The sequence below is a fragment of the Burkholderia sp. BCC1640 genome, from assembly GCF_902833125.1.
In the GTDB taxonomy this organism is placed as follows: Bacteria; Pseudomonadota; Gammaproteobacteria; order Burkholderiales; family Burkholderiaceae; genus Burkholderia; species Burkholderia diffusa.
In genome coordinates, this window is sequence record NZ_CADFEF010000039.1 from 1 (window position 1) to 50,274 (window position 50,274).

At 67.7% G+C, this 50,274-nt stretch carries 45 protein-coding genes and 1 pseudogene; 20 read left to right on the forward strand and 26 right to left on the reverse strand.

What is annotated here, in order from left to right; translation table 11 throughout:
- The first annotated feature begins 366 nt into the window (after window positions 1–366).
- From HWX25_RS29530 to HWX25_RS29570, 9 genes are all read left to right on the forward strand, one after another.
- Window positions 367–789, forward strand: a complete 423-nt coding sequence (locus HWX25_RS29530) for a hypothetical protein (protein ID WP_059525671.1) — start codon at window positions 367–369, stop codon at window positions 787–789.
- A 75-nt stretch (window positions 790–864) separates the two neighbouring features.
- Entirely contained in the window at window positions 865–1,623 is a 759-nt protein-coding gene (locus HWX25_RS29535; RefSeq protein ID WP_175912009.1) for a hypothetical protein, read from the forward strand.
- A gap of 103 nt (window positions 1,624–1,726) precedes the next feature.
- Window positions 1,727–4,522, forward strand: a complete 2,796-nt coding sequence (gene pgaA, locus HWX25_RS29540; protein WP_175912011.1) for a poly-beta-1,6 N-acetyl-D-glucosamine export porin PgaA — start codon at window positions 1,727–1,729, stop codon at window positions 4,520–4,522.
- A 15-nt stretch (window positions 4,523–4,537) separates the two neighbouring features.
- A complete protein-coding gene (pgaB, locus tag HWX25_RS29545) occupies window positions 4,538–6,631 on the forward strand; it encodes a poly-beta-1,6-N-acetyl-D-glucosamine N-deacetylase PgaB (protein ID WP_175912013.1) in 2,094 nt (697 codons plus the stop codon).
- On the forward strand, window positions 6,628–7,899 hold the full coding sequence (gene pgaC / locus HWX25_RS29550) for a poly-beta-1,6-N-acetyl-D-glucosamine synthase (RefSeq protein WP_059818890.1): 1,272 nt from the start codon (window positions 6,628–6,630) through the stop codon (window positions 7,897–7,899). Before pgaB ends, pgaC begins: the two co-directional genes overlap by 4 nt.
- Window positions 7,877–8,365, forward strand: a complete 489-nt coding sequence (locus tag HWX25_RS29555) for a Biofilm PGA synthesis auxiliary protein PgaD (RefSeq protein WP_175912015.1) — start codon at window positions 7,877–7,879, stop codon at window positions 8,363–8,365. The genes pgaC and HWX25_RS29555 overlap by 23 nt, the downstream gene beginning before the upstream one ends.
- A 118-nt stretch (window positions 8,366–8,483) precedes the next feature.
- The gene (gene glmS / locus HWX25_RS29560; protein ID WP_175912017.1) at window positions 8,484–10,307 is read left to right on the forward strand and encodes a glutamine--fructose-6-phosphate transaminase (isomerizing); all 1,824 of its coding nucleotides are present in this window, start codon (window positions 8,484–8,486) and stop codon (window positions 10,305–10,307) included.
- Entirely contained in the window at window positions 10,307–11,605 is a 1,299-nt protein-coding gene (locus HWX25_RS29565) for a hypothetical protein (RefSeq protein WP_175912058.1), read from the forward strand. Before glmS ends, HWX25_RS29565 begins: the two co-directional genes overlap by 1 nt.
- A gap of 233 nt (window positions 11,606–11,838) precedes the next feature.
- Complete coding sequence (locus HWX25_RS29570; protein ID WP_175912019.1) at window positions 11,839–12,675, forward strand: cytochrome c; 837 nt, start codon at window positions 11,839–11,841, stop codon at window positions 12,673–12,675.
- 21 nt (window positions 12,676–12,696) lie between these two features.
- Here HWX25_RS29570 and HWX25_RS29575 read toward each other — a convergent pair whose 3' ends face one another.
- From HWX25_RS29575 to HWX25_RS29585, 3 genes are read right to left on the reverse strand one after another with little or no spacing between them, the layout of a single operon-like run.
- Window positions 12,697–13,953 carry a Zn-dependent hydrolase gene (locus HWX25_RS29575; RefSeq protein ID WP_175912021.1) on the reverse strand — a complete coding sequence of 419 codons (1,257 nt, stop codon included), beginning with the start codon at window positions 13,951–13,953 and terminating at the stop codon, window positions 12,697–12,699.
- The gene (locus tag HWX25_RS29580; protein WP_175912023.1) at window positions 13,946–14,485 is read right to left on the reverse strand and encodes an L-2-amino-thiazoline-4-carboxylic acid hydrolase; all 540 of its coding nucleotides are present in this window, start codon (window positions 14,483–14,485) and stop codon (window positions 13,946–13,948) included. The genes HWX25_RS29575 and HWX25_RS29580 overlap by 8 nt, the downstream gene beginning before the upstream one ends.
- A 17-nt stretch (window positions 14,486–14,502) precedes the next feature.
- The gene (locus tag HWX25_RS29585) at window positions 14,503–15,669 is read right to left on the reverse strand and encodes a branched-chain amino acid ABC transporter substrate-binding protein (RefSeq protein ID WP_175912025.1); all 1,167 of its coding nucleotides are present in this window, start codon (window positions 15,667–15,669) and stop codon (window positions 14,503–14,505) included.
- 177 nt (window positions 15,670–15,846) lie between these two features.
- On the opposite strand from HWX25_RS29585, the gene HWX25_RS29590 reads away from it, so the two are divergent.
- The gene (locus tag HWX25_RS29590; protein WP_059818884.1) at window positions 15,847–16,740 is read left to right on the forward strand and encodes a LysR substrate-binding domain-containing protein; all 894 of its coding nucleotides are present in this window, start codon (window positions 15,847–15,849) and stop codon (window positions 16,738–16,740) included.
- A gap of 37 nt (window positions 16,741–16,777) precedes the next feature.
- Here the strand turns inward: HWX25_RS29590 and HWX25_RS29595 are convergent, their stop codons facing one another.
- From HWX25_RS29595 to HWX25_RS29605, 3 genes are read right to left on the reverse strand one after another with little or no spacing between them, the layout of a single operon-like run.
- A complete protein-coding gene (locus HWX25_RS29595) occupies window positions 16,778–17,479 on the reverse strand; it encodes an amino acid racemase (protein WP_175912027.1) in 702 nt (233 codons plus the stop codon).
- Between the two features lie 15 nt (window positions 17,480–17,494).
- Complete coding sequence (locus tag HWX25_RS29600; protein WP_059818882.1) at window positions 17,495–18,799, reverse strand: cation:dicarboxylase symporter family transporter; 1,305 nt, start codon at window positions 18,797–18,799, stop codon at window positions 17,495–17,497.
- Window positions 18,800–18,806: 7 nt separating this feature from the next.
- Complete coding sequence (locus HWX25_RS29605; protein ID WP_175912029.1) at window positions 18,807–19,763, reverse strand: ABC transporter substrate-binding protein; 957 nt, start codon at window positions 19,761–19,763, stop codon at window positions 18,807–18,809.
- A 320-nt stretch (window positions 19,764–20,083) separates the two neighbouring features.
- On the opposite strand from HWX25_RS29605, the gene ahpC reads away from it, so the two are divergent.
- The gene (gene ahpC, locus HWX25_RS29610) at window positions 20,084–20,647 is read left to right on the forward strand and encodes an alkyl hydroperoxide reductase subunit C (RefSeq protein WP_006488685.1); all 564 of its coding nucleotides are present in this window, start codon (window positions 20,084–20,086) and stop codon (window positions 20,645–20,647) included.
- 125 nt (window positions 20,648–20,772) lie between these two features.
- Complete coding sequence (gene ahpF, locus HWX25_RS29615; protein ID WP_175912031.1) at window positions 20,773–22,371, forward strand: alkyl hydroperoxide reductase subunit F; 1,599 nt, start codon at window positions 20,773–20,775, stop codon at window positions 22,369–22,371.
- Window positions 22,372–22,485: 114 nt separating this feature from the next.
- Here the strand turns inward: ahpF and HWX25_RS29620 are convergent, their stop codons facing one another.
- From HWX25_RS29620 to glnH, 7 genes are all read right to left on the reverse strand, one after another.
- Complete coding sequence (locus tag HWX25_RS29620) at window positions 22,486–23,298, reverse strand: extensin (protein WP_175912033.1); 813 nt, start codon at window positions 23,296–23,298, stop codon at window positions 22,486–22,488.
- A 329-nt stretch (window positions 23,299–23,627) separates the two neighbouring features.
- On the reverse strand, window positions 23,628–24,182 hold the full coding sequence (locus tag HWX25_RS29625) for a carboxymuconolactone decarboxylase family protein (protein WP_059679148.1): 555 nt from the start codon (window positions 24,180–24,182) through the stop codon (window positions 23,628–23,630).
- 25 nt (window positions 24,183–24,207) lie between these two features.
- Window positions 24,208–25,542: an aspartate aminotransferase family protein gene (locus tag HWX25_RS29630; RefSeq protein ID WP_175912035.1), complete on the reverse strand. Its 1,335-nt coding sequence runs from the start codon at window positions 25,540–25,542 to the stop codon at window positions 24,208–24,210.
- A 15-nt stretch (window positions 25,543–25,557) separates the two neighbouring features.
- The gene (locus HWX25_RS29635; RefSeq protein WP_175912037.1) at window positions 25,558–26,607 is read right to left on the reverse strand and encodes a C45 family peptidase; all 1,050 of its coding nucleotides are present in this window, start codon (window positions 26,605–26,607) and stop codon (window positions 25,558–25,560) included.
- A gap of 20 nt (window positions 26,608–26,627) precedes the next feature.
- Window positions 26,628–27,356, reverse strand: coding sequence for a glutamine ABC transporter ATP-binding protein GlnQ (glnQ, locus tag HWX25_RS29640; RefSeq protein ID WP_059818875.1), 729 nt, complete (start codon window positions 27,354–27,356; stop codon window positions 26,628–26,630).
- Window positions 27,353–28,060: a glutamine ABC transporter permease GlnP gene (gene glnP, locus HWX25_RS29645; RefSeq protein ID WP_175912039.1), complete on the reverse strand. Its 708-nt coding sequence runs from the start codon at window positions 28,058–28,060 to the stop codon at window positions 27,353–27,355. Before glnP ends, glnQ begins: the two co-directional genes overlap by 4 nt.
- Before the next feature lie 15 nt (window positions 28,061–28,075).
- The gene (glnH, locus tag HWX25_RS29650) at window positions 28,076–28,828 is read right to left on the reverse strand and encodes a glutamine ABC transporter substrate-binding protein GlnH (protein WP_059450633.1); all 753 of its coding nucleotides are present in this window, start codon (window positions 28,826–28,828) and stop codon (window positions 28,076–28,078) included.
- A 281-nt stretch (window positions 28,829–29,109) separates the two neighbouring features.
- On the opposite strand from glnH, the pseudogene HWX25_RS29655 reads away from it, so the two are divergent.
- Window positions 29,110–29,433 (forward strand): annotated as a pseudogene (locus HWX25_RS29655) (LysR family transcriptional regulator); the annotation flags it as partial.
- A gap of 48 nt (window positions 29,434–29,481) precedes the next feature.
- Here the strand turns inward: HWX25_RS29655 and HWX25_RS29660 are convergent.
- Window positions 29,482–29,853, reverse strand: a complete 372-nt coding sequence (locus HWX25_RS29660) for an MAPEG family protein (protein WP_175912041.1) — start codon at window positions 29,851–29,853, stop codon at window positions 29,482–29,484.
- Between the two features lie 303 nt (window positions 29,854–30,156).
- Here HWX25_RS29660 and alr point away from each other — a divergent pair, with 303 nt between their 5' ends.
- Window positions 30,157–31,278 carry an alanine racemase gene (alr, locus tag HWX25_RS29665; RefSeq protein WP_175912043.1) on the forward strand — a complete coding sequence of 374 codons (1,122 nt, stop codon included), beginning with the start codon at window positions 30,157–30,159 and terminating at the stop codon, window positions 31,276–31,278.
- 181 nt (window positions 31,279–31,459) lie between these two features.
- On the opposite strand, the gene HWX25_RS29670 is transcribed toward alr, so the two are convergent.
- The 6 genes from HWX25_RS29670 to HWX25_RS29695 form a co-directional block, all read right to left on the reverse strand.
- The gene (locus HWX25_RS29670) at window positions 31,460–32,254 is read right to left on the reverse strand and encodes an enoyl-CoA hydratase (RefSeq protein ID WP_175912046.1); all 795 of its coding nucleotides are present in this window, start codon (window positions 32,252–32,254) and stop codon (window positions 31,460–31,462) included.
- 232 nt (window positions 32,255–32,486) lie between these two features.
- Window positions 32,487–32,852 (reverse strand): response regulator, encoded by a 366-nt coding sequence (locus HWX25_RS29675; protein WP_006765703.1) that lies wholly within the window; start codon window positions 32,850–32,852, stop codon window positions 32,487–32,489.
- A gap of 36 nt (window positions 32,853–32,888) precedes the next feature.
- Window positions 32,889–33,848 (reverse strand): chemotaxis protein CheX, encoded by a 960-nt coding sequence (locus tag HWX25_RS29680; RefSeq protein ID WP_059818871.1) that lies wholly within the window; start codon window positions 33,846–33,848, stop codon window positions 32,889–32,891.
- 26 nt (window positions 33,849–33,874) lie between these two features.
- Window positions 33,875–34,459, reverse strand: coding sequence for a hypothetical protein (locus HWX25_RS29685; RefSeq protein ID WP_175912047.1), 585 nt, complete (start codon window positions 34,457–34,459; stop codon window positions 33,875–33,877).
- A complete protein-coding gene (locus HWX25_RS29690) occupies window positions 34,456–35,196 on the reverse strand; it encodes a methyl-accepting chemotaxis protein (RefSeq protein ID WP_244135172.1) in 741 nt (246 codons plus the stop codon). Before HWX25_RS29690 ends, HWX25_RS29685 begins: the two co-directional genes overlap by 4 nt.
- Before the next feature lie 2 nt (window positions 35,197–35,198).
- Window positions 35,199–37,589, reverse strand: a complete 2,391-nt coding sequence (locus HWX25_RS29695) for an MCP four helix bundle domain-containing protein (protein ID WP_175912048.1) — start codon at window positions 37,587–37,589, stop codon at window positions 35,199–35,201.
- A 96-nt stretch (window positions 37,590–37,685) separates the two neighbouring features.
- On the opposite strand from HWX25_RS29695, the gene HWX25_RS29700 reads away from it, so the two are divergent.
- Together HWX25_RS29700 and HWX25_RS29705 are read left to right on the forward strand one after the other, a co-directional pair.
- Window positions 37,686–38,081, forward strand: a complete 396-nt coding sequence (locus tag HWX25_RS29700; protein WP_175912050.1) for a hypothetical protein — start codon at window positions 37,686–37,688, stop codon at window positions 38,079–38,081.
- Window positions 38,078–38,767 (forward strand): phospholipase, encoded by a 690-nt coding sequence (locus HWX25_RS29705; protein WP_175912052.1) that lies wholly within the window; start codon window positions 38,078–38,080, stop codon window positions 38,765–38,767. The genes HWX25_RS29700 and HWX25_RS29705 overlap by 4 nt, the downstream gene beginning before the upstream one ends.
- Window positions 38,768–38,800: 33 nt before the next feature.
- Here the strand turns inward: HWX25_RS29705 and HWX25_RS29710 are convergent, their stop codons facing one another.
- Together HWX25_RS29710 and aspA are read right to left on the reverse strand one after the other, a co-directional pair.
- Window positions 38,801–40,300 (reverse strand): amino acid permease, encoded by a 1,500-nt coding sequence (locus HWX25_RS29710; protein WP_059524912.1) that lies wholly within the window; start codon window positions 40,298–40,300, stop codon window positions 38,801–38,803.
- Window positions 40,301–40,403: 103 nt separating this feature from the next.
- On the reverse strand, window positions 40,404–41,810 hold the full coding sequence (gene aspA, locus HWX25_RS29715) for an aspartate ammonia-lyase (RefSeq protein WP_059524910.1): 1,407 nt from the start codon (window positions 41,808–41,810) through the stop codon (window positions 40,404–40,406).
- 154 nt (window positions 41,811–41,964) lie between these two features.
- Between aspA and HWX25_RS29720 the strand changes: the two genes are divergently transcribed.
- The gene (locus HWX25_RS29720; protein WP_059689844.1) at window positions 41,965–42,939 is read left to right on the forward strand and encodes a LysR family transcriptional regulator; all 975 of its coding nucleotides are present in this window, start codon (window positions 41,965–41,967) and stop codon (window positions 42,937–42,939) included.
- Between the two features lie 81 nt (window positions 42,940–43,020).
- Here HWX25_RS29720 and HWX25_RS29725 read toward each other — a convergent pair whose 3' ends face one another.
- The 4 genes from HWX25_RS29725 to HWX25_RS29740 form a co-directional block, all read right to left on the reverse strand.
- Window positions 43,021–44,085: an asparaginase gene (locus HWX25_RS29725; protein ID WP_175912054.1), complete on the reverse strand. Its 1,065-nt coding sequence runs from the start codon at window positions 44,083–44,085 to the stop codon at window positions 43,021–43,023.
- Window positions 44,086–44,342: 257 nt separating this feature from the next.
- Window positions 44,343–45,365 carry a DUF2891 domain-containing protein gene (locus tag HWX25_RS29730; RefSeq protein ID WP_175912055.1) on the reverse strand — a complete coding sequence of 341 codons (1,023 nt, stop codon included), beginning with the start codon at window positions 45,363–45,365 and terminating at the stop codon, window positions 44,343–44,345.
- A gap of 10 nt (window positions 45,366–45,375) precedes the next feature.
- Window positions 45,376–46,326: a DUF979 domain-containing protein gene (locus HWX25_RS29735; protein ID WP_175912056.1), complete on the reverse strand. Its 951-nt coding sequence runs from the start codon at window positions 46,324–46,326 to the stop codon at window positions 45,376–45,378.
- Complete coding sequence (locus HWX25_RS29740) at window positions 46,323–47,012, reverse strand: DUF969 domain-containing protein (protein ID WP_059689837.1); 690 nt, start codon at window positions 47,010–47,012, stop codon at window positions 46,323–46,325. Before HWX25_RS29740 ends, HWX25_RS29735 begins: the two co-directional genes overlap by 4 nt.
- Window positions 47,013–47,357: 345 nt before the next feature.
- Here HWX25_RS29740 and HWX25_RS29745 point away from each other — a divergent pair, with 345 nt between their 5' ends.
- The 3 genes from HWX25_RS29745 to HWX25_RS29755 all read left to right on the forward strand — a co-directional run bounded on the left by HWX25_RS29745 (window position 47,358) and on the right by HWX25_RS29755 (window position 50,145).
- Window positions 47,358–47,582 (forward strand): hypothetical protein, encoded by a 225-nt coding sequence (locus HWX25_RS29745; RefSeq protein WP_039357299.1) that lies wholly within the window; start codon window positions 47,358–47,360, stop codon window positions 47,580–47,582.
- A gap of 393 nt (window positions 47,583–47,975) precedes the next feature.
- On the forward strand, window positions 47,976–48,980 hold the full coding sequence (locus HWX25_RS29750; protein ID WP_175912057.1) for a chemotaxis response regulator protein-glutamate methylesterase: 1,005 nt from the start codon (window positions 47,976–47,978) through the stop codon (window positions 48,978–48,980).
- Between the two features lie 55 nt (window positions 48,981–49,035).
- A complete protein-coding gene (locus HWX25_RS29755) occupies window positions 49,036–50,145 on the forward strand; it encodes a diguanylate cyclase (RefSeq protein ID WP_059818862.1) in 1,110 nt (369 codons plus the stop codon).
- The last annotated feature ends 129 nt before the right edge of the window (window positions 50,146–50,274 follow it).

Genomic DNA, 50,274 nt, shown 5'->3' on the forward strand with positions numbered 1-50,274 from the left:
CGTCCGCGGGCCACGCTGAACTGGCACACGCCTCTGGAAATCCTTGCTCAGATTCTGGCTAACCCCACGGATCGCGCTCCTGTTCAGTAACCCGCGAGGTGTTGCACTTCGCCCTTGAAACCGCCGGTCATCGCTACCGGCGAGCAAATTTCATGTTCGGCAATATCGACTTTGTTCAGTGCTGATCCATTTCGTCGAATGAGCACCAATCCTATTTAAATAAGACATTTAAAGCATGTCCCATTCTGGCCACACGCGATTGTTTGTTCAAAACCCATCGTGTATCAATAGCATGTCGCAAAAAGAACGTCGCTAATTTTCAAATCGGAATAAATGCGCTGTCAGCGATTTCGGATGGAGGTTGCAATGTCTTCCTCGTTTGAACAGCATGCTCGCCCGCTCCTCGGCATCGTCGTATCCGCACTCTGCATCAACGCCGCGGCACAGACCCAGCCCCCGGCGCCCTCGTCCGACGCTGAGGCCGGCCGATACATGATTTCGTACATCTGCGGTGATGCGCGAATCGACGGTACGGCACCGCTCCCCCCCGATGGCCGCCCTTACAACCTCGGCGTGTCGTTCGTATCAGGCGCGAACGGGCAACCGCTGTCCAACGTGCAGGTGCGGCTGCGACGGCATGGCCGCGTGCTCGTCGAATTCAAGGCAACGGGGCCGCGCTGTCTGTTCAGCGTGCCCGATGCAAGTTACCGGGTCGAGGGCACCTATCAGGGCTCGACCCAATTCGCGGTCGTCGAAACGGGCGCACTCACCACGCAGTTGCGGTGGTGAGCGTCGATTGAATCCGCATGGCGATGGCACGTGCTCATGTCGTGCACTGCGATCCGCCGAATCGAGGAGGACTGAATGACTCGTGCAGAACGACCGGACGGCTCGCCCGTCCGTCAGTCGAAGCCCGCCTGGGGCCCCGGAAAGAGTGCGGCACTCAGCATCATTGCGTTTGCCGCGATCTTCGGCGGTTTCGCGTACGTCCAGCGGGACGCGGGAGTCGGCCATGCAACCGTGACGCACGACATCGCCGGCATGATCGGCAGCGCCGTCGGAAAGTATCGCAACGCCATTGCGGCCGCGACGGCCGACGCCTCCCGCGCGGCATCGACCGTCGCGCAGGCCGAGCCGGTTACGCCTTCCGTACCGGGAACGCCGTTTGCGTCGGCAACATCTGCCGTGTCGGCCACGGCGGCGCCGGCCGCGCCGCCACGCACGACTGCCCGCGCCGCCGCGAAACACCCGCACCCCGCGCATGTGCCGCCCACGACGCTCGCGGCCAACGCGCACGCCGCATCGGCCGGCGGTCGCGCGGCGCGGCCCGGCGACACGCACCGTACGTCACGTTCGCAGGCGCTCGCAAGCACGAAAAAACACACCGACCCCGCGCCGCGTCGTCAACCGCAATCGTATCTCGCCGACTCGCCGCACATGGAGGCCACCAGCGTCACGCGCGACGAACTGGAAGGCGCGCGCGCACTGGCCCGGGCGCGCTGGTGCGCCCGGATCGACGAATGGAATTGCGTGGAGCAGAACGCGAGCCGCGCGCTCGCCATCGACCCAAAAAACAGCGAATCGCGCGCGCTGCTTGGACAAGCGATCCGCAACCGCCTGTGAAGCGGCCGGATGCCGCCGGGCCTCGCTGCCGGCGGCACGACGACCGGCGACGCGCGTCGTCGGGCGTGCAACCGATGTGATCGTTTCAGAGTGAGGAGACATCGTGGCTAACAATCGTAGGCAACAATGCACCACCGCCGCTCCGCCCAACCGGCGGATCCTCCTGCATGCGCCATTGCTGTTGCTGCTCATCGCGTCCGGCTCCTGTCTTGCCGCCGAAGGCGACGCGACCCCGGGCGGCGCAAGCGAAATCGCCGGGACGCGCGGCGCGGCGGATGCGCTGCCGCCCGACATGCAACCGACGGCAGCGTCGCTGGGAATCGCCCAGGGTCGGAACGCCCTGCCCCCGCAGGCGCCGACGCCGATCGCGCAGGCATCGGATGCGTCGATGCAGCTCGCGCAGGCGTCGGACCCGCCACCGCAGGCGATGCCGACCACGGTCGTGGTGGACCCCAACGTCGCCCAGCCGAGCGAACCGGCGCCGGGCGCGCCGATCCAGATCGCCCAGGCGACCGATACCGCGCCGCCGAGTACGCCGCCACCGATCGAGCCGACGTCGAGCGCCCCGATGCAGCCGGCCCAGGCATCCGACACCGCGCCGTCAAATATGCCGGCACCCGTCGCGCAGGCATCGGACGCGCCGATCGGCGTCGCCCAGGCCGCGAACCCGCAGCCGCCCGACACGCCGGCGCAAACTACCGCGACAACGTCCGACACACCTGCGTCCAGTCCGCCCGCGCCCGTCGCGCACACACCGGAGCCGCCGCCGCAACCCGCGCAGGCCGCAACCCCCGCGCCCTCGAATTCCGCGACGCAAACCGCGCAGGCCTCCGGCACCCCGATGCCTGGCTCGCCCGCGCCCGTCACCCAGACACCGGGCTCGCCACCCCCGTCCTCCGTGACGCCGAATTCACAGACGCCCGGCGCCCAGCTGCCCGGCGAGCAGACGCAACGATCGCAAGGCCCCGACGTCGAAGCGCCGAATGCCCAGATGCCGAATCTGCGTACCGCCGACATCGCGACGGTGCGCAACGACGTGTTCGGCCTCGCGGCGAGCGGCGGCGCGATCCAGGCGCTCGAGGAAGCGAAGGCACGGCCCGATGCGTTCTCCGCCGTCGACGTCGCGCAGCTGGAGGAACTGGCGATTCGCCAGCAGGTGCGCGGCGGACGTGACAAGTCGCGCTCGATGACGAGTTCCGACCGCTTCGACGGCCTCGACAGCGCGCTGCACGCCGCGGACGACCTCGACAAGCGGATGCCGGCCACGCCCGAATATTCGCCGGTCAGGACGGCGCTCGCGGGCGACCGCACCGTCGCCTACGCGGCGCGCGGCGACATGACGAAGGCCGTCGCGACGTTCGAGACGATTCCGTCCGACGCGGAGATCTCGATCGACGCGCTGGCGGCCGTCGGCGACGCCTACCTCTACCTGAGCGAACCGGCCAAGGCGAACGGCGTGTACCAGCGCGCGCTGAAGCAGGCGACCGCCGCGCCGACGGACCGCGCGACTCGCGGCTTCCAGTACGGTGCACGCACGCGTGCGATCGAACTGCGCGAAGGGCTGTTCTGGTCGTACGTCGACCAGGGACGCGCGGCGGACGCGAAGCAGGTGCTCGACGACATCGGCAACTCGCTGCCGCCGGCCAAGGAGGTGCGCAACTACGGTCCGGAAGAAAGCGACTTTCTGCGCTACTACCGGCTACGCGCGCAATACCTGATTTATACGGGCCGCGTCGACGAAGGGATCGCCGCGCTCGAGCAGCTCGAGCAACAGGTGCCGTTCAATGCGGAGGTCCGTGCCGCGCATGCCGACGCGGTGTCGGGCCAGGCGCATCCGCGCCAGGCGATCGCGATGTATCGCGCTTCGCTGACCGACCACCCGGACAGCGTCGAGATGCTCGCGGGCCTCGGCCGCGCGGCGCTCGTGGCGGACGATTACGCGACCGCGAAGTACGTCGACCAGACCGTGGACAACGTGTTTCCGGACAGCGGCGCCGTGCGCGGTTTCAAGCGCGACTACAAGGCATACCGCAGCCCCGTGTTCACGACCGACCTGAGTTTCGAGCACGGCAACAGCGCGCTGGCCGACAACAGCTTCACGTCGGACAGTTATGTGTATTCCCAACCATTCGGCGACAACTGGCGCGTCTTCTCGCACACGTTCTTCGGCCATGCGCAGACCGACTCCGGCAGCGTCAGCCGCACGCGCACCGGCGTCGGCGGCGACTACCGGCACGGGCCGCTCACCGTGCAGGGCGAAGTCACGCGCTCGTTCGGCGCAGACGGCCGAACCGGCGGCCGCGGATCGATCGCGTACGCGCTGAACGACTACTGGACGGTCAACGCCGGGCTCGATACCAACGACAACTCGCTGCCGTGGAAGGCGTATGCCGCGCACATCTGGGGCCGCTCGGCGAACGTCTCGGTCGTGTATCGGCAGAACGATCGTCGCGAGGTCAAGCTGAGCTACGGCGTGAGCCGGTACAGCGATTCGAACCTGCACCAGGAAATCACGGCAATCGCCACGCAGCGCGTGTACACGTCCGCCAATCAGCTCGTCAACGTATCGCTGGATCTCGGCACCGACAGCAACACGCGCCACGACGCGCCCTACTTCAGCCCGAGCCGCGACTACGCGGCCGCGGCGACCGTCATGCACCAGCTGACGCTGTGGAAGAAGGGCGACATGTCGCTGCAGCAGCGCGTATCGGTGTCGGGCGGCGTGTACAACGAGCGCGGCTTCGGCACCAGTCCGCTTTGGAGCGCACGCCTCGAGCACGCGTGGACGTTCAAGCACGACATCACGCTGAGCTATGGCGTCGAGGTCAGCAGCCACGCGTACGACGGCCAGCGCGAGCGCTCCGAAACCGGCTTCCTGTCGGTCAACCTGCCGTTCTAGCAAGGAGATCGCTCAATGCAAACCAGACGGACCTTCATGTGCGGATGCCTCGGCACGTTCACCGCCTGTTCGCTGTTCCCGGGCGTGACGAACGCCCGGATGATCGACCTGCTGCCGCCGTCCGATCCGGCCGACGGCAAGACGTTCCGCGTGATCTGCTTGCACGACGTGCGCGACAACCTGATGGCGTCGTTCTCCTCCGCGTCGGCGATGGTCGACCCGTTCGCGGTCGATACCGGCACGCTGACCGCGATCTTCTCGTGGCTGCAGACCAACAACTACCACACCATCACGGTCAAGCAGATCGAGGAATCGCGGCACGGCGGCAAGCCGCTGCCGCCGCGCGCGGTGCTCCTCACGTTCGACGACGGCTACCGCAGCCACTACACGAAGGTGCTGCCGCTGCTCGAGCGCTTCAAGTATCCGGCCGTGATGGGCATCGTCACCGCGTGGATCGATGCGCCGCCGAATGCGCCGATCCGCATCAGCGACAAGATCCAGGTGCCGCGCGACTACTTCATGTCGTGGGAGGAGGTGCAGAAGGTCGGTCAATCTCACCTCGTCGAGCTCGGCTGCCACACCCACAACCTCCATCACGGCGCGGTCGCGAATCCACAAGGCAACGAATTGCCGGCGACCACGTCGCACCTCTACCTGCAGAACGAGAAGCGCTATGAAACCGACGCCGAATTCGAAGCGCGCGTGCACGACGACCTTCAGACATGCGTGCGGCAGATCCGCGAACGCACCGGCATCGTCGCACGCTCGATGGTGTGGCCATACGGCGCGGAAAACCAGCCCGTGCGCAAGATATCGACGTCGCTCGGCATGGACATCCAGTTCAGCCTCGATGCCGGCCCGAATACGCCGGACGTGCCGCTGGACCGGCTGAGGCGGATCCTGATGATGTACGACGTCGACATCGGCGGGTTCGAGCGCTCGATGCGCGAGCCGGCATCCAACCGCGGCGACGTCGACGTGCCCGAGCGCATCGTGCAGGTCGATCTCGATCAGGTCTACGATCCCGATCCCGCGCGGCAGGAAGCGAATCTCGGCAAGCTGATCGAGCGCATCTACCGGATGCAGCCGAAATCGGTGTACCTGCAGGCCTATGCCGACCCGAAAGGCACGGGCGTGGCCGAAGCCGTATATTTCCCGAACCGGCACCTGCCGATGCGCGCCGACCTGTTCTCGCGCGCCGCGTGGCAGCTCAACACGCGCTCCAACGTGCAGGTGTACGCGTGGATGCCGGTGCTCGCGTTCCGGCCGCCGCCGGACAAGCATCAGGGGCTCGAGGCCGTCAGTGCATACGGCGGCGCGCCGGCCCGCGAGAACGGCACGCGCGTGTTCCGGCTGAGCCCGTTCGATCCGGAAGCGCGGCTGATGATCCAGCAGGTCTACGAGGATCTCAGCAAGCACGCGTCGTTCAGCGGCATCCTGTTCAGCGACGACGCCGTGCTCGACGACTACGAGGATGCGGGCCGACATGCGCTGCGTACCTATTCGCAGTGGGGGCTGCCGGCCGACGTCGGCAAGATCCGCGAGAACCCCGACCTGATGAAGCGCTGGACGCGCCAGAAGTCGCGCTACCTGATCGACCTGACCCGCCAGCTCGAGCAGATCGTGCTGGCGCACCAGAACGTGGGCGACGTGCTGACCGCGCGCAACATCTTCGCGATGCCGGTGCTCAAGCCCGAGTCGGAAGCGTGGTACGCGCAGAACTACGACGATTTCCTTGCCACCTACGACTACGTCGCGCTGATGGCGATGCCGTACATGGAACAGGCGAAGGACCCCGAGGGCTGGCTCGACCAGCTCGTGCGCACCGTCCGTACGAAGCAGCGCGGGCTGCAGCGCACCGTGTTCGAACTGCAGTCGTACGACTGGCACGCGCACAAGGACGTGCCGGCCCGCACGCTGCTCGCTCAGATGCGGCGACTGCGCAGCGAGGGCGCGGTGAATTTCGGCTACTACCCCGACAACTTCCTGAACGGCCAGCCGGAGCTCGACGCGATGCGCGACGTGATGTCGCTGAAGTCGCGGCTCGATCCGACCTCGATCAACGCGCTGATGCAGATGCAGCATGCGCAGGGAACCAAGACGCCATGACCACCCACAGCATCATCCAGCGCCTGCAGGATTTCGTCTTCTACTATCCGTTCTTCATGTCGTATCTGTGGATGATCGGTGGCGTCGTCCATTACTTCCTGCTCGAGGAAGGCCGCGAGCTGTCGACGCGCACGATCGCGGCGAGCGGAATCCCGAAGATCTCGATCGTCGTGCCGTGCTTCAACGAAGCGGCGAACGCGCGCGGCGTGATCCGCCACCTGAATGCGATGGACTACCCGAACTACGACATCATCGCGGTCAACGACGGCAGCAAGGACCGCACCGGCGAGATCCTCAACGAGCTGGCCGTCGAGATCCCGCGGCTGCTCGTGATCCATCACGCGCGCAACGAAGGCAAGGCGGTCGGGCTCACCACCGCGGCCGCGGTGTCGAACGCGGAATACCTGCTCTGCATCGACGGCGACGCGCTGCTCGCGCACGACGCGATCGGCTGGATGCTCGAGCATTTCCTGACCGATCCGGGCGTCGGCGCGGTCACGGGCAACCCGCGCATCCGCACGCGCACGTCGCTGCTGGGGCGCATGCAGGTCGGCGAATTCTCGTCGATCGTCGGGCTGATCAAGCGCACGCAGCAGGTGTACGGCCGCATCTTCACGGTATCGGGCGTGATCACGATGTTCCGCAAGACCGCGCTCGCCGATGTCGGCTACTGGAGCTCGGACATGCTGACCGAGGACATCGACATCAGCTGGAAGCTGCAGTGCCGCGACTGGCGCGTCGTGTACGAGCCGCACGCGCTCAGCTGGATCCTGATGCCCGAGACGCTGAAGGGGCTCTACCGGCAGCGGCTGCGCTGGGCGAAGGGCGGCATCCAGGTGCTGCTCAAGTACGCGGGCACGCTCGCGCGACCGACGCAGATGATGATGTGGCCGCTGTTCGTCGAGTACCTGATCGGCATCGCGTGGGCCTATTCGATGTCGTTCATCCTGCTGCTCGCGCTGATCGACGTCGTCTACCCGCTTCCGCAGACCTGGCATGTATCCGTGGTGCCGCACTGGCACGGGATGCTGCTGGTCGCGACCTGCATCCTGCAGCTGATCATCGGCAGCATGATCGATCGTCGTTACGACGAAAAACTCCTGATGTATTTCCTTGACACCGTCTGGTACCCCGTCGCGTTCTGGTTGATCAGCATGGTCACCACCGTCGTCGCCCTGCCCGCCGTCGTATTGCGGGGCCGCGGCAAGCGCGCCGTTTGGGTCAGTCCCGACCGAGGCATTCAACATGAAGAACGCGCCGATTATTGATCTTTCCCTGCGCGCCCCGCGCGAACTGATCGCCGAACGCGGCGGCATCGTCGGGCCCGTGCTCGTCGCATGGTTCCGCCTCGTGCGGCCCGCGCTCGTCGGAGGTGTGTGGGCATCGATCTGCATCTATACGTACCGCTACCTGCTGCCGTTCAACCAGGCCGAGATGCCGATCGAGCAGATCGTGTTCTACGTGACGAGCATCGCGCTGATCGCCGGCACGATCGTCATGTGGCTGATCGCGGGACGTGTCGTGCATCCGCTCGCGTACCGGCTGCGCGTGTCGAAGATGCTGCGGCGCTCGGCCAGCGTGAAGATGCGCTCGCTTCCGCCGACCGCGCTCGCGGGCGCCCGCCGGCGCGGCGCGCGGCGCACGTCGCGCATTCTCGTCGCGTCGCACGATGCGAACGGCTCGATCTCGGGCATCGAATGGATCGCGCACGCGGGACCGCAGCCCCGCGAATAGGTCACCGGAGACGTGCCGCGCCGGACGCGACGCATGCCGCGCGACGCGACACCGCTCCCGGATTCGCGCCGTCGCGTGTCGTGCGCCGGCCTGCAACTTCCTGTAGACGAGGTGAATCATGTGCGGAATCGTCGGAGCAAGCGGCCTGAACAATCAGGTGCCGCAACTGGTCAATGCACTGAGCCGGCTCGAGTATCGCGGTTACGACTCGTGCGGCATCGCCGTGCTGCGTGACGGCCGCCTGCGCAGCGAACGCACGCTGCGGCGCGTGGCGGACCTGCAGGACCGCGTGCTGACGCTCGGCCTCGAAGCGCAGACGTGCATCGCGCACACGCGCTGGGCGACGCACGGCGCGCCGTCGGAAATGAACGCGCACCCGATCATGTCGGGCGACACGATCGCGGTCGTACACAACGGGATCATCGAAAACCACGATGCGTTGCGCGCCGAACTGCGGGAGCGCGGCTACACGTTTCGCGGCGAGACCGACACCGAGGTGATTGCGCATCTGATCCACAGCATGTATCGCGACGACCTGTTCGATGCCGTCACCCGCGCGGTCAAGCGGCTACACGGCGCGTACGCGATCGCCGTGCTGAGCGCGCGCGAGCCGCAGCGGCTCGTCGCCGCGCGCGCGGGCTCGCCGCTCGTGATCGGCATCGGCGCGGACCAGAACTACCTCGCGTCCGACTGCGCGGCGCTCGGCGACCTGACCGACCGCTTCGTCTACCTGGAAGACGGCGACGTCGCGCTGATCACGCCGGAACGGATCGACGTGGTGGACGCGATCGGGAGCGAGGCCCAGCGTCCGCTATGCCTGGTCAAGGCGCGCGACGACGACGCCGCGCTCGGCCCGTATCAGCACTTCATGCAGAAGGAAATCTTCGAACAGCCGAAGGCGATCGCCGCCACGATCGACGGTGTCGACACGATTTCGCCCGCGCTGTTCGGCGGCAGCGACAGCACGCGGGCGCTGCTGTCGAAGACCCGGAGCGTGCTGCTGCTCGGCTGCGGCACCAGCTACTACGCGGGCCTGACCGCGAAATACTGGCTCGAGAGCATCGCAGGCATTCCGGCGCAGGTCGAGATCGCGAGCGAATATCGCTACCGCGACACCGTGCCCGATCCGCGCACGCTGGTCGTCGGTATTTCGCAGTCCGGCGAAACCGCCGACACCATCGGCGCGATCGAGCGCGCGCGCGCGATGGGCCAGGATATGTCGATGGCGATCTGCAACGTGGCGACCAGTTCGATCGCACGCAACGCGCCACTCAGCTTCCTGACGCGGGCCGGCATCGAGCTCGGCGTCGCATCGACCAAGGCGTTCACGACGCAGCTCGTCGCGCTGTTCGTGCTTACGCTGACGCTCGCGCAGCAACGCGGCCGGCTCGATGCGGCACATGTCGCGATGCACCTGAAGAAACTGCACGAACTGCCGGATCGCATCGCTCACGCACTCGCGCTGGAAACGCAGATCATGGGCTGGGCCGCGAAGTTCGCGCGCACCGAGAACGCGCTGTTCCTCGGGCGCGGCATTCACTATCCGATCGCGCTGGAAGGTGCGCTGAAGCTCAAGGAAGTGTCGTACATCCATGCGGAAGGCTATCCGGCCGGCGAACTGAAGCATGGCCCGCTCGCACTCGTCACGAGCGCGATGCCGGTCGTCACGATCGCGCCGGACGACCGCCTGTTCCAGAAGCTGAAGTCCAACATGGCCGAGGTGCGCGCACGCGGCGGGCGGCTGTACGTACTCGCGGGCCATCATCTCGAGATCGACGCCGACCGCGACACGCACCTGATCCGCGTGCGCGAATCGGGGGACGCGCTGTCGCCGATCGTCAACGTGATCCCGTTGCAGCTGCTCGCGTATCACGTCGGGTGCGCGCGCGGCGCCGACGTCGACAAGCCGCGCAACCTCGCTAAATCCGTCACCGTCGAATGATGCGACGGCCGGTCGCGGCGCCGATCGCCACCGTGCGCGCCCATGCGGGCGCGCGCGCCGCCGCGTGGCGTGTCGCGACCGTGCTCTGCGGCGCATGTTGCGCCGTCGCGGCACCGTCGCACACGTTCGCCGGCGCGCCGGTCGTGCACACCGTCACGGTGCGGGCGCCCGCGTCGCCGCAGGACAGCGGCGACCCGCGGCGCTTCATGCACGGAATCGGCGTGGCCGACGCCGGCGACGGCCGGCGCTGGGTGTTCTTCAGCAGCTCGGGCATTGCGCCGCGCGGCGCGCTGCGCAACGGCAACTGGCCGCACGACGTGTACGTCGGCGAATGGCTGCCGGGCAAGCCGCGTCTGCTGCGCGTCCGTACGTTCATCAGCCGTCCGGAAGCGCAGGAGCCCGTATCGATCGCGCAGAATCCGCGTGGCGACATCTTCGTCACGTTCGAGGACGGCTGGAACACGCCGCAGGAGGTCAGCCAGCGCTACGGCGTCTATCGGCGCGACCTGAAGCCGATCAAGCCCTACCCGAACGACGTCGAGGCGGGCGGTCACTCCGGGCATGTCGCCGCGGTGGGCGAACGCTTCGTCGTGTTCTATTCCGCCGACTGGATCGACGGCGGCGGCGTCGACAACCTCGGCACCGGCAACGGTGTCTACGTGAAAACCTACGATGCCGACGGACGCGTGCTGAATCACGTGCCGGTCGCGCCGCACCGCCGCGAATGGTGGCCCGTGGTCGCCGGCTCGCCGCACCGCGCGCTGCTCGTCTGGCAGAAATTCATCGAAGGCAGCACGGATGCGACGCTCGAATACGCGATGTTCGATCCGGTCACGGCGAAGCTCGACAAGCTCGGGCCGCTGAGCGACGCGATCCAGTACTACGTGTATTCGTCCGCGTACGTGCCGGCGATCGACCGCTTCGTCGTCATCACGACGACGGCGGACAATCGTGGCGTCGCGATGCTGATCGACCCGGACGGCCGCCGCCTCGCGACACTCGACTGCCTGCCGGCGTCGGTGCGGGAATCCGGAATCGGCGTCGACGGCACGCATGCGTATGTGCCGACGCGCGACGGGCGGCTGCTGACGCTGGCGCTTTCGGCAACCGGCATGTCGGTGAGCGGCGCGCAGCGCTCGCCGATTCCGTGGGGTTCGACCGGCATCGCCGGGTTCGCGGCACGCGGCGGGACGATGCATTTCGTATCGCTGACGCCGTCCGGGACGCGCGAAGCCGATTTCGACACGGCAAGGGAAACGCCTTTGCCGAAGGCCGACGCGCAGTGTCCGACACATTGACGGCGACGCGAACGGGACCGGACCGACACCGTCGCCCCGTGTAATTGCGCAGCCGGCCGACTTGCGCAATGCGATCCCGCCCGCTGCCGCCGGCCGGCGCGATCGCCGCCACTGCGCCGATCCCGCATCGAATTCGCCAGCGACCCCCGTACCGGCTAGACTGTCGCCCGATTCCATCCATCGGCCGCGCGCTCGCCTCCCTGCCGCCGCCGGAACGCCCCCACGGAGAACGAATGCTGAAGCGCCGGTGGTTTTCGCTGTTGCTGGTGACGGTGTGTCTGATCGCGACGCGCGCGTCCGCGCAGGGCTCGCTCGAACTCGAGACCGACGGCACGCCTCGCGTGCTGACGCGCCAGGCGCTGCTCGCGCGCGCCGACGCGACGGACATCCACGTGCCGCGCGACATCGCGTACGGCCGGCCGATGACGTTCCGCGCGGTGCCGTTCGCCGCCCTGCTCGGCGACACGCCGCTGCCGGCGGACGGCGTGCTCGAAACACGCGCGGCCGACGGTTTCGCCGCGCAACTGCCGTTGGATCTCGCGCGCCGCCGTGCGCCGGCCGGAGCCGTCGCGTGGCTCGCGATCGAGGACCCCGCGCATCCGTGGCCGAAGCTGCCGGGCAAGCAAGTCAGCGCCGGGCCGTTCTATCTCGTGTGGCTCGGGGCGGATGCATCGTCGGTGCGCGGCGAGCAATGGCCGTATCAGATCGTTCGCATCACGATCGAATCGTCGCCGCTCGCGCGCTGGCCATCGCTCGCCGTCGATCCCACGCTGCCGACGAACGATCCGGCCCGCGCGGGCCAGCGACTGTTCGTCACGCAATGCCTCGCGTGCCATCGCCTCGACGGCGCGGGCAGCAGCCAGGCCGGCCCCGACCTGAACGCGCCGATGAATCCGGTCGACTACTTCCAGCCCGCCGCGCTGCGCCGCTACATCCGCAATCCGGCATCGGTGCGCGACTGGCCGGGCCGCGTGATGCCGGCATTCCCGCCCGATCAACTGAGCGACCGTGAGCTCGACCAGATCGTCGCCTACCTCGCGTTCATGGCGCGGCACAAGGCGGGCAAGTAAGCCGCGCAGGTCTCGCGCGCATCACGCGCCCGGTTCCTGCGCGCTTTGCAGCACCGCGCGCAGCAGCACGTCGGCGCCCGCCGCCGACCATTCCGGCGTGATCGCCTCGGCCTCGTTGTGGCTCAGCCCGTCGACGCACGGCACGAAGATCATGCCCGTCGGCGCGACGCGCGCGATGTAGCACGCGTCGTGACCCGCACCGGACACGATGTCCATGTGCGGCAGCCCGAGCGCCTGCGCCGCATCGCGCACCGCGTCGATGCAGTGCGGCGCGAACGGCACCGGCGGATACGTGAAGATCTGCTCGATCCGCGCACCGAGGCCGGCATCGGCCGCGACGCGCGCCAGTTCCGCACGCAGCGCCGCGTCGAGCTCGTCGAGCACCGCATCGTCGGGATGGCGAAACTCGACCGTGAAGAAGCAGCCGCCCGGCACCGTGTTACGCGAATTCGGCCGCGCCTCGATCATCCCGACCGTCGCGCGCGCATGCGGCGCATGGCGACGGCCGAGCGCATCGACGAATTCGATCATCCGCGCGGCACCCACCAGCGTGTCGCGCCGGAATTCCATCGGCGTGGTGCCCGCGTGCGCGTCGACACCCGTCAGCGTTACCTCGTACCAGCGCTGCCCCTGCCCGGCGGTCACGACGCCGATCGTCTTGCCGGCGCGCTCGAGAATCGCGCCCTGCTCGATATGCAGTTCGTAGGCGGCATGCACCGCATAGCCGCCGACGGGCTCGGTGCCCGCGTAGCCGATCCGCGCGAGTTCCTCGCCGATCGTCCTGCCCGCGCCGTCGGTGCGCGACAGCCCGTATTCAAGCGGATAGACGCCCGCGAACACGCCGGCCGAGATCATCGCCGGCGCAAAGCGCGACCCTTCCTCGTTGGTCCAGATCACGACGTCGATCGGACGCTCGGTCTCGATGCCCGCATCGTTCAGCGCACGCACAACCTCGAGACCGCCGAGCACGCCGTAGATGCCGTCGTAGCGGCCGCCGGTCGGCTGCGAATCGGCGTGCGAGCCCGTCATCACCGGCGCGGCATCGGGATTGCGGCCCGAGCGGCGCGCGAACACGTTGCCCATCCGGTCTACCCGCACCGTGCAGCCGGCATCGCGCGCCCACTGCACGAACAGATCGCGCGACTCGCGGTCGAGGTCGGTCAGCGCGAGACGGCAGACGCCGCCTTTCGGCGTCGCGCCGATTTGCGCCATCCGTTCAAGCGACGCCCACAACCGCGCGCCGTCGACGCGCGGCGCGCCAGCGAGATCGTCACGCATTGCCGGCCTCCGGGGTGTCAACCTGCGGCGCCGCCTGCAGCGCATAGCGGAAATCGCAGCGCTTGCCGCCCTGCATGATCGTGCTCGTGCGCGTCAGCGCGATGCGCGGGTCGTAACCCTCGATGAAGTAGCTGTCGCGCGCGCAGCTCAACAGGTGGCCGATCTCGCCGAGCCCCATCGCGTGATACATCTCCGCGTAGCTGCAGCGATGCACGTCGTAATCGTAGTGCGCGTCGTCCGCTCGATGCACCTCGACGTCGAGCGCGTCGTCCTTCTCCCACAGCACCTGCAGCGCGATGAACGATTGAACGCTCGTGCCGTCGGGCTCCTGCGCGGCGAACGTGCGGCCCGCGTCGACGGCCGCGCCGCGCACGGCTTCCGCGATCACGGCCTGCGCGCGCTCGGTGCCGAATTCCCGCTTCATGATCTCGTAGATCGGCTTGATGATTTCCGCTTCGATGCGGCGCCGCGCGAGAATGCCGAGGCGCGAGTCCTCGGGTGCCACCGTGGATGCATGTGTCGTGTCGGTCATGGGATTCGTCTCCGTCGTCATTTCGTTGCGGGGTGCGCGCCGCCGAGCACGTCGACGACGGTCCACTTGCCGCCGCGCACCTGATAGATCGTGAATGCCGGGTCCTTCAGATTGCCTTCGGCGTCGAATGCGACCCGGCCGGTCACGCCGGGCCGGTCGATCGCGCGCACGGCCGCGACCAGCTTCGCCGGCTGCGTCGTGCCGGCCTTCTGCGCGGCCGCGATCAGCGTGGCCGCCGCGTCGTACGCGAACGGCGCGTGCAGCTCGATCGGCGCGTGAAAGCGCGTGCGGTACTGCGTGTCGAACGCCTTGCCGCCCGGCATCCGGTCGAGCGGCAGGCCCGGTTCGAGCGCCGTCACGCCGTCGCCGTCCTTGCCCGCGAGCGACAGGAAGGTCTGGCTCACAAAGCCGCCGGCGCCGAGCAGCGGCGCGTTCACGCCGAGCTGGCGCATCCGGCGTGCGATCGGCGCGGCCTGCGCGTCGAGCCCGCCGAAGAACACGAGATCCGCGCGCTTGCCCTTGATTGCGGTCAGCACGCCGCTGAAGTCGGTCGTCTTGTCGTTCACGTACTGGCGATCGACGATCGTGCCGCCATTCGCCTGCACGCCCTTGATGAACTGGTCGGCCAGCCCCGCGCCGAACGACGTGCGATCGTCGATCACCGCGATACGCCTGGCCTTCAGCGTCTTCACCGCATAGGCGCCGGTGAAGTTGCCGCCCGCATCGTCGTGACCCATGATGCGGAACGCCGTCGCGTAGCCCTGCTGCGTGTAGGGGTGGCCGGTGGACGCCGGCGCGATCTGCGGAATGCCCGCATCGCGGTAGACGCGCGACGCCGGCACGCTGCAGCCCGTGTTCCAGTGACCGACGACGCCGATCACGTGCTGGTCGACGAGCTGCTGCGCGACCGCGACGGCCGTGCGCGGATCGGATTGATCGTCGGCCGCGACGAGCTTGTAGACGACCGGCTTGCCGCCGATGCTCGGATGCGTCGCGTTCGCGTCGTCGATCGCGAGCTGCGCGCCGTTCTGCAGGTCCTTGCCGATCCGCGCGGACGGGCCGGTGAGCGGCGCGGCGAGACCGATCAGGATCGTCTGCGGCGCGGACTGCGCGAAGGCGGGAACGGCGGCGATCAGCGTGGCCGCGGAGAATGCGAGGCTGGCGGGAAGAAAAGCGATTTTCATGTGCGGGGATCGGGGACTCGAATCAAAACATGAAAAATATTAAATATTCGGCTCCCGCACCCAAAATATTCAATTGTTGGATGCTTATGCCATTTCCGACACAATAACGTAATCGCCTGTAAATACGAGATATTTTTGTGTTGTCGCTTACCCTGATTTTTCGATAAAATTCGACACATGAAAAATATCGAACAATTGCCGCACGATCCGCCGCTGCGCGCCGTCCGCGCGTTCGAGGCATTCGCGCGTCTCGGCTCGGTCACCGCGGCGGCGCACGAGCTCGACATCACGCCGTCCGCCGTCAGTCACCAGCTGCAGCTGCTCGAAGCGTTCATCCAGACGCCGCTGACCGTGCGCGAAGGCCGGCTGCTCGCGCTTACCGACGAGGGGCGCGACTACTACCGCTCGATCAGCACCGCGTTCTCGGTGCTGCGCAGCGCCACGCGCTTCGTGCGCGACCGGTCGTCGCTGCGGCAGATCACGATCAGCCTGATTCCGCTGCTCGGCATCGGCTGGTTCATTCCGCGGCTGCACGCGTTCCTCGCCGACAACACCGATGTCGACGTGACCGTGCTGTATGCGCATCACCGCAACTATCGAAGCGACGCGTCCGACCTGTCGATCCGCTTCGGCACCGGCGACTGGCCCGGCTACCGCTGCGAGCGGCTGCTGCCGGGCGCGATGGTGCCGATGTGCAGCCCGTCGTTCCTGAAGCGCCACGGGCCGTTCCGCACGCCGGCCGATCTCGCGCGGGCGCCGCTCGTGCACGACGAGGATCGCAGCACCTGGGTCAACTGGCTGCAGGGCGCCGGCGTGCGGCACGTGTCGCACGCGGTGGGGCCGATGTTCGAGGACGGGCAACTGACGCTGAGCGCGGCGCGCGCGGATCTCGGCGCGGCGCTGCTGCGCGCGCCGCTGGTCGAGCGCGAACTGGCGAACGGCGAACTCGTGAAGCTGTTCGACCATGCGCTCGACGACGGGCGCGACTACTACCTGTGCACGCGCGAGGATACGGACATGCCGGACGGCGCGAGACGGCTGGCGGATTGGCTCCGGCGGATGGCTGCATAAGCGTGCCCGACCGCACGCGTACCGTCCCGCCGATGCGTCATACCGCCCGCCCCCATCCGCGCGCGACCGCATGTGCGACCGTCGCGCGCGCCAGCTCCTGCGTGCTGTCGATCAACGCGAACGGTGCATCGCGCAACGCGCGCGCCGCGATCGGAATTTCCGTGCAGCCCATCACCGCCACGCCCACGTCCCGTCGTGCCAGCGTCGCGAGCGCGCGCGTCAGGCACCGCACCGACGCATCGAGCTTCCCCGCCTTGACCGCCGCGATGCACGCGGCGATATCGCGCTGCGCGACCACGCCCGGCATCACCGGCTCGAAACCGCGTGCACGCAGCGCCGCCTGGTAAAAGCCCGACACCAGCGTGCCGCCCGTGGCGAGCACCGCGACGCGCCGCACGCCAGCCGGCAACGCGGCCACCGACGCATCGACGATATGCAGGATCGGCGCCGCGCTGCGTTCGCGCAGCGGCGCATACCAGTGATGCGCCGAATTGCACGGAATCGCGATCACGTCCACGCCGCAGCGGTTCAGCAGCGCGATGCCATCGAGCAGCGCCGGCAGCGGATCGGTCCCGCCGTCGATGATCGCGCGCGAGCGATCGGGCGTTCGCGTCAGGTTCGCGACGATCATCGGCAGGTGCTCCTGATCGCAACGCGCGCGTGTCAGGCGAATCACACGATGCATGAAGTCGACCGTGGCCAGCGGCCCCATTCCGCCCAGTACGCCGACAAGTGCCATGATGCCTCCCCTCCTTCACGCACGCGGCGGCCGCGCGCAGATCGCGGATACGACGGCCGAGTTGCCGATCACCAGCAACAGTGTCCGCAATATTTCGCAGAACGGATCGATCGCTGCGAAAAGAACGAACGCAGCCTCGAACGGCAGGTGCAGTGCCGCGCACACCATGCCGGCGAGCGACACCGTCACGACGCCCGACGTGCCGGTCGACGCGAATCCGGCCAGCACCGATGCGACCAGCACGACGCAAAGCTCGCCGGGGCCGAGCGACCGTTCGTAGAGTTGTGCGACGAACAGCGTCGCGCTTGCGTAATAGACCATCGGCCCGACGCGCAGCAGCGACACGGCAAGCGGCACGACCAACTCGACGCGCGCACGGGCAAAGCCGAAGCCGTCGGCCAGGCACTCGATCATGCTCGGCATGCAGGCCACGCTGCTGCGCGTGGCGAGCGCCATCGCGAACGGCGTGCGCAACCCGGCGAGCGTCTCGGCCAGCGTCGCGCCCGAGCGTTTCCAGATCACGACGATCGCGGCCGCGATCAGCACGAGCGCGACGACGGCGAACGCGGCGACGAAGCGGACCATCGCCTCGAGCGGCCCGAACCCCGACGTGCCGATCTGCGCGGCGCCGCCGCAGAACAGCACGATCGGCGTCGGATACGCGAGCCAGTGCATGATTTTCTGACACGTGAAATAGACGGTCTCCAGCGTCTGGCTCAGCGCCGCCGAGATGCTCGCCGGCACGCGTCCCGACGCGAAGCCGAAGAACAGCGAGAACACCAGCGCCTTCAGCGTGTCGCCGCTCGCGAGCGCCGCGAAGAAGTTGCCGGGCACCAGTGCGATCAGCATGTCGGCAAGGCCCGACGACTTCTCCGCGGGATCGGTGCCGTACAGCGTCATCACGGTGTCGCTCGCCGCGCCGTCGCTGCCGACCAGCGCACCGAACGCCTTCAGCGTCGCGTTCGACAGATGCTCGCCCGGCCGCATCGCGACCAGCACGACCGCGCCGACCGCCACGACGAACACCGACGCGCAGCCGAAGATGGCGATCACGCGCATCACGAGGTCCGACGCGCTGCCGTCGCGCAGCAGCCGCTGCAGGCTGAAGATCACGGCGGCCGTCATGAACGGCAGCGCCGTCATCTTCAGCAGGCCGACGTACACCTGGCCCACATAGTCGAACTTCGGCGCGGCGGCCGGCCACAGCACGCCCGCCACGATCCCGAGCGCAAGGCTGCCGAAGACCGTCAACGGATGGATCGCGAACGCATGCAGCCGCTCGATGCGGGGCATGATCCTGATGTTCTCGTTCATGTTCATGTTCATGTCAGCGACCCATCGCATCGAGCAAGGATTTCACGTCGAGCCGCTTGTTGCGCTCGGCCAGGAACTGATTGACGAACGCGAGCAGCGTCGGCGTGGACACCGGCACGCCGACGGCAAGCGCGTCGGTGAGGTCGTCGAAGGTCGCGACGCGCAAGCGGATCGGCGCGGTCGGGTCGTCCTGCATCACCAGCTTGATCGCGAGTTCGTCGCGATACACAGCCGTGACCGCTCCGGCGTTCAGCGCGTCGAGCGTCGCCGGCCAGCTCGGATACGTGCGCACCCGCGCGGCCGGGAAGTCGCTGCGCACGTATTCCGCATAGGCCGACCCCGCGACGACGCCGATCGTGCCGCGGTAATCGCGCACGACTTCCGGCAGCGCGCGCCCTTTCGCGAGTTCCGCGAAGCTGACGCGGTTGATCAGCAGCGCGCGTCGCAGGTTGATGTACGGCGTGCTGAAGCGGATCACCTGCGCACGCGGCAACGTGCGCGACAGCTTGCTGATCGCGACGTCGGCCTGCCCGGTCGCGAGCAGGTGAACGACATCGTCGAACGTGCGCGCATCGCGGTCGAACTGCACGGACACGCCGAGCTTTTTCGCGAGTTCGTCGGCGAGATCGATGTCGACGCCCGCCAATGCGCCGTTGCGCGACATGAAGAACGGCGGCTGATCGACGCCGAGCACCGCGACGACGAGCGCGCCGCGCGAGACGATGCGGGCGAACTCGGGCGCGAGCAGCCGGCCGTCGGGCATCTGCACGAGGCCGGTCGATGTGGTGGCGGGTGTCGCCGTCGCGGCCGGCGCGGACGCATCGACGGCGAGCGCCGGCGCGGCACACGAGAGGGTCACGAATACGCAGGCCGCACCGCGCAGAAGCCGATGCAGGCATCGCCACATGGGGACGATCTCGCGGAACCACGCGAGCGGCGCACACAGGGCGCGTCCGGAAAAAAGGTTCATGGCGGCAGTGGGACGGAGAGTGTCTAACGACCGCGCAGCCGTTCGTGCCGAACGGGCGCCGGGCCCTTGCGCGGGGCGCATCGCCGTCGCCCGGCGCCGCGCCCTCCCGCACGCCCAATGTGTCAGAAGCGCCGGTTGGCCGAAATCCGCCGGAAGGCCCGGCCCGGATGGCACGGGCCGACCGGACGGCCCGTCGCGACGGGGCCGGAAGCAGATAGAAATTCCCGATGCCGCGGATTGAAACAAGCAATTTCACAAACCTGGGGTGAACCCGGATACTGGCAACACTTCATCAACACCCAAGCAAAGGAACTCGCAAGATGCCGATCATCAACACCCAAATCAAACCGTTCAAGGCAACCGCATACCACAACGGCGATTTCGTGCCCGTGTCCGAAGAGAACTTCAAGGGCAAGTGGTCCGTCGTCGTGTTCTACCCGGCCGACTTCACGTTCGTCTGCCCGACCGAGCTGGGCGACCTCGCCGACCGCTACGCGGAATTCCAGAAGCTGGGTGTCGAGATCTACGGCGTGTCGACCGATACGCACTTCACGCACAAGGCATGGCACGACACGTCGGACACGATCGGCAAGATCAAGTACCCGATGATCGGCGACCCGACGCTCACGCTGTCGCGCAACTTCGACGTGCTGATCGAGGAAGAAGGGATGGCGCTGCGCGGCACGTTCGTGATCAACCCGGAAGGCGAGATCAAGCTGTGCGAAATCCACGACAACGGCATCGGCCGCGACGCAGGCGAACTGCTGCGCAAGGTGCAGGCCGCGCAATACATCGCGGCGCACCCGGGTGAAGTGTGCCCGGCCAAGTGGACGCCGGGTGCGGAAACGCTGACCCCGTCGCTCGACCTGATCGGCAAGATCTGACGATCGCGCCGCGCGCCTCGCACGAGGCGCGCGCGTCACGCGAACACGGGCCGCCTCGTGCGGCCCGCGCCCTTCTCCGGCACGACGTGCCCGACCATAATTATCAATACGGAATCCGAAACGCCATGCTCGACGCCAATCTCAAGAACCAACTGAAGGCGTACCTCGAAAAGATCACGCGCCCGATCGAACTCGTCGCGTCGCTCGACGACAGCGCGAAATCGCAGGAACTGCTTGCGCTGCTGAACGAGATTGCGTCGCTGACGTCGCGCGTGACCGTAACCGAACGCCGCGACGATGCCGAGCGCAAGCCGTCGTTCTCGATCGGCGAACCCGGCAAGCCGGCCGGCATCCGCTTCGCCGGCATCCCGATGGGCCATGAATTCACGTCGCTCGTGCTCGCACTGCTGCAGACGGGCGGCCATCCGCTCAAGCTCGACGACGACGTGATCGAACAGATCCGCGCGCTCGACGGCGATTACGCGTTCGAGACGTATTTCTCGCTGTCGTGCCAGAACTGCCCGGAAGTCGTGCAGGCGCTGAACGTGATGTCGCTGATCAACCCGCGCATCCGCCACGTCGCGATCGACGGCGCATTGTTCCAGAACGAAGTCGAAGCACGCCAGATCATGGCCGTGCCGACGATGTTCCTGAATGGCGAATCGTTCGGCCAGGGCCGCAGCAGCGTGAAGGAAATTCTCGCGAAGCTCGACACGGGCGCCAGCGCCCGCGCCGCGAAGTCGCTCGAGAACAAGCCGGTGTTCGACACGCTGATCGTCGGCGGCGGCCCGGCCGGTGCGGCCGCCGCGATCTATTCGGCGCGCAAGGGCATCGCGACGGGCGTCGTCGCCGAGCGTTTCGGCGGCCAGGTGCTCGACACGATGGCGATCGAGAACTTCGTGTCGGTGCAGGAAACGGAAGGACCGAAGTTTGCCGCGGCGCTCGAGCAGCACGTGAAGCAGTACGACGTCGACATCATGGACGTGCAGCGCGCCGACGCGCTGATTCCGGGCGACGTGCACCAGATCCGCCTCGCGAATGGCGCAGTGTTGAAGGCGAAGACGATCATTCTCGCGACCGGTGCGCGCTGGCGCGAAATCAACGTGCCGGGCGAGCGCGAATACCGCAACCGCGGTGTCGCATACTGCCCGCACTGCGACGGCCCGCTGTTCAAAGGCAAGCGCGTGGCGGTGGTCGGCGGCGGCAACTCGGGTGTCGAGGCCGCGATCGACCTGGCCGGCATCGTGAAGGAAGTCACGCTGATCGAATACGGCGCGCAACTGCGCGCGGACGAAGTGCTGCAACGCAAGCTGCGCAGCCTGCCGAACGTGACGATCGTCACGCAGGCGCAGACGACCGAGCTGACCGGCGACGGCAGCAAGCTGAACGGGCTCGTCTACAAGGATCTGCGCTCCGGTGAAACGAAGCGTGTCGATCTCGAAGGCGTGTTCGTGCAGATCGGCCTCGTGCCGAACACCGAATGGCTGAAGGGCACGATCGAACTGTCGAAGCACGGCGAGATCGTCGTCGATGCGCGCGGTGCGACGTCGGTGCCGGGCGTGTTTGCCGCCGGCGACGTGACGACGGTGCCGTTCAAGCAGATCGTGATCGCGGTGGGCGAAGGCGCGAAGGCATCGCTCGGCGCGTTCGATCACCTGATCCGGCAAGACGCGACGCCGGCGACCGCCGACGCGCCGCAGGTCGAAGAAGCGATCGCCGCGTAACGCGCGACGCACCGCGCAGGTTCGTCTCTCTTGGCCACGCATGCCCTGGTCGGCGTGCGGGGCCCTTTTTTATCCGGCGTCGAGCGGCGTTGCGCGAGCGCCGCCGCTCCGTTCTCACTGAGCCACGCCGGGCCCGGCGTTCGCCGGTGTGGCTGCCTTGAAGCTGCTCGACTGCTTGACGAGCTGGTCGGTCATCGCGGCGGCGACCGGATTCGCACCCGTCGACGCATGCTGCGGATCGACGCTCGGCGCCGCCACGTATCGCGGTGGCGGCAACGACGGATCGAGCTTTGCCGATTCCCGCACGAGTGCCGCGGTTTCAGGCGTTTCGGATTTCATCGCGGGGGTCGCGGCCGCGTGCCGCTCGAGCCCGTCGCGCTTGCGCGCCGCGCGCTGGGTCGGCTGCTCCGCCTGCTGACTCGGCCGGGCCGCCTGCGTCGCCTGGGCCGGCGGCGTCGACTGCACGGGTTGCGCCGCTTGTACCGGCGCTTTTACCGGCGGAGCGGGCTGGGCTTTCGGCGGGGTCGCAACCTCCGGCTCGATCGTCACGACATGGACGGTCGGCGGCGGCGCACTCGGTTTCGCCGGTGGCGCCGCCGCGGCGACGACCGGCGCAACGGCAGCAGATGCCGGCGCCGCGCTCGTACGCGCAGGAGCCGCGGACGGCGGCCGTGCGGCCGCTGGTTGCGGCACGGCCTCATCGACATGCTTGGAAGGGACGGCGACCGCCGCAGGCGGCGCGATCGTGCCTTGTGCGGTGTGTCCGTCGTTCGCCGCCGTCACGGCGGCGGCAGGGGCTGCGGAATCGCCGATACCGGCCTCCGCGATCGCGCGGTGGTCCGCACGCAGGAGCATTACGTAGCCGGTGCCAGCCGCGGCGACCAGCAGGCCGCCGGCGATCATCAATGTCTTACGGGTACTAGTCATGCTTGCTCACCGATCTTATCGACGTGAACAAGCCATCATACGCGTGCGATCGCGGCCGATCCCGCACGAATACAATTGGTTTCATTGATGTCGACCCCAGAGCGGCGCGGCCTTGCCGCACCGCGTCGCCCTATCGTCAGACGGTTCGACATCGCCCCCAGCGATATTGCATCGGACGATCGAAGTCGCGGAAGGTCGGCCATTCGCGCTGCACCACCGCGAGCCAGGGAACGCACCGCGTGTCGAGAAACGGCGCCACACCTTGCCGCGCCGGCGCGTATGAACGACATACGCAATGAACGCGATCGACACAATCCGGCATGCAGCGATTATTCCGGAAACGGCAAATCGGTCTGTCCGTCCGCGCGCATGCCGAACGTGTTGAGCGTCATCGCCACGAGTGCGTAATAGCCGAGCAGCGCAACGAGGTTCACGACGGTCTCGTGGCCGAAACGCGCCTGCGCGCGCGCGAACGTCGCATCGCTCACGCGCCGCGTGTCGTACAACTCGGTCGCGAACGCATGGATCAGCGCATCGTCGTCCGACTCGAACGCCGGCTCGACGCCGCGGCGGATCGCGTCGGCCGTCGCCGCCGGCACGCCGGCATCGAGCGCGATCGGATGATGGATGTGCCACTCGGCCTGCGAACGCCAGCGCGCGGCCGTCACGAGAATCGCAAGCTCCGACAGTCGCAGTGGCAGACCCGTGCGATAGCGGCAGAACGCGCCGAGCCGCTGCGCGTGCTGCGCGAGCTCGGGACTCGCGATCCAGCCGAGGAACGGCCCGTTCAGGTTGCCGCGCGGGCCGCTGAGAATGTCGGCAAGCACGGCCTTCTGCTCGTCGGTGGCCGATGCGGGATCGAAGGGAGGCAGTCTGTCCGTCATGGTGAGGATTCGATGAGGTAAAGGTTTACGCGCCGGCCGATGCGAGCGCCGCATCGATCGCGCCGGACAGCCGTTCGACGATCGTGTCGATCTGCTGCGCGGTGCAGACGAACGGCGGTGCGATCAGGATGTGATCGCCGTGCACGCCGTCGATCGTGCCGCCCATCGGATACACCATCAGCCCGCGCTGCATCGCCTCGCGCTTGACCGCCGCATGCAGCTTCAGCGCGGGATCGAACGTCGCCTTGCTGTCGCGATCGCGCACGAGCTCGACGCCGACGAACAGCCCGCGGCCGCGCACGTCGCCGACATGCGGATGCGCACCGTAATGCTCGCGCAGCGACGCGCGCAGTTGCTCGCCGCGCGCCTTCACGTTGTCGAGCAGCTTCCCTTCGGCGATCACGCGCTGCACTTCGAGCGCGGCCGCGCAGGCCGTTGCATGACCGAGATACGTGTGGCCGTGCTGGAAAAAACCCGAACCGTCGACGATCGTCCGGTAGATGCGATCGCTCACCAGCGTCGCGCCGATCGGCTGGTACCCCGCGCCGAGCCCTTTCGCGATCGTCAGCAGGTCGGGCGCGACGCCATCTTCGTCGCACGCGAACAGGTAACCGGTGCGCCCCATCCCCGACATGATTTCGTCGAGAATCAACAGCACGCCGTATTTGTCGCACACCGCGCGAATCTTCTTCAGGTAGCTACGCACCGGCGGCACCGCGCCGGCCGTCGCGCCGACCACCGTTTCCGCGACGAATGCGGCGACGTTTTCCGCGCCGAGCTCGACGATCTTCCGCTCCAGCTCGTCGGCCAGTCGCTGTGCATAGGCTTCGTCGGTTTCACCGGCCTGCTGGTCGCGATACGCATAGCACGGGCTCACATGATGCGCTTCGATCAGCAGCGGCAGGAACGGCTCGCGCCGCCATGCGTTGCCACCGATCGCGAGTGCGCCGAGCGTGTTGCCGTGATAGCTCTGGCGACGTGCGATGAAATGGCGGCGCTGCGGCTCGCCCTTCTCGACGAAATACTGGCGCGCGAGCTTCAATGCGGCTTCGATCGCCTCGGACCCGCCCGACACGAAATACACGTGTTCGAGACCGGCCGGCGCGGCCGCGACGAGCCGGTCGGCGAGTTCTTCCGCCACGTCCGTCGTAAAGAACGACGTGTGCGCGTACGGCAGTTGCTGTACCTGCCGCTTGATCGCATCGATCACGCGCTGGTTGCTGTGGCCGAGGCACGATACGGCCGCGCCGCCGCACGCGTCGATGTAGCGTTTGCCGGTCGAATCGATGATCTCGATGCCATCGCCCGCGACGGCGACGGGCAAGGTGGCGCGTGGAGCGCGATGAAAAACGGTCGTCATGCGTTGCCTCATGGATCAGGACGCGCTGCGCGCGTGCGCGGACGGCACGATGCGCGTCGCGAAGCGCTGCGTGCCGTGCTGGTGAATGGTGAAGTCGATCGCGGTGTCGCGAATCGCGAACACGGCGGTCGCCAGCGTATTTTCGTCGTCGGGGTCGGCCGGATCGTCGCGATAGATCGGGAGTCCTTCCGGTGCGCGGTCGCCGAGCACGCGCAGCAGTGCGGCTTCGTCGATCGCGTCGATGCCCGGCGTCAGCGCATCGACACGCCGCTGACGATCACCGGACGATTGCGTGACGATCTGCGCTTCGCCCTCGCATCCCGGATGCACGAGATGATTCGCGTGACCGGCAAGACGCGCGACTTCGACGACCGAGCAGCGCGCGACGCTCGCCTCGATGCTCAGGAGCCGCGGATCGCCGGTCGCGCCGAGCGTGTGGTGAAAGCCGCTCGCGCGCGCATGCGTGCGCAGCACGTCGGCGGCCGCATCGAGCGATGTGGCGTCGAGCACGGCGCGCGCGAGGATCATCCGCGGCACGCCGAGCGCCGGCGTGCGGATCCGCAGGTTGTTGATCGCCTGGGCGATGCCCGCGCGGTTCGCGGCGAACGTATGCCCGGGCAGCGAGCCCGGGTAGTAGAAACTGATGAAGCCCGGCTTGCCTTGCGGCTGCACGTCGACCAGCAGGCAGCGTTCGCGCAGGTACGGATCACCGTCCTCGTTGTGCGCGATCCAGCGCGTGCCGTGCGCGTCGCGCCCGGCGAGCGTCGTGCAGCCGTCCGGCGCGTGATGGATCAGTTCGCCGCGGCAGTTCCACAGAAAGATGTCCTCGGCCGGCCAGCCGACGCCTGCCGCGATCCCGTCCAGTTCCGCGACGAGATCGGGGTACGCGGCCAGCGCGGCCTGCCGCAGCGCGGCAACGAACGGATGGCCGCGCCAACGGCGCACGGCCTGCCATGCGCTGCTCTGCTGCATGTACGCATCGAACACGGGGCGGGCAAGCTCGCCGAGGCGCACGCCGATGTCGAACGGCGTGCCGGCGATGACGGGAGACGGGGAAAGCGGCATGTCGGTTGATTCGGTTTCGTTCAGGACACGTGTTTCAGGAATTCCTTCAGGCGCGGCGTCGGCGGCCGGTCGATCAGGTCGACCGGATGGCCGTCCTCGGCGATGCCGCCCTGATCCATGAACAGCAACCGCGTGCCGACCCGCTTCGCGAAGCCGATTTCGTGCGTGACGACGATCATCGTCATCCCTTCGGTCGCGAGATCCTGCATCACTTTCAGCACCTCGTGGCGCAATTCCGGATCGAGCGCCGACGTCGGCTCGTCGAACAGCATCAGCCGCGGCCGGATCGCGAGCGCGCGTGCGATCGCGACGCGCTGCTGCTGGCCGCCCGACAGCTCAGACGGATAATGATTCGCGCGCGATTCGAGGCCGACCTTGTCGAGCAGCGCCATCGCCTGGTCGCGCGCGTCGGCGCGCGACGCGCCGCGTACCTGGGTCGGCCCGAACATCACGTTCTCGAGCGCGGTCATCTGCGGAAACAGGTTGAACTGCTGGAACACCATGCCCGCTTCGAGCCGGATGTTACGGATCGTCGATGCGTTGCCACGCACGCTCTGGCCGTCGACCAGCAGTTCGCCGCCGGTGATCTTCTCAAGCGCGTTGATACAGCGCAACATCGTCGACTTGCCCGAGCCCGACGGACCGATCACGACGACCACCTCGCCCGCGTCGATCTTCAGGTCGATATGCTTCAGCACCGGCACATGGCCGAAGCTCTTCGACACGTTCTGGAATTCGATCATGCTCATAAGATGCGCATCCTCTTTTCGACGAGCCGAAGCGTCAGCGTCATCGCGCCGGTCAGCATCAGGTAGATGACGGCCACCGCGGTCCAGATCTCGACCGCCTGGAAATTGCCGGCAATGATTTCCTGCCCCTTTCGCGTCAATTCGCCGACGCCGATCACGATGAACAGCGACGTGTCCTTGAGGCTCACGATGCACTGGTTGCCGAGCGGCGGAATCAGGCGCCGGAATGCGAGCGGCCCGACCACCTTCAGCAGCACGCGCGGCATCGACAGGCCCATCGCGAGCCCCGCTTCCGTCAGCCCCTTCGGAATCGACAGCAGCGCGCCGCGCACCACTTCCGCGAGATACGCGCCCGAATTCACCGTGATCGCGATGATCGCGGCCGTCAGGCCGTCGATCCGGATATGCGCGAGCAGCGGCAACGCGAAATACAGGAACATCACCTGCACGACGATCGGCGTGCCGCGGATCAGTTCAATATAAACCTGTGCGAGCACGTTCATCGCCTTCGGTCCGTATGCGCGGAACATGCCCGCGATCATCCCGACGACGAATCCGCCCACCAGCCCGAAAAATGCGATGAACACCGTCAACCGGACCCCGTCCATCAGGTCCGGCAACGCCGCCCAGATCGCCGACCAATCGAAATTCACCTGTCGCTCCCCGTCCGATTCAAGACCGGCGCGGCCGCCCGGCCGCGCCATGCAGTGCCGTCACGCTCACATCTTCGGCGGCTCGGCGCCAAACCACTTCTTGTAGATCTGCGCGTAGCGGCCGTCGGCCTTGATCTTCACGAGCGACGCGTTGACCTTCGGCACGAGCGCGCTGCCCTTCGGGAAGCCGATCCCGTACTTGTCACCGCTGACCGGCTGGCCCGCGACCTTCACCTTGCCCTTGCCTTCGTTGTTCACGAAGAACAGCACGTTCGGCGTGTCGTGCATCGCCGCGTCGACGCGGCCGGCCTCGAGCGCGAGATATGCCTGGTCAATGTTCGGGAACTGGCGGATCTCCTTCGGCTTCAGGTGCGCCTTGATCCAGTCGATCGTCGCGGTGCCCGTCTTCGCGGCGATCACCTTGCCGTTCAGGTCGTCGATCGACTTGATCGTCGTGTTGTCCGTCTGCACCATCGCCGCGAGGCCGCTGTCGTAGTACGGCGCGGAGAAGTCGATCGCCTTCTTCCGCTCTTCCTTGATGGTCATCCCCGACAGCGCGACGTCGATGTTCTGCGTCTGCAGCGCCGGGATCAGGCCCGCGAAATCCATCGGCTGGATCGTGTATTTCCAGCCCTGGTCCTTCGCGATCTCCGCCCACAGGTCGAGATCGAAGCCGACGTACTTGTCGCCCTGCTTGAACTCGAACGGCATGAACGACGTATCGGTCCCGACGACGAGCGTCTTGGTATCCGCGTGCGCGATGCTGGCGCCGAGCGCGGCGACCACCGCGACGGCTTTCAGGAAGGAACGGCGACTCATGGCTTTTCTCCGCATGGTTGAGCGATGTAACCGGCCGGCTGGCCGGGGAACGACGACATCAAGCCGCACCGCAACATGCGATGTTGAATTAGACCTTAGTGCAACAAGTGTTGTCAACACGGATACTACGACAACAAAAAAATGCTCAACAGGAAAATGAATCGAGACAAACCCGAGCCGCACGGGCGGGATTGATCGGAGGAAAGGCGTGCGCGGATGGGCGCCCGCCCGACGATTCGGCGCGACCGGAGAGTCCCATGCGCGCCGACGTCGGAGCGATCGACTTCGAAACGAAGATCGTCCGCTACAGCAGTTTCAGTCAGGTGATCGGCGCGGCGCTGGGCGGCGCGGGCATCGCGCTCGGGCGCGTGCCGCTGATCGAGCCCGAACTGCGCAGCGGCCGCCTGGTGCCGCTGGTGCCGGGCCTCGTACGCGATGCGTCATGGCGCTTCGTGCTGCGCCGCAATCCGTCGGCGCGGCATCGGCTGCTCGATCCGTTGATCGCGTTCCTGCGCCGCGAAGCCGATGCACCGCCGTTCCAGCTCGCGAAGATCGTTGCGCCCGCATCCAACGACAGTCACGCGCGCGGCGCGGGCGGTGCGTAGCGAACCCGCGCGCCGAGGCCACGCGGGGGCCTCCCGTTCATCCTCTCGTCACGGCGCGGCAAAGAACAACGCGACGACGCAGGCCATCCCCGCGAACCACACGAGCGAGCGCAGCGACGCCCAGTTCAGCAGGTACGTCAGCACATAGACGATGCGAATCGCGACGAACCCCATCGCGAGCTGATCGACGTGATGCGCATTCGCGCCGTTGTGCCATGCGACGACCAGTGCGGCCGTAAACAGCGCCAGCGCTTCCCACGCGTTCTGGTGCGCGGCCTGCGCCCGCGCGCGCCAGCCTTCGAGCCTTGCCAGGTACTCGCGCGGCGCGTGGTTGTCGTAGCCCTTGCGGGCCTTGGCCAGGAACGTCATCGGGAACGGCAACAGCGCCACGATGAACAGGCAGATCTGGGACGTCGTCATCAAAGTCTCCTCCTTTATGATTACATTGATCAATGACACGGTCGCGCAGAGCTTAGCATTGCGCCGGGCTGTTCGCGCACCGGTTTTCTAGACGGGAGACTCGGCAAAACCGCCTGCCGAAGGCAGTGACGGCATGGATCCGGCACAAAAAATTCCACCAAATCGCCAACAAATACGTTAATTAAAACTGGTCGAACACCAATAAGATAGCGCTCAACACTGGCTTGGCGTGTTGCCGCGCCAGCCTGCTCACCCGCGCCGCGCCGCCGCGTGCGCCGAACGACTTTCGACCCGAGCCCGCCCATGCCCCGTCCCATCGTCGCCCATATCCGTCCCGACGCCGTCCGCCATAACCTCGACTTCATCCGCCGCACCGCCGCGCAATCGCGCGTATGGGCCGTGGTCAAGGCCAACGCATACGGTCACGGGATCGAGCGGATCTATCCGGGCCTCGCGGCCGCCGACGGCATCGCGCTGCTCGATCTCGACGAAGCCGTGCGCGTGCGGGAGCTCGGCTGGAACAAGCCGGTGCTGCTGCTCGAAGGGATCTTCGAGCCGGACGACGTCGAACTGGCCGATCGACATCGGCTGACGGTGGCCGTGCACTGCGACGCGCAGCTCGATCTGCTGATCGCCGCGAAGCCCCGGCAGCCGATCGACATCCAGCTGAAGATGAACTCCGGGATGAACCGGCTCGGCTACCGGCCCGACGCATTCCGCGCCGCGTGGGAGCGCGCGGCGGCCGCGCCGTCGATCGGCAAGATCACGCTGATGATGCACTTCGCGAACGCCGACGAAGGCGAAGTCGACTGGCAGCTCGAGCAGTTCGATGCGGCCACCGCCGGGATTCCGGGCGAGCGTTCGGCATCGAATTCGGCGGCCGTGCTGTGGCATCCGCGCGCGCATCGCGACTGGGTGCGGCCCGGCACGATCCTGTATGGCGCGTCGCCGACCGGCGCGTCGCGGCACATCGCCGGCACGCCGCTGATGGCCGCCATGACGCTGACGAGCAAGATCATCGGCGTGCAGACGCTCGCGCCGGAGGAAACGGTCGGTTATGGCCGTCGCTTCACGGCAGACCGGCCGATGCGGATCGGCGTCGTCGCGTGCGGCTATGCGGACGGCTATCCGCGCCACGCGCCGACCGGCACGCCGATCGCGGTGGACGGCGTGATGACGCGCGTCGTCGGCCGCGTGTCGATGGACATGCTCACCGTCGACCTGACGCCGTGCCCGAACGCGGGCATCGGCTCGAGCGTCGAGCTGTGGGGCGATCAGGTGAAGGTCGACGACGTCGCGGAAGCCAGCGGCACGATCGGCTACGAGCTGATGTGCGCGCTCGCGCGCCGCGTGCCGGTCGTGGTCGTGCCGCCCGGTGCGTCGACGGTGCAGCCGGCGCTGCGCACAGGCAGCTACGGGCGATAGCGCCCGGCGCGGAGGTGGCGGCACGCTCGCGTGCCGTCGTGCATCGGGATCCGGATCCGCTTGCGGGCCGCGTTAAAGGCGGCCCGTCTGCTTTTACGGCGTGCAGATGCAAAGGACGCTACCGTGGACGCAGGCGCCGGCCATGCGCATGCGCGACCGCCCTCCGCCGCGGCGCGACACGCTACACACGCCACGTCGGCTTGCGCTTCTCCAGGAACGCATCGATCCCCTCGCCGGCGTCCTCTTCCATCATGTTGCGCGCCATCACGTCGCCCGCAAACGCGTACGCGTCGTCGAGCGGCAGTTCGCGCTGCCGGTAGAACATCTGCTTGCCGTAGCGCACCGCCGCCGGGCTCTTCGCGACGATCTCCGCGACCTTGCGCGCGATGGCCGCGTCGAGCGCATCCTCGGGCACGGCCTCGTTGACGAGCCCCCAGGCAGCCGCCGTCGCCGCATCGACGAAACGCCCGGTGACGAGCATGTCGAACGCGCGCTTCGCCGACACGTTGCGGCTCAATGCGACGGCAGGCGTCGAACAGAACAGCCCCACGTTGATTCCGGATACCGCGAAGCGCGCGGTGTCCGCTGCGACGGCGAGATCGCACGCGGCGACGAGCTGGCAGCCGGCCGCCGTCGCGATGCCGTGCACGCGTGCGATCACCGGCACCGGCAATGCACGCATCGCGAGCATCACGCGGCTGCATTGCGCGAACAGCGTGCGGTAGTAATCGAGTTCGGGTTTGGCGCGCATCTGCCGCAGGTCGTGGCCCGCGCAGAACGCCTTGCCCTCGGCGGCGAGCACGACGCAGCGCACGTGCGGATCGGCGGCCAGCGAATCGAACGCGTCCAGCAGGCTCGCCAGCATCGCCTCCGACAACGCGTTGAACTGTTGCGGCCGGTTCAGCCGCAGCGTGACGACGCCATCGCGCACGTCGCGCAGCAGGATCGGCTCGGGTGTTTCGTGACGGGATTCCATGATGCTCCGCTCGACGGGGTTCGATCGGGCGCGAATCAGCAGCACGGGCGACACGCGCCCGGATTCGCGATCGACATGATCACGAATCGTCCTCCACATTGCGCGCGGCGTCCAGCGGGGCCGACCGGCCGGCCGGCGAAGCAGGCTTGCACGCCGGCGCACCGTGAAGCGAAGGCCACCCAGGCTGCTCATCGATCGCCGCTCAACGGCGATGCATCACCCGCCTGCGCGCTCAGCCCGCGAGCTTCTTCAGCGCGTCGAGCACCGCGTCGCCCTTGAACGGCTTCACGATCCAGCCCTTCACGCCGGCGGCCTTGCCGCGCTCCTTCATCGCCGGGCTGCTTTCGGTCGTCAGCATCACGACGTTGACCGACGTATTCGCCAGCTCGCCGCGAATCTTCTCGACCATCGTCAGGCCGTCCATGTTCGGCATGTTCACGTCGCTGATCACGAGGCGCACGCCGGGCGTCGCCTTGAGCTTCGCGAGCCCGTCCTTGCCGTCCACCGCCGTCGCGACGTCGAGCCCGTGATTGCGCAGGAACCCCGCGACCTCGTCACGCACCGTGCCCGAATCGTCGACCACCAGAATCTTTGCCATGCCGTATTCCCCTTTCCTTGTCGCTGACTTCAATATTCAAAACAGTTCGAGTTCGCCCGACTCGACCATCGGCCCCACGTCCTGCACGGATTCGCGGAAATCCTCCGGCGACCAGCTCAGGCTGAACACGAAACGCTGGTCGAGCCGCACCGATCGTCCCGACTCGGGGTCGGTCATCCGATACTTGAAACACAGCTGCGGACAGTCGCCGCCGAACGAAATGAATTTCTGCTTGTGATTGACGACGAGCGGCACCTGCACGGGATGCCGCGCGAGCGCCTCCGCGTCGCCGAGATAGCGGTTTTTGAACGCGCCCCACACGAGGTTGGTCAACTCGCCGAGCACGTTGTTCACGTCGCGGAAATCGGGTGCGCGGCCGTCGTCGCGCGTGCCGCCGATCATGTCGAGCAGCGGCTGCTCGCTCGTCTGCAGCAGCATGTAGCCGCGGCACCACGCGCTTTCCAGCGCGATCAGGCTGAACACCTCGCCGAAGATGATCTGGTCGCGCACGATGCACGGCGTGTCGCGCTCGATCGCGAGGCCCGGAAACAGGCTGTCGAGCCGCGCCTCGGTGATCTCCGCGATGCCGCGCACGAGCGCGTTCGGGTAGTCGCGGCCGAACAGGTATTCGTCGATCGCGCGCTTGAGCGGCGTCAGGTCGTCGGCGACGTAGGCCGCGCACGCGACGCGCGCGAGCGCATCGGGCAGCCCGTCGCGCGACGCATTCGACGCGCGGCGCAGGATGATCGGCAGCTCGGGCCGCAGCGCATCGATCTGCGTCGCGATGATCGCGCTTTCGTCCGGCGAGCCGCCGTAGTCCTCGGCGAGCAGGATCGCGCCGAGATCGATGTTCGAGCGCAGCACCTTCAGCAGCCGGTTGCGCCGCACGGTCAGGCCGACCAGGTTGTGCTCGTCGCAGAAGCGCTTGAGCGTCGCCGCATGCGCGCGGCTGTCGTCGAGCACGAGCACCTTGCTGACGGGTTGGTCTACGGTCATCTCGCGGAGTCCTTCCTCACAATCGGTCAAAACAGTTCGAGCTCGCCGCCCGTGTCCACGCTCGCCGCTTCCGGCACGTGAAAATCGACCGGCGCGTTCGCGCACACGCACAGCGTCGCGCCGATCCGCACGTCGCCGTCGAGCGTCACGTCGTACGCGGCCACGTGGTCGGGCTGCAGCGCCGGCAGGTAGTCGACGCTCGCGCCGCTCAACAGGTAAGGCGTCGACATCCCGAGATCGGGGAACGGCGCGGTCAGCGCCTGGTTGATCGCGCCGCAGCACAGGTTCGCGACTTCCATGAACGCCTCGGGCAGCGGCCGCTGCGCGCTCGCGCCGGGCGTCGCGGCGGCGAAATGACGACGCGTCGGTTCGTCGTCGCGAAAGCGCAGCGCGAGCAGCAGCCGGAAATGCAGTGCCGAGATCGTCAGCACTGCGACGTGCTCGGGCACCTTCGGCGTCGCGCGCAATTTCGCGCGTGACGGATCGTGCGACGCGTCGTGCGCATCGCCGGCGGCCGGCCTGATTTCGCACGCGCCGCCGGACGCGAGCCGCGTGCGCGCCGCATCGAAGAAGATCCGCTCGAAACCGGCCCGGGCCTGCGCGGTGATCACGCCGCCGCTCCCTCGAGCCGCGCATGCAGCTGCCCGGCCAGCGTCTCGACCGTCGCGAGCGCGGCCGTGATCATCTTGCCGCCGGCCTGGATGTCCTGGAACGTCGCGGCCGTCACGAGATCGTTGCGATTCAGGCTGTCGCGATAGCTGTTCGACAGTTGCTGCGAGCGCGCGGCGAGCCCGCGCACCTCGCTCGCGACGATCGAGAAGCCCCGCCCGGCCGTGCCCGCGCGCGCGGCCTCGATCGACGCGTTCAGCGACACGATCGACACGTGCGCGACGATCGCCGACAGCTCCTGGTTCTTCGTGCGCATGTCCTGGTTCTGCGTGGTCAGCGAGATCATCTGCTCGTGCCAGCGTTCGAACGTGCCGGCCAGCCCGCGCAGCCGCGCGGCTTCGTCGGCGAGCTTCGTCGCATGCTGCGACAGCGCGGCGCGCTCGGCCGCGAGCGCCTGCAGCGCGTCGCGCTGCTCGCCGGTGCCGGCCGCCTCGCGCGCCAGCGCCTCCTCGAGCGCCGCTTCGCGGCGCGCCCACGCCTGCGCCGCTTCGGCATGTGCGGCAACGGCTTCATCGGCCCGTGCATCGGCCGCGCCGAGCGCGGCGCGCAACGCCCCGGCTTCGCGCGTCAGCGCGGCAACGAGCCGCGCTCGCGCGATGCGACACACGATCGCGGCCACCGCCGCGACCACCAGGCCGCCCGCCAGCGCGGCGCCGATCGGGATCATCCACGCTTGCACGATCACTCCGCCACGTCGACGTTCGCGATGCCGGCGCCGGCCGGCTGCCCGGCGTCGCGGGCGGCGCCGTCCGCCGCGAATCGCGCCGGCAGCGACACGATCGTCTCGAACGCGCGATACGACGCGCCGACGCGATCGTCGGTGAAGCGCAGCGCGATGTCGCCGCCGTCGCGCTTCAGGAAGTTGCGCACCGCGTCCATCCCGACGCCGCGCCCCGATACTTCGGTCACCGCGCGCGCGGTCGAAAAGCCCGGGCGAAAGATCAGTTCGGCCACCGCTTCGTCGGTCAGCGCGGCTTCGTTGCCGGCGTCGATCCAGCCGCGCTCGCGCGCGATCCCGCGAATCCGGTCGAGCGCGAGGCCGCGGCCGTCGTCGCCGAGCACGAAGCGCAACGCATCGTCCTCGACGTCGACCGCGATGTCGATCTTGCCGGCCGGCGCCTTGCCGGCCGCGCGACGCTCTTCCGACGTTTCGATCCCGTGGTCGATCGCGTTGCGCAACAGGTGCATGAACACGTTCTTCAGCGTCGCGCCGATCTCGCTGCGCACGCGATGGCCGTTGCTGTCGATATGCACGACGGGCGCCGGCTTGCCGAGTTCGGCCGCGAGCGACGGCAGCGATTCGATCACGCCGCCCAGCGCATCGCCGATGCCCTGCGTGCCGAACTGGCTCAGCAGGCGGCGCACCGAATCGCGCGCCGCGCGCCAGTCGCTTGCGTTCGCCGGATCGGCGCCGTCGAGCATGCGCAGGCTCTCGCTGATATGCGCGCGCTCGACCATCAGGTAGTCGGTGCCGCCGTGCTGCGCCGCCTCGCCATGCCGGCCGAGCGTGACCGCGTTGATCGTCGCGTAGTGGTCGACTGCTTCGCGCACGCGGGCCAGGTCGTCCATCAGCGCATCGCGATTCCACTCGGGGCCGCCGTCCGCGCGGCGCAGCGATTCGTACGCCTGCTCCGCTTCGTGCACGATGTTGGTCAGATGCTGCAGGCTGTACGTGCGCGCGTTGCCCTTGATCGTGTGCATGTTGCGGAACAGCGCCGCGACGATCGAATGATCGGCGCGTTCGTGCTGGCGGATCATCCGCTCGTTCTCGCTGAGGAAACCCTTCGCGCTGTGCACGAAGTCGTGGAACTTGTCCTGGCTGATCGACAGGATCTCGCCGATCATCTCGAGGCGGCGCTGCTGCTCGCCGGCCTGCGCGGTCAGCTCGCGAATCTCGGTCACGTCGCGCACGCACAGCATCAGTCGCACGACCGTGTCGGTCTCGTCGGTGATCGCCGACCAGCTCAGGTCGAGCCATTTCTCGCGGCCGTCCGGCATCCGCTTCGCGACTTCGTTGACGAGCAGGTGCTCGTTGAACGCGAAGTTCATGCTGTCCTCGCCGAGGCACGCATGCACGGCCGCGTCGACCTGCGAGCGCGCGTCGGAGCCGATGCTCGAATCGTCGAATACGAGCGCCATCAGGTCGCGTCCGGCGATGTCGCCGGTCTCGAAGATGGTCTCGAGGTAAGCCGAATACTCCGCGTGCACGACGCCGCCTTCGACGACCGTCAGGATCCCTTGCTGCATGTTCTGCAGCATTGCCTGGATGTCGGCCGTCTTCTGTTTCAGTTGCGCGGCGTTCTCCTGGATCTTCTCGATCATCCCGTTGAACGCGACGATCGAATGACCAATCTCGTCCATCCGGCCCACCGGCACGCGGCGCGTGAAGTCCTGGCTCGTGGCGATCTCGCTCATCGCCGTTTGCATCCCGATCAGCGGACGCGTGATCTGGCGATACAGCACGAAGCCGAGCGCGGTCAGCAGCACGACCACCGTGCCCGCCACGCCCGCGATCGCGGTGGCCGTCGTCGCGAGCATGCCGTTCAGCGCGCGGATCGCATCGTCCTTCTGGCGGTTCTTCTCGACGCGCAGCGTGTCGACGATGCCCTCGAGTTCGTCGCGATACTGTGCGACGTTCGCGAACAGGTACGCCTGCGCCATCTCGGGCTTGCCGTCGGTCTTCATCTTCACGGTGTCGTCGATCGCGGCGAAGTAGTTCGCGGCGCTGTCCTTCGCCTGCTCGACGAGGCCTTCCTGCGCGCGGCCGACCGCCGATTTCGCCTGGGCGTCGAGCGCCGCGCGCAGCGCGCCCTGCTTCGCCTTCAGCTCGTCGCGCGCCTGCGCGGCGGTGTTCGCGTCGGGCGCGTACACCAGCGTCATCGTCGCGATCTGGATGTTCTTCACGTCGGCGACGAGGTCCGCCGACGCGAGCGCGCTCGGCACGATTCCCTGGGTAACCTGACGCACCTCGGACGCACTCTTGCGCGTCTGGTACACGGCGTACACGCCGATCGCGGACAGCGCGAAAAACGTCAGGACGACTAGCAGCGTAATGCGATGACGGATGGTCATGAGTACAGCTCCCCGCAGCGATCCGGCTTCGATCGCCCTTTTGTCTATTGAAAGAATGTGAGCGCCGAATTATCGGGGATGGTGTATGACTGTCCGATGACTGAAAATCAATCGGTCGTTGAGAAAATCGCAATGATCAATTGCGGCGAGAAAATCCTAAAGTTTTTCTCGAATCGGCCGTTAACCTCTGGCCTGAACGGCCCGGCGGGCGTTCCCGGCGGCCTCGATAAATCGAATCCGGATATTCATTCTTTTATTTGCGATCCGATAATTCAATCCGGCCGAATACCGGTAAAACGTTTGCGCATTATCCGCGAATCGAATCGGGTATGCACCTTCTGCCGCGCGGCCGGAATCGCTGCGCCGGCCGACATGGCGAATGGCCGTCTATTCATTCTCATCAGGAAACAATCAATCGCCATCCGGCGATTCACCTTCCCTCCCGCGCGTTCTAGACTGTCGGATCACTTCCCCACCGGACCCTTGCAATGACCGACGTCCTGCCGCTGACCACCGACTCCGAATCCGGCCTCCACTATCGGCTGCGCCCGGCCGCGGGCCGCCCCGTAGGCCGCCTGTTGCTGCTGCACGGCGTCGGCGGCAACGAAACCAATCTGCTGAATCTGGCCGGCACGATCGACCCGCGCATCGAAATTGCGTTCGTGCGCGGCCCGCTGACGTTCGGCCCCGGCCAGCACGCGTGGTTTCCGGTGCGCTTCGGCCCGAACGGCCCGGAAATCGACGCGGCCCGCGCGGAGGCGAGCCGTGTGCAGCTGATCGCGCTGCTGCGCGCGTTGCGCGCCCGGGGCACCGACAACGAACACGCCGCCCTGCCGACCGTGATCGCCGGCTTCAGCCAGGGCGGCATCATGAGCGCGAGCGTCGCGCTCACGTCACCGGCCGATGTCGTCGCGTTCGCGGTGCTGTGCGGGCGCATCCTGCCGGAGATCGATCCGCTGATCGCGCCGCGCGACGCATTGAGCGCGCTGCACGCGCTGGTGATGCACGGCCGCTTCGACGACAAGCTGCCGGTCGCGTGGGCCGAAACCGCCGATGCGAAGCTGACGGCGCTCGGCGTCGCGCACGACACGCGCCTCTACGACGCCGGCCACGAACTCACGGCGGAGATGGCCGGCGACTTCGGCCGCTGGGTCGCTGCGCGCACCGGATCGAACTGAGCGCACGGGCGGTCGACCCGCCCGTGCGTATCGTCAGACGTTGCTCGCCGGATCGGCGCCGATCGGCGCGGCGGCCGCAGCGGACGCCTCTCGCGCGGCACCGCGCTTCGCGAGCTTCCAGCCCACCACGAGCGCGAGCACGACGACCGGGATCATCCCGACGGTCCACGTGCCGCCCGGGTAATCGAACGCCATCATCACCAGCACGCTGACCAGGAACCCGAGCGTGAGCCACGACGTGAACGGCGCGCCGGGCATCCGGAACGACACGGGGCTCAGCTCGCCGCGATTGACCGCGCGGCGGAACAGGATCTGGCACATCACGATGAAGCCCCAGGTCGTGATGATCCCGAGCGACGCCATGTTCAGCACGATCTCGAACGCCTGCGCCGGAACGATGTAGTTCAGCGGCACACCGATCGCATTGACCGCGACCGTGACGAGGATCCCGCCGTACGGCACGCCGCGCGCGTTCATCCGCGACACGAAGCGCGGCGCCGAGCCGCCCATCGCCAGCGAACGCAGCACGCGCCCGGTCGAATAGAGGCCGGAATTCAGGCTCGACAGCGCGGCGGTCAGCACCACGACGTTCATCACCGTGCCGACGTACGGCACGCCGAGCTTGCCGAAGAACGTGACGAACGGGCTTTCGTGCGCGCTGTACGCGGTCCACGGCAGCAGCATCGTCAGCAGCACGACCGAGCCGACGTAGAACAGCGCGATGCGCCACATCACGCTGTTGATCGCCTTCGGCAGCACCTTGCGCGCATCGGCGGTCTCGCCCGCCGCGACGCCGACGAGCTCGATGCTCGCATACGCGAACACGACGCCCTGCACGATCAGCACGGCCGGCAGGATCCCGTGCGGGAAGATCCCGCCGTGATCCGCGATCAGGTGCAGCCCCGGCATCTGCCCGGCGACCGGATGACCGCTCGCGAGAAACACGGCGCCGACGGCGAGGAACAGCGCGAGCGTCCCGACCTTGACGATCGAGAACCAGAACTCCATCTCGCCGAACACCTTCACGCCGATCATGTTCATCACCGACACGATCCCCAGCGCGCCGAGCGCGAACACCCACTGCGGCACGTCCGTGAACACGGCCCAGTACTTCATGTAGATCGCGACCGCGGTGATGTCGACGATGCCGGTGGTGGCCCAGTTCAGGTAGTACATCCAGCCCGCGACGAACGACGCGCGCTCGCCCATGAACTCCCGTGCGTACGACACGAACGAGCCGCTGGTCGGCCGATGCATCACGAGCTCGCCGAGCGCGCGCATGATCAGGAATGCGAATACGCCGCACACGAGATACACGACCGCCAGCGCGGGGCCCGCGCTCTGCAGGCGTCCGCCCGCGCCGAGAAAGAGGCCGGTGCCGATCGCTCCGCCCATCGCGATCATCTGCACGTGGCGCGGCTTCAACTGTTTCTCATAACCGGATTCGTGCGACGCGAACATCGCGTCTCGGTCGGCATGACGGGGATCCGCGCCGCCGGCCGTGTCGGCCGCGCGCTCGCTGGCGTGCTTCATGGTGTGTCTCCGTTTCTTGATGTGTCGCGCCCGTCGACGGGGCGCTGCGGGAACGGCCGCGCACGGGCGTCCGGCGGCATGCGCCGGCGCCGCGCGGCCGGAATCAGTACGCGCGCGGGCGGATCAGCGCTTCGGGCTGCAGCGCTTCGTCCAGTTGCGCGGCGGTCATCAACTGGCGATCGAGCACGACTTCGCGGATCGACTTGCCGCTCGCGTGGGCCTCGGCAGCCACGGCCGTCGCGCGCTTGTAGCCGATGTACGGGTTCAGCGCGGTCGCGAGCGCGACCGATCGCTCCATCGTTTCGCGCAACCGCTCGGGGTTCGCGGTGATTCCGCTCACGCAGCGGTCCGCGAGCGTCGTGCAGGCCGCCGTCAGGTGGCCGAAGCTGCGGAACAGCGCGCTCGCGATCACCGGCTCGAACGCGTTGAGCTGAAGCTGGCCGGCCTCGGCGGCGAACGTCACCGTGAGGTCGTTGCCGAATACTTCGAATGCGACCTGGTTCACGACTTCCGGAATCACCGGGTTCACCTTGCCCGGCATGATCGACGAGCCGGCCTGCACCGGTGGCAGATTGATCTCGCCGAAGCCGGCGCGCGGGCCGCTCGACAGCAGCCGCAGGTCGTTGCAGATCTTCGACAGCTTGACCGCGATCCGCTTCAGCACGCCGGAAACCTGCACGAACGCGCCGCAGTCCTGTGTCGCTTCGATCAGGTTCGGCGCGGTGCTCAGGTCCAGGCCGGTGATGCGTCGCAGCGCGGCCAGCGCCTTCTGCGCGTACTCCGGATGCGCGGTGATGCCGGTGCCGATCGCGGTCGCGCCGAGATTGATCTCGCGCATCAGCAAGCCGGCTTCCTGCAGGCGCGCGATGTCTTCCGTCACCATCACCGCGTAGGTCGAGAATTCCTGGCCGAGCGTCATCGGCACGGCGTCCTGCAACTGCGTGCGGCCGAGCTTCAACAAATCCGAGAACGCGTCGGCCTTCTCCGCGAACGCATCGCGCAGGCGCGCCATCGCGTCGAGCAGATGCTCGACCGCGAAGCAGGTCGCGATCCGGATCGCGGTCGGATAAACGTCGTTCGTGCTCTGCGCGAGATTGACGTGCTCGTTGGGATGGAGGTATTCGTACTGCCCGCGTGCATGCCCCATGATTTCGAGCGCGCGGTTGCAGATCACCTCGTTGGCGTTCATGTTGGTCGACGTGCCGGCCCCGCCCTGGATGATGTCGACCACGAATTGATCGTGCAGCCGGCCCTCGCGGATCTCGACACAGGCGGCGGCGATCGCGTCGCGATACGCGTCCGGCAGCAGCCCGAGCTCGCAGTTCGCATCGGCAGCGGCTTCCTTCACCGCCGCGAGCGCCATGACGAGGTACGGCAGCGACGCGATCGTGCGCCCCGAAATGTCGAAGTTCTCCTTCGCGCGCAGCGTATGGACGCCGTAGTACGCAGAATCCGGAATGCTTCGTTTCCCTAAAAGATCCGCCTCGACGCGGAAGCCGCTTTCCGTCATGGTGCCCCTCCTGAATTGTCTCTGCCGACGCGGGAAACCGGCTGCGTTCACCGCTTCCCCGTACGACGGGATCGCATTCTATGCCTTTGCATAAAGAACCTCGCTTCTGTATTATCGAAAGCGGTTTTGCGTGGGATGCAACAGCGAGAGACGAATGAAAACAACGGCGAGAGACACCGGCATCGATCACCTCGGCGCGATGCGCGCATTCGTGCGGGTCGTCGAAATGGGAAGTTTTTCCGCGGTCGCGAAGGAGATGCGCGTGTCGACGTCGACGGTCGCGCGCAAGATCACGGCGATCGAGGACGCCCTCGGCGTCGCGCTGTTGCATCGCTCGACGCACAGCGTGACGCTGACCGAGGCCGGCCACATCTACCTGGAACGCGCGGTCACGCTGATCGCCGATCTCGACGACACGCTGCGCGTCGTCGCCGAGCTCAATTCACAGCCGAGCGGCCCGCTGAAGCTCACCGCGCCGGTCGCGTTCGGCCGCCGCCATCTCGCGCCGCTGATCGCGCCGTTTCTCGCGCGCTATCCGACGATCCAGCTCGACGTGCGGCTCACCGACAACCACAACGACCTCGTCGCCGGCGGCTTCGACCTCGACATTCACGAAGGCGAGAACTACCTGGACAACCTGGTCGTGCACCGGCTGTCGCGCAACGACAGCATCCTGTGCGCGACGCCCGGCTACCTCGACCGCTGCGGGCGCCCCGCGACGCCGGACGACCTGCGGCATCACAACTGCCTGCGCTACGTGCATCCCGAGGGCGATCCGCGCTGGGAGCTCGTGCGCGGCGATGCACGGCACAGCGTGCTGCCGGCCGGCAACCTCGTGACCGACCATTCGGAACTGCTGCTGGACGCGACCTGCGCGGGCCTCGGCATCGCCGAATTCGAGATCTGGCTGGTGCGCGACCTGCTCGCGAGCGGCCGGCTCGAAGCCGTGCTGCCGCGCTACCGGCTGCAGAACAAGCTCACGGGCGACTACATCTACATCGCGTATCTGGCGAACCGGCGCAGCTCGGCGAAGCTGCGCGTGCTGAAGGACTTCCTCGCGGAGCATCTCGCGCACATCGGCGAGCTGTCGGAAGTCGAGCTGACGAAGATTCGCGACGCGGGCGCGTAGCGGCGGCCGTCGCGCCGGCCGGCAAGCCAGCGCCGACGCCGCATGCACCTTCGGCACGCGGCATCGGCACGACAGCCGCCATCAGGCCGGCTGCAATTCGAACGGGAACGTCGCGTGCCCGATCTCGACGCCCTGCGTGTTCAGCATCCGCGGCCGGTGGAACGCGGCGAGCCGCGCGCGCTGCGCGTCCGTGCCGATCCGCAGCCGTTCGAGCAGTTCGCTGACCATCATGTACAGCACGTCGATGTTGCCGTCCTCGATCTTCACCGAGAGGCCGAGCGCGCCGTCGGCGCCGAGTTCCCGCGTGCGCGCCGATGCGCGTACGCCGATCCCGTAGCACGCGTCCGCGCCGAGCTTGCCGACGACCTGCCCGTCGAAGGCCTCCATCAGCACCGTGCAGTAGCGCCCTTCTCCGGCGACCAGCTCGGGATGGGCCGTCATCGCATGATGAATGCGCGCCAGCGCGCGCACGCGATCGGTCGTCGCCGCGCCGCCGGCTTCAACCGTATCCGCACCGTCTGCCAGCGATGCATAAAGACGCGCGAGGCGGTCGAGCGGGAACGCCGGCGTCGGCAGGTTGCAGCCGTCGATCGCCCAGTCGACCTCGTCGTCGGGCAGGCCGCACGCATCGGCGACCACGTGCTTCACGCGCATCTGCATCGGATGCGCCGGCAGATGGTAGTCGGCGATCGCGGCGCCGATCGCCCGCGCGCCGGCCAGCATCCCGACGTGCTTGCCCGAACAGTTGCTGCACACGCCGGTCGGCGTGTAGTCGCGCTTGATCCAGGACCGGTACACCGCGTCCGACAGCGGAGCATGGCCGCCGCACCGCAAATCCGACTCCTGCGCGTCGACCTTCGCCAGCATCGCCCGCGTGCGCGCGATGTGCCGCTCCTCGCTGCTGTGCGATGCGCACATCAGCGCGATGTCCGCCTCGTCGAAACCGAAACGCTCCGGCGCGCCCGTCTCGATCACGGACAGCGCCTGGGCCGGCTTCGCCGCCGAGCGCGCGAGCGTCATCCGGAACGGATCGCCGAGCCGGAACAGCAGCTTGCCGCCGGCATCCACCACCGCCACATCGGCGACGTGCGTGTTCTCGATCGCATTGCCGCGGTACGTCACGACCGCTGCGCGTTGGGTGTCCATCTGTGCTGTCTCCTTCGTCGGGGCCTGATATGCCGGGGCCCGTGCAACCGGTACGGCAGTGTATCGACTCTGCCGCCGGGTCGAGCCGGGCGCCCCGTGGAAAGCGGTATTGCGCCGGATGCAAAGCCATCGAACCCGCCGGGCTCGAACGCGGGCCTCGGCGGCGGCGGCGACCCTATCGCCGCGACGAACCAGGATCTCGAGCCCGAGCGCTAGCGCAACATCGAGCTCGGCTTCGCGGGCAACCGACGCCGCGACTACGCGTCCAGCGCCAGCAGCGCGAACGTCGCGAGCCAGTGCTCGCCCATGTAGTCGCCGGCCACGTGCGCGAGCGCGCTCGCGAGATGCCGGTCGGCCGCATCGCGCAGCTTCGCGCGCCGCGCATCGCCTTCCGGCAGCGCGCCGGCGAGCGAGCGCTGGCACCACGCGCGGCTCAGATTCAATCCGTCCAGATGCGCGATCTTGCCGTCGCTGCGATCGCTGACCGTCGCCGGCTCGAACAGCGTCGCCGGCTCGCCGCGCGCGAGATCGGGCAGGAAACGCGCGAACCAGCCGTCGAATTCGGCGGCCGGCAGCACGCGCCGCATCAGCTCCGCCTCCATCAGCGCGGGCGACAGGAACTCGTCGCCCGACGGCTCCCACGCCTGGCACGCGACGTCGTTCAGATGCCAGCGTTTCGCCGTTTCGACGATCAGCGTCGCGAGCCCGTCGCGCTGCGTCGCGCGCGCGAAGTCGAGCGCGAGCGCCAGCGCGAACGCGGTGTTGAAGTGCGTGCCGACCCGCAACGGATAGGTGGCCTTCGGCAGGAAGGTCTCGAAGCGCGCGACGAACAGGTCGGCGAGCGGCGCGAGCGTCTTCGCCCAGCGCGCGGCCTGCGGCACCACGCCCTTCAGCGCGAGCCGCTCCAGCTGCGCGGACAGCGCCAGCAGCCACGCCCATCCGTAAGGCCGCTCGAAGCCGCTGTTGTGCGGCAGCGCCAGATACGCGCGTTCGCCGGCGACGTTCGCGTCGGTGAAGTGCGCGTCGACGACGGCGATGATCCGCTCGGCCTCCGGCAGCGCCGGATAGCGTTCGAGCACGCTCAGCACGAGCCAGTAGCCATGCACGCACGAATGCCAGTCGTAGCTGCCGTAGAAGATCGGGTGCAGCGCGCGCGGCCCCTGCACGTCGTGCGGGCCCTCGAGCGAATGCGTGAGCTTGTTCGGATATTCGCGGGTCAGGTGCGCGAGCGCGAGCGACGCGAATTTCGATGCGAGTTCGGGGGTCAGTCGATCGGTCATGGGCACCTCGTCAGAAGCGGAATACGAACGCGTACATCAGCAGCGTGTTGACGGCCAGCAGCAGCACGGCGGTCGGCCACTGCGCCTTGATCACGCCGTTCTTGTCCTTCAGTTCGAGCAGCGCGGCCGGCACGATGTTGAAGTTCGCGGCCATCGGCGTCATCAGCGTACCGCAGAAGCCGCTCAGCATCCCGATCGCGCCGAGGATCGCCGGGTTGCCGTGAAATTGATGGACGATCAGCGGCAGGCCGATGCCGGCCGTCATCACGGGGAACGCGGCGAACCCGTTGCCCATGATCATCGTGAACAGCGCCATGCCGACCGTATAGGCGGCGACGACCGCGAACGGCGAATCGATCGGCACCCACTCCCTCACGAGCCCCGACACCACGCCGCCCACGCCCGCGACCGCGAACAGCGCGCCGAGCGCCGCGAGCATCTGCGGCAGGATCGCGGCCCAGCCGACCGCGTCCATCGTGTGACGTGCCTCCTTCAGCGCGTGAACCGGCGAATCGCGCAGCATCGCGAGCGCGACGGCGAACGCGACGAGCGTGCCGAGCACGAGCGAGATCAGCGTCACGCTCTTCGGATCGACGAACGGCACCCGTTTCAGCGCGAACGTGCCGATCAGCGTGACGAGGGGAATCAGCAATGCCGGCAGGAACAGCCGGTTGCCGAAGCGCAGCGCCTTCGCGTCGCGCCGCGCGCCCGCCGCTTCGCTGGATTCGTCCGACTTGCCGCGTCCGAGCTTGCCCGAGCCCGCGATCAGCGCGAGCGCGATCGCGAGGCAGCCCGTCACGAAGTGCGGCAGCAGCGCGCCGAACAGGAACGTGAGCGCGTAGATCGCCCAGAACGCGAAGTTGACGACGCGGCGCGGGTTCGTGCGGTCCATCAGGTTGAAGCACGCGAACGCGCCGAACATCAGGCCGGCGAGCGTGTACAGCGGTTCGAGGCCGATCATCGCGCGCCCTCCCGCCCGAATGCGCCGAAGCTGCGCGACAGCCGGTGATCGAGCAGCGCGAGCCGCGTGCAGTGGATCAGCAGCGCGGCGATCGCCGTCGGGATCGCCCAGACCGACAGGTGCAGCGGCTCGACCACGATCCCGTTCTGTTCGAGAAAGCCCTTGATCAGCAGGATCGACTGGATCGCGATGAAGATGTCCTCGCCGAAGAACACGGCGACATTGTCGGCGGCCGACGCATGCGCGCGGATCTGCTGGCGCACGGATTCAGGCAGGTCGCCGAGCCGGCTGACGGCCGCGGCCTCGGCCATCGGCGCGATCAGCGGCCGCACCATCTGCGCGTGGCCGCCGAGCGACGTGAGGCCGAGCGCGGCCGTCACCTGGCGCAGCACGAAATACAGCATCAGCACGCGGCCGGTGGTCGCCGCGTGCACGCGCGAGATCATCCGCTTCGCCTGCTCCTTGAGCCCGTTGCGTTCGAGCAGCGCGATCACCGGCAGCGTCAGCCAGATCAACCCCATGTAGCGGTTGTCGGTGAACGCCTTGCCGAATGCGCTGACGATGTCGACGAGATTCATCCCGCCCGCCAGCCCCGTCGCGAGGCCCGCGATCGTCACCACCAGCAGCGCGTTGAAGCGCAGCGCGAAACCGATCACGACGATCGGCACCCCAATCAGCACCAGCATTGCCCCTCCTTGCGATGGATTCGTGGCGCCGTGAAGGCGCGCCTCCCGCCCGGTTTCGACCGGGTTCAGGCGGCAAAATCTAACACGAGACTTTATCGATAAAAAGTCGACAATTTGAAGCTTCGGGTAAACGTTGAAACCGATGCCACGTTGCGCCGGTCGTGTGTCCGCTGTGTTTCGGCGGAACGAATCGCGGCCGGCGGCGGCGGCCGGCGGCGCCAACGCGCGCGCGGCAACGCACGATTCCGGCCGGCGTGCCGTGGACGGCCCGCGCCCCGCCGCGCATGGCGGAGCGCCGGTGCGCCGACTACACTGGAAGGCATCGCAACGTTCGGGAGAGCCGCCATGATCGACGTATTCCAGACCATCGGCAGCCGCGCGTTCTCCGCTCATCTGGCGAAGGACGGGATGGTGACGCTGATGGAACAACGCCACGAAGTCGACCGCGTGACGCTCGCGACCGCCTATGCCGCGCTCGTCGAGGAATCGGAGCAGGAAGCCGATCTGCTCGACGCAACGGTCGAAGGGATGATGCGCGCGCTGATCCAGGGGTACGCCCGCAGCCATTGAACGACTGGACGCGCACCGCGCGCGGTGTGCCGGCCTGCGCGGCCGGCTCGCCGGTGCCTGCGCGTGCGCCCGTGCCGGGCGCCGCGCTTCGCGCCGTCACGAACGCGTCGACGACGGATTGCCGCGCTGCCGCATAATCCTGCACATCGCTGTCCGTCTTCCCGGGCGGAAAAAAATGCCGTCTGCCCACAGAGGAAAGGGTCGGAATCGACGCAATGCGCAATTTTTTCGATTGCCGCCGCTCGCGCCGCATGACAGCATTCGGGGCGTCGCCAGTCGAAAAGAATTTCGTGCCATCCGCCCGCCGATGCCGTTCGGCGGCGCCGGCCCGGCACTGCCTTTCATGAACCCGGCCCATATCCAACACTACGAACCGACCGGAGTATCCCGCTTGTGAACATCGGCATCGTCAACGACCTCCCGCTTGCCGTCGAGGCGATGCGCCGCGCGCTCGCGCACCGGCCCGAGCATCGCGTGCTGTGGGTCGCGACCGACGGCGCGCAAGCCGTCGAAATGTGCGCCGCGCAACCGCCCGACGTCGTGCTGATGGACCTGATCATGCCGAAGTTCGACGGCATCGAGGCGACGCGGCGGATCATGCGTTCCAGCCGCCCGTGCTCGATCCTGATCGTGACGAGCTGCATCGGCGCGAACGCGTGGCGCGTGTTCGAAGCGATGGGCGCCGGCGCGCTCGACGCGGTCGACACGCCACGCCTCGGCGAAGGCGCGGGCGGCGATACCGCGCGGCTGCTGCTCGCGAAGATCGACCAGATCGGCCGGCTGCTCGACGCGCCCGGCGGCGTCCGCGCGGCCGGCACGACCTCGCGCGCGAGCGGCGGCCCGCTGATCGCGATCGGCGCGTCCGCCGGCGGCCCCGGCGCGCTCGCGTCGATCCTCGGCAGCCTGCCGGCCGACTTCAGCGCGCCGATCGTGATCGTCCAGCACGTCGATCGCGCGTTCGCCGAAGGGATGGCGCAATGGCTCGACGGCCAGACGCCGCTGACCGTACGCGTCGCGCACGAAGGCGACCGCCCTCAGCCCGGCGTCGCGTTGCTCGCGGCGACCGACGATCACCTGCGCGTCACGCGCACCGGCACGCTCGAATACACGCGCGAACCGGCCGCCACGCCGTACCGGCCGTCGGTCGACGTATTCTTCAACAGCCTGACCGAGCACTGGCCGGGACGCGTGATCGGCGTGCTGCTGACCGGCATGGGACGCGACGGCGCGATCGGCCTGAAGGCACTGCGGATGAAGGGCTGTCATACGATCGCGCAGGACGAGGCGACCAGCGCCGTCTATGGCATGCCGAAGGCGGCCGCGACGCTCGGCGCCGCGCGCGCGATCCTGCCGCTCGAGCGCATCGCGGGCGAGCTGGTGGCGCTCGCGCGAATCTGAACCCGATGAAACCCTGTCACACCCATCGCTACCATGGCGCAACCCTGCATCAATCATGACTAGCGACCTCACCCGCCCGCCCGGCGGGCTGCATGCGGCGTTCGACGCCGCGCACGCGGCGCCCACGCCGCACGCCGACGCGCCCGCGATGGTCCTGCTGGTCGACGACCAGACGATCGTCGCGGAAGCCATCCGACGCGCGCTCGTCGACGAGGACGGCATCGACTTCCACTACTGCCCGCGCTCGGACGACGCGCTGGCGACCGCGATCGAGACGCGGCCGACCGTGATCCTGCAGGATCTCGTGATGCCCGGCACCGACGGTCTGAGCCTCGTGAAGGCGTACCGTGCGAATCCGGCGACGCGCGACGTGCCGATCATCGTGCTGTCGACGCAGGAAGAGCCGGTGATCAAGAGCGCCGCGTTCGCGGCCGGCGCGAACGACTACCTCGTGAAATTGCCGGACCGCATCGAGCTGATCGCGCGGATCCGCTATCACTCGCGCTCGTACATGAACCTGCTGCAGCGGGACGAAGCCTACCGCGCGCTGCGGCAATCGCAGCAGCAACTGCTGGAGGCCAATCTCGAACTGCGGCGCCTCACGCATTCGGACGGCCTGACCGGGCTGTCGAACCGCCGCTATCTCGACGAATATCTGGCCGCCGAATGGCGGCGCGGCACGCGCGAGCGCAGCGAGCTGTCGCTGCTGATGATCGACGTCGACAACTTCAAGCTGTACAACGACACGTACGGCCACGTGTCGGGTGACGGCGTGCTCAAGCAGGTCGCGGCCACCATCGAACGCTGTCTCGGGCAATCCGGCGATCTCGCCGCGCGCTTCGGCGGCGAGGAGTTCGCGGTCGTGATGCCGGCCACGTCGCCGGGCGCCGCGCGGCTGCTCGGCGAGAAGATCCGCCTCGCGGTCGAGTCGCTGCGGCTCGAGCACGCGCACTCGTCGACGGGTCGCTACGTGACGATCAGCATCGGCGGCGCGAGCATCGTGCCGGCCGCCGGCCTGCCGACGACGTCGCTGATCGAGGCCGCCGATCGCGCGCTGTACCGCGCGAAGCACGACGGCAAGAATCGCGTCGAGATCGATGCGCCGCCCGCACCGCCGGCACCCAGTACCCCGCCTGCGTCGCCGGACGGCGGCGGTTTCGCGTGAACGCCTAGGGAAACACTGATTAATAGGCGATCGCGCGAGGTGGTCGGCGATGTGGGCGGGGAATGGCCGGATACCGAAGCGAAGCGCCGCCCATTCGGAGAAGTTTGCCCCGAGGATGCACCTTATTTC

Excerpts from the sequence above, each read along its gene's own strand:
- HWX25_RS29530 (WP_059525671.1), top strand. The coding sequence starts at position 367 with ATGTCTTCCTCGTTTGAACAGCATGCTCGCCCGCTCCTCGGCATCGTC.
- HWX25_RS29535 (WP_175912009.1), top strand. The coding sequence starts at position 865 with ATGACTCGTGCAGAACGACCGGACGGCTCGCCCGTCCGTCAGTCGAAG.
- pgaB (WP_175912013.1), top strand. The coding sequence starts at position 4,538 with ATGCAAACCAGACGGACCTTCATGTGCGGATGCCTCGGCACGTTCACC.
- pgaC (WP_059818890.1), top strand. The coding sequence starts at position 6,628 with ATGACCACCCACAGCATCATCCAGCGCCTGCAGGATTTCGTCTTCTAC.
- HWX25_RS29555 (WP_175912015.1), top strand. The coding sequence starts at position 7,877 with ATGAAGAACGCGCCGATTATTGATCTTTCCCTGCGCGCCCCGCGCGAA.
- glmS (WP_175912017.1), top strand. The coding sequence starts at position 8,484 with ATGTGCGGAATCGTCGGAGCAAGCGGCCTGAACAATCAGGTGCCGCAA.
- HWX25_RS29565 (WP_175912058.1), top strand. The coding sequence starts at position 10,307 with ATGCGACGGCCGGTCGCGGCGCCGATCGCCACCGTGCGCGCCCATGCG.
- HWX25_RS29570 (WP_175912019.1), top strand. The coding sequence starts at position 11,839 with ATGCTGAAGCGCCGGTGGTTTTCGCTGTTGCTGGTGACGGTGTGTCTG.
- HWX25_RS29575 (WP_175912021.1), bottom strand. The coding sequence starts at position 13,953 with ATGCGTGACGATCTCGCTGGCGCGCCGCGCGTCGACGGCGCGCGGTTG.
- HWX25_RS29580 (WP_175912023.1), bottom strand. The coding sequence starts at position 14,485 with ATGACCGACACGACACATGCATCCACGGTGGCACCCGAGGACTCGCGC.
- HWX25_RS29585 (WP_175912025.1), bottom strand. The coding sequence starts at position 15,669 with ATGAAAATCGCTTTTCTTCCCGCCAGCCTCGCATTCTCCGCGGCCACG.
- HWX25_RS29590 (WP_059818884.1), top strand. The coding sequence starts at position 15,847 with ATGAAAAATATCGAACAATTGCCGCACGATCCGCCGCTGCGCGCCGTC.
- HWX25_RS29595 (WP_175912027.1), bottom strand. The coding sequence starts at position 17,479 with ATGGCACTTGTCGGCGTACTGGGCGGAATGGGGCCGCTGGCCACGGTC.
- HWX25_RS29600 (WP_059818882.1), bottom strand. The coding sequence starts at position 18,799 with ATGAACATGAACGAGAACATCAGGATCATGCCCCGCATCGAGCGGCTG.
- HWX25_RS29605 (WP_175912029.1), bottom strand. The coding sequence starts at position 19,763 with ATGAACCTTTTTTCCGGACGCGCCCTGTGTGCGCCGCTCGCGTGGTTC.
- ahpC (WP_006488685.1), top strand. The coding sequence starts at position 20,084 with ATGCCGATCATCAACACCCAAATCAAACCGTTCAAGGCAACCGCATAC.
- ahpF (WP_175912031.1), top strand. The coding sequence starts at position 20,773 with ATGCTCGACGCCAATCTCAAGAACCAACTGAAGGCGTACCTCGAAAAG.
- HWX25_RS29620 (WP_175912033.1), bottom strand. The coding sequence starts at position 23,298 with ATGACTAGTACCCGTAAGACATTGATGATCGCCGGCGGCCTGCTGGTC.
- HWX25_RS29625 (WP_059679148.1), bottom strand. The coding sequence starts at position 24,182 with ATGACGGACAGACTGCCTCCCTTCGATCCCGCATCGGCCACCGACGAG.
- HWX25_RS29630 (WP_175912035.1), bottom strand. The coding sequence starts at position 25,542 with ATGACGACCGTTTTTCATCGCGCTCCACGCGCCACCTTGCCCGTCGCC.
- HWX25_RS29635 (WP_175912037.1), bottom strand. The coding sequence starts at position 26,607 with ATGCCGCTTTCCCCGTCTCCCGTCATCGCCGGCACGCCGTTCGACATC.
- glnQ (WP_059818875.1), bottom strand. The coding sequence starts at position 27,356 with ATGAGCATGATCGAATTCCAGAACGTGTCGAAGAGCTTCGGCCATGTG.
- glnP (WP_175912039.1), bottom strand. The coding sequence starts at position 28,060 with ATGGCGCGGCCGGGCGGCCGCGCCGGTCTTGAATCGGACGGGGAGCGA.
- glnH (WP_059450633.1), bottom strand. The coding sequence starts at position 28,828 with ATGAGTCGCCGTTCCTTCCTGAAAGCCGTCGCGGTGGTCGCCGCGCTC.
- HWX25_RS29660 (WP_175912041.1), bottom strand. The coding sequence starts at position 29,853 with ATGACGACGTCCCAGATCTGCCTGTTCATCGTGGCGCTGTTGCCGTTC.
- alr (WP_175912043.1), top strand. The coding sequence starts at position 30,157 with ATGCCCCGTCCCATCGTCGCCCATATCCGTCCCGACGCCGTCCGCCAT.
- HWX25_RS29670 (WP_175912046.1), bottom strand. The coding sequence starts at position 32,254 with ATGGAATCCCGTCACGAAACACCCGAGCCGATCCTGCTGCGCGACGTG.
- HWX25_RS29675 (WP_006765703.1), bottom strand. The coding sequence starts at position 32,852 with ATGGCAAAGATTCTGGTGGTCGACGATTCGGGCACGGTGCGTGACGAG.
- HWX25_RS29680 (WP_059818871.1), bottom strand. The coding sequence starts at position 33,848 with ATGACCGTAGACCAACCCGTCAGCAAGGTGCTCGTGCTCGACGACAGC.
- HWX25_RS29695 (WP_175912048.1), bottom strand. The coding sequence starts at position 37,589 with ATGACCATCCGTCATCGCATTACGCTGCTAGTCGTCCTGACGTTTTTC.
- HWX25_RS29700 (WP_175912050.1), top strand. The coding sequence starts at position 37,686 with ATGACTGAAAATCAATCGGTCGTTGAGAAAATCGCAATGATCAATTGC.
- HWX25_RS29705 (WP_175912052.1), top strand. The coding sequence starts at position 38,078 with ATGACCGACGTCCTGCCGCTGACCACCGACTCCGAATCCGGCCTCCAC.
- HWX25_RS29710 (WP_059524912.1), bottom strand. The coding sequence starts at position 40,300 with ATGAAGCACGCCAGCGAGCGCGCGGCCGACACGGCCGGCGGCGCGGAT.
- aspA (WP_059524910.1), bottom strand. The coding sequence starts at position 41,810 with ATGACGGAAAGCGGCTTCCGCGTCGAGGCGGATCTTTTAGGGAAACGA.
- HWX25_RS29720 (WP_059689844.1), top strand. The coding sequence starts at position 41,965 with ATGAAAACAACGGCGAGAGACACCGGCATCGATCACCTCGGCGCGATG.
- HWX25_RS29725 (WP_175912054.1), bottom strand. The coding sequence starts at position 44,085 with ATGGACACCCAACGCGCAGCGGTCGTGACGTACCGCGGCAATGCGATC.
- HWX25_RS29730 (WP_175912055.1), bottom strand. The coding sequence starts at position 45,365 with ATGACCGATCGACTGACCCCCGAACTCGCATCGAAATTCGCGTCGCTC.
- HWX25_RS29735 (WP_175912056.1), bottom strand. The coding sequence starts at position 46,326 with ATGATCGGCCTCGAACCGCTGTACACGCTCGCCGGCCTGATGTTCGGC.
- HWX25_RS29740 (WP_059689837.1), bottom strand. The coding sequence starts at position 47,012 with ATGCTGGTGCTGATTGGGGTGCCGATCGTCGTGATCGGTTTCGCGCTG.
- HWX25_RS29745 (WP_039357299.1), top strand. The coding sequence starts at position 47,358 with ATGATCGACGTATTCCAGACCATCGGCAGCCGCGCGTTCTCCGCTCAT.
- HWX25_RS29755 (WP_059818862.1), top strand. The coding sequence starts at position 49,036 with ATGACTAGCGACCTCACCCGCCCGCCCGGCGGGCTGCATGCGGCGTTC.